Here is a 57,671-nt window from a genome sequence, read left to right on the forward strand (position 1 = left end):
TTCGGCTTCGGCTTCGGCTTCGGCTTCGGCTTCGGCTTCGGCTTCGGCAGTGTCTTGCTCCGCGCCAGCAGACGCAAGCTGATCTTTATCAAATTCCAATTCGGCGTTCAGCGAATCCAGGTCGGCAATTTCCGCGAGACTGGGCAGCTCATCCAAATTGCTCAGATTGAAGTAGTCCAAAAATTGGCGCGTTGTCGCATACATGGCGGGGCGACCCGGCACATCTTTGTGCCCGACGACTCTCACCCATTCGCGTTCCAACAGGGTTTTGACAATATGTGAGCTGACGGCCACCCCACGGATTTCCTCAATATCGCCCCGCGTAATGGGCTGGCGATAAGCAATCAGTGCCAGCGTTTCCAGCAGCGCACGTGAGTAGCGTTGAGGCCGCTCTTCCCACAGCCGCCCAACCCATGGCGCCAATTCTTCGCGAACCTGGAAACGGTAGCCACTGGCAACAACTTTCAACTGATAGCCCCGCCCTTCGCAGTCGCGCTCGATTTGCGCCAGCGCGTCGCGGATATCGGCGTTCGCCGGTCGTTCGTCCTCGTCAAACAGCTCACTGAGCTGAGCAATGGTCAGCGGTTTACCCGCGGCCATCAGGGCACCTTCCAGGATTTTCTGTAATTGCTGTGCGTCGATCATCATGTGCTTTTGGCTTTCACGTGGATAGGAGCAAAGGGCTCAGACTGCACGATTTCAACGAGCGACTCTTTGATCAATTCCATAATGGCGAGAAAAGTGACGACCACACCGAGCCGCCCCTCTTCGGGTTTAAACAGGGCCACAAAGGGCACGAACTGATCGCCGCTCAGGCGTGCAAGCACTTCTGACATGCGTTCGCGGGTTGAGAGCTTTTCCCGCTCGACCTGGTGGCTGACATACAGATCTGCCCGGCGCAGCACTTCACTCAATACCAGCATCAGCTCTTTAAGGTCGACATCGGGCTCCTGGCGCACTTGGCGCAGCGGCGGTGGTTCCACATTCACCAGATGCGTCTCCCGTCCGACACGAGGCAGCTCATCGATATTCTCTGCGGCCTGCTTAAACCGCTCGTACTCCTGCAGACGCTTGATCAGTTGCGCTCTGGGGTCTTCCTCGTCATCTAGTTCCTCGCTGGAGCGCGGCAGCAGCATACGCGATTTAATCTCCGCCAGCATGGCCGCCATCAACAGATACTCCGACGCCAACTCAAACTGCATGGCGTTCATCATATTGACGTACTGCATGTACTGCTCGGTAATTTGCGCGACGTTAATCTCGAGAATATCCAGATTTTGGCGCTTGATCAGATACAACAGCAGGTCCAGCGGCCCCTCGAAGGCTTCGAGAAAGACTTCCAGCGCCTCAGGGGGGATATAGAGATCTTTCGGCAACTCAGTTAGGGGTTTGCCCTGCACAATCGCAAAGGGCATTTCGCCCTGCTGAGGTTGCTGGCGCAGGGCTTTCAGGCTGACGATATCCATCGCCTGCTGTGCGGGCGCAGGACGCGGCGGAACGTGCAGCGTTTCCGCCACATCTACCTCGCCACTCATAGTATCGCCCTGATCCTGCACGCCTTGTTTCCGTTTTAATCGCCCAAGGGCGCGATTATACGGGGAAGTCGCCAACGGTCACAGCGCTTCCTCAAATTGACTGACATCTCCTAGTCCGCGACGCACAATCACCGGCACATCATCTACCAGATCCACCACTGAAGTGGCTTCCATTCCGCAATAACCGCCGTCGATGACCAGGTCGAGCTGGCTGCCAAGCGTATCGCGAATATCGTAGGGGTCGGTCATTGGCAGCTCATCGCCGGGTAGAATCAGGCTGACACTCATCAGCGGCTCACCCAGTTCGGCAAGCAGGTCGAGGCAAATCTGATTATCGGGCACACGCAGGCCGACACTCTTCCGCTTAGGGTGATGCAGGCGTTTGGGCACTTCCGGGGTAGCCCGCAAAATGAACGTGTAGGGGCCGGGAATCAGATTTTTGAGCAGGCGAAAGGCCGAGTTATCGACACGGGCATAGTTGCCCAACTCCGACAAGTCTCGACACATCAGGGTGAAATTGTGCTTGTCGTCCAAGCGACGAATACTGCGAATACGCTCAAGTGCTGCCTTGTCCCCCAGATGACAACCCAGGGCATAGGCCGAATCCGTGGGGTAAGCGATGACGCCTCCCTTGCGCACAATATCAGCGGCCTGCTTGATCAGCCGGGCCTGGGGGTTTTCCGGGTGAATCTGGAAAAATTGACTCATGTAACTCCTTCCTATTGCGCCATCCAGCGCTGCCACACGGGGCGACAATTTCCTAATACAGCGCTATCACAGCCGAGATCGGACCACTGACTCAAGTGGTGGAAATCACTGCCCGCAGACGCCTCAAGATCAAAAAAACGACATAACTCTCGCAGGTAGACCAGCTCTGTTTCAGGCGGCCGCCCGTTGCAAACCTCCAGTCCGTCGCCCTTCAGCTCAGAAAACTCAGCCAACAGTCGTCGCAATTTGGCATTGGTCATTTTGTAATGCAGTGGGTGCGCGATCACAGCCGCCCCGCCCGCCTCGTGAATCCAGGGAATAATCTTGTCCAGTGAGGGCCACATGGCCTTCACATCGCCAATTTTCCCCGCGCCGAGATAGCGATCAAAGGCATCATTCATTGAACTGACGACACCGGCATCAACCATCTGCCGGGCAAAATCCGGACGACCAACAGGACGACTGTCTTTCACTTTATCGCGAATCACCGCCAGCGTGCCGGTAATCCCTTTTTTTGCCAAACGCCGATCGATTTCCTCAGCACGACTGTCGCGCGCCTCCTGTTGAGAGCGCATCGCCGACGCCAACCCCGGATGCTGCGCATCCATACCCAAGCCCAGCACATGAATATTGACGCCCTGCCAATTGCAGGAAAATTCGGCGCCGGTAATCAACCTCAGCGCCGGCTCGCCCAAGCCTTCAAGCTGCGAGAACGCGTCGATGCTGTCGTGGTCAGTAATGGCCAACAGTTCCACCCCGCGCTCCTGAGCTCGCTGCACCAGCTCCAGCGGACTGAGGCTGCCATCAGAGGCGGTAGTATGGGTGTGCAAATCGACTATCAAGAAAAACTCCTGTCATGGACTATTGATGCGAGGGCTCGCCTAGTGATGCCGGAGGAAAATGGTTATAGTGATTGCCGCGCCGACGGCGCCCCGCTTTCCCAAGACCTAAATATTTGCAGCAGGATTTCTCATGCCTCAGCCGGCCAAGGGCAAACCACGGCATAGTGCCTTTACCAATCTGATTTTCAACATTCTGGTGCCGACGCTGATTTTAACCAAGTTCAGCGATGAGGGCTCACTCGGACCACAACTCAGCATTGTCATTGCCCTCGCCTTTCCGCTGAGCTTTGGCACCTGGGACTTTATCCAAACCCGTCGTGCCAATGTGTTCTCGATTCTCGGCTTTGTCAGCACACTGCTGACAGGCGGCATCAGCCTGTTAGAACTCGACCCTCAGTATATTGCTATCAAGGAAGCCAGCATCCCGGGGCTCATCGGTTTGGCAACGTTAATCTCACTATACACGCCATACCCCCTTATCAAAACGCTGTTATTCAATGACGAGGTTGTTGACACGGAGCGCGTCAACCAAGCGTTGGATGAGCACAATGCTCACGCCAACTTCGAGGTTGCGCTGCGCCGAGCCACATACCTGCTGGCCTTTTCGTTTTTCCTGTCGGCAACATTGAACTATATCCTTGCCAAGGTACTCCTAGTTAGCCCTCCAGGCACGCCCGAGTACAGCGCCGAGCTGGGCAAAATGACCGGCCTCAGCTTCCCGGTTATCGCCCTCCCCTGCACGGTGGTGATGATGGCCGCCCTGTTTTATCTCATGCGACGGGTGCGCCAGCTCACGGCACTGGAACTGGAACAGATTTTTCGCCTACATCAGGAATAAGTATGCTTTACGCCATCATCAGCGAAGATATCGACAACAGCCTCGAAAAACGCTTGGCCGCACGCCCGGCACACTTGGCTCGACTGGAATCCCTGAAAGACGAGGGCCGCTTGGTTCTGGCCGGCCCACATCCCCATATCGACAGCGAAAACCCCGGCGACGCTGGCTTCAGCGGAAGCCTGGTGGTAGCCGAATTCAGCAGCCTGCAGGACGCGCAGCAATGGGCCGATGCCGACCCCTATATAGAAGCTGGCGTCTATGCCCACGTCGAGGTAAAGCCCTTCAAGAAGGTTCTACCCTGAAGTCGGCAAAATTGATCTAATTCAATGGCTGGATTACTCTTGTATGATTAATGCCTTACAGCAATTTATTAAAGTGGAAATTACTGTGAAAAAACCGATGCTCTTCGGCCTGCTGGCAATGCTTTTAGCTGGCGGCGCCTATGCAGAGACTCGCTACATCAGCGATAAAATCTATGTGCCGCTGCGTGTGGGCGAAGGCAGCAAATACCGGATCGTCCACCGCGGCCTGCCCAGCGGCACGCCGCTGGACCTGCTGGAGAACAACGAAGACAGTGGTTACGCCAAAGTCCGCACCCAAGGCGGTGTTGAAGGCTGGCTGCCGTCGCACTACCTGGTCAGCACACCGGTTGCGCGAGACCAACTGAAAGCCGCTGAAACACAGCTTGCCAAGCTCAGCGAGGCCAACAAATCACTGCGCGACAAGCTCAACAGCAGCACCGAGAGCACCGAGAAATCCTCTGCAATAATCGGGCAGCTTGAAGAAGAGAATGCCGCGCTTGCCAATGAGCTTGAAGAGCTCAAGCGCATCTCCGCCAACGCCATCAAACTGGATAGCGACAACCGGCGCCTGCTCGAGAGCAATCAAATGCTGAGCAGCGAAGTCGATGTCTTGAAAACCGACAACGCCCGCCTGCGCGAGAATAAAGAGAACGAATTCTTCCTCAACGGTGCCTTTGCGGTATTGATCGGTGTAATGATTGCCCTGATCGCTCCGCGCCTGATGCCGAAGCGCCGCTCGGAATGGGTGTAGTGAACTCCGTCAAACATCGCCCAGGCCGATTCGCCTGGGTACTGCTCGCACTCACCCTGCTTGCTCCTCACAGCCAGGCCAACGACTCACAAACTGTCAGCAACCCCGTTGCCACGCTGCACACCAGCAAGGGGGAGATCGTCATCGAACTGCTCGCTGACAAGGCTCCGATTACCGTTGACAACTTCCTTAATTACGCCAAATCCGGCTTTTACGACGGCACCATTTTCCACCGTGTGATGCGCCGATTTGTTGTTCAAGGTGGCGGCTTTACCGTCGATATGGTGGAAAAGCCCAATGGCGAACCTATCGTCAACGAATCCAAAGCCAGCGGCCTTCGCAATGACCGCTGGACCGTCGCGATGGCTCGCACCGACGATCCCAACAGTGCCCGTTCGCAGTTCTTCATCAACATGCGCATGAACCTCTCGCTGGATGCCCGCGCAGGACGCGACGGCTATGCGGTATTTGGCCGAGTCATCGAAGGCCAGCATGTTGCGAGAGATATCAGCAATGTCCGCACTCATCGCCTTGGCGACTACGACGACGTACCCGTTGAGAACGTATTACTGGAACGCGTGACCATCACTGAGGCAAAAGAGGCTGCCGCCGCACCATGACAGCCCTGAGCATCAACCTGAACAAAATTGCCCTGATCCGCAACTCTCGGGACACTGAATACCCCAGCGTTATCGAACATGCCCAGCGCTGCATCGATGCCGGTGCCGATGGTATAACCGTGCACCCTCGACCGGATCAACGTCACATTCGCGCGGATGACTGTTATGCCCTCGCCGAGATGCTGTCTGTTGAATTCAATATCGAAGGCAACCCACTCGCGGCACCGATGAAGAGCGACCGCCAGGGCGTCAGTGATTACCCGGGCTTTTTAGAGATTGTCCGCCGTACTCGCCCGGCTCAGTGCACTCTGGTCCCCGACAACAATAGCCAACTGACTTCGGATCACGGCTTTGACCTGACACGTGACGGTGACATGCTCGCCCCCATTATCGGCGAACTGAAGTCACTCGGCTGTCGAGTCAGTCTGTTTATGGATCCGATTGAAGAACAGATCCGCCTGGCAAGCGATATCGGCGCCGACCGCATCGAGCTTTATACCGGCCCCTATGCCGCTGCCTATGGTCGCGCAGAACAACATGAGGTACTCACAAGATTTACCGAGGCCAGCGTAGTTGCTGCCGACTGCGGCCTGGGATTAAATGCCGGTCACGACCTGAACCTGCACAACCTCGCCACCTTTAAAACTGCCATGCAGGAACTGCTGGAAGTCTCTATTGGGCACGCCTTTACCGTCGATGCAATCGAACTGGGACTGGATGCCGCCATCAAAGCGTATCTCGCCTGCCTGCGCTGAGCGGGTAAACAGGCGCCAAGCGACCCAAAGAAAAGGCAGCAGACTGCACACGTGCCGAACAGGATTATAAGAAGGGGAAGGAGGAAATAATGGGGTGGCTGACGGGGCTCGAACCCGCGACAACAGGAATCACAATCCTGGACTCTACCAACTGAGCTACAGCCACCATAGAGTGAGATTTCCCGCAGTTAAATGGCACGCCCGACAGGATTCGAACCTGTGACCGACGGCTTAGAAGGCCGTTGCTCTATCCAGCTGAGCTACGGGCGCAACAAGCGCCAATGAGTTACGAGAAATGGTCGGGGTAGAGAGATTCGAACTCCCGACATCCTGCTCCCAAAGCAGGCGCGCTACCAGACTGCGCTATACCCCGATTAACGTGTAACTCATGCCCCGCTACAGGAGCTGCGCATGATACGCAGCCGCCCCAGAGGCGTCAACAAGTTTAGCAAAAAAAACACGCCCTCTTCCTTGGCCTGTCGATTCACGGCGTGCGACAATAACAGCCTAATTTCAATCATCTTTTTTCGGAGAATGACCGGGATGGCGGCACAGATTCTGGACGGCAAAGCACTGGCGGCAAGCTGGGAACAACAACTCGCTGAGCGGGTGTCAGTACTCAAGGAAAAGTCCAGCGGCAAAACCCCGATTCTCGCCACCATTCTGGTGGGCGACGACCCCGCCTCTGCGACCTATGTAAAGATGAAAGGCAACGCTTGCCGACGCGTCGGCATGGACTCTATGGCGGTTGAGATGCCATCGAGCACCACGACCGAAGAACTCCTGGCAAAAATCGACGAACTGAACAATGACCCCAACGTTCACGGCATTCTCCTGCAGCACCCAGTACCCGCCCAGATTGATGAGCGCGCCTGTTTCGACGCGATTGCCCTGAGCAAAGACGTCGACGGCGTCACCTGCCTCGGCTTTGGTCGCATGGCGATGGGTGAAGAGGCCTACGGCTGCGCCACGCCCAAGGGCATTATGCGCCTGCTGGAACACTACAACATTGAGATTGAAGGCAAGCATGCTGTTGTCGTTGGCCGCAGCGCCATCCTTGGCAAGCCGATGGCAATGATGCTGCTCGAAGCCAACGCCACCGTGACCATCTGCCATTCCCGCACACAAAACCTGCCGGAACTGATCAAACAGGCCGATATTATTGTGGGCGCAGTGGGCAAGCCGGAATTCATCAAAGCTGACTGGATTAAAGACGGTGCCGTCGTAGTTGACGCTGGCTACCACCCCGGCGGGGTTGGTGATATCGAATTGGCACCTCTCGCTGAGCGCGTAGCCGCCCTCACCCCGGTACCCGGTGGCGTTGGCCCGATGACCATCAACACCCTGATCTTCCAGAGTGTTGAATCCGGCGAAAAAGCCCTGGCCTGAGCAACACATCGTGGCAAAGCGACAACGTAAGCCCAAGGTCATCGGTCCTGGGCAAAAGGCCGCTCGCGGCATTCTGATCGGCTTTATGCACGGCCTGTTTGCGCTGACGCGCAGCGTGCGCTTTCAGAATGCCCCGGAGATTGAAAACCCCTGCGTGATTGCCGTGTTTCACGATGAGCTGCTGCCCCTGTGCAACTATTTTGCACACAGCAATGCCAACACCATCGCCTCGCAAAACCACTTCGGTTACGCCATTGGCAAAGCGCTAGAGCGCTATGGCTACACCGTGGCATTGGGCTCGCCCAGTCGCGGCGGTCGCGATGCCTTCTTTCAGCTCCTTCGGGGGGCCAAAAGTGCCTCGGCAACGGTATTCACGGTTGATGGCTCGCGGGGGCCTCGGCACGAAATGAAGCCCGGCGCAGTGGCACTGGCACGCAAAACCAAACTTCCGCTCTACCTGATGCGCGTGGAATATCGCGGCTGGCGCATTGCCTCTACCTGGGACAAGTTCAAGGTACCCTATCCCTTCGCCAAAGTACGCTTTTACTGGGAACAGTTCCCGTTAGAGGATTACGCCAGCGAAGAGGACGTGGAAAAGATCACGGAGGATGCCGGACAACGCCTGCGTGACCTGCTGGCAGACGACTATCGGGCCGACTCCTGAATGCAATTAAAACGCTGGCAGAAGATATTGGTTCTCAGCAGCTACGCGGCCGTCATTGCAGCGTTGTCGCTGACACCTGCCAAAGAAATGCCCACGGTTGATCTGTGGGACAAGCTACAGCACTTCTTCGCCTATTTTGTCTTTATGGTGCTGGCCTATCCGGTTGCCGACAGGCTCAGCCACAAGCTAATGCTGGCCATCGCGGTCATGGCATACAGCGCGCTGATGGAATTCGGGCAATCGCTATCACCGGGGCGCAGCCCATCGGGCCATGATCTAGTGGCTAACAGCCTTGGCGTTATTGCAGCACTGCTGGCATTGGAATTGATCGCCGCGCTATGGCGGCGATATCGTCGTAAGCGCTAAGTATTCAGCTGCGGCGCCAAGTCGTCCCTTCACGGCTGTCTTCCAGTACGACCCCCTGATCCAGCAGCGACTGACGGATTTCATCGGCCCGGGAAAAATTGCGGTCTTTCTTGGCCTGCGCGCGCTCGGCAATCAGCGCCTCAATCTGCTCTCCAGCCAGCTCTCCCTCACCACCGGCCTGCAAAAAGGCCTCTGCCTCACAGCCAAAAATGCCCAGCACCGCGCCCAATGAGCGCAGCAGCTGCGCCTGCTCAGCCAACACTTCGGTGTTGCCAGCCGCACGCGCATTGTTCATCTCGCGCACCAGGTCAAACAGCACAGCCAGCGCCTCTGGCGCCGCAAAGTCATCGCACATCGCCGCGTCGAAGCGGCGCACCGTATCATTGTCCTGAGGCAGTTCTGCATAGGGCGTTGGCGCAGTCAGCGGCAGGCCTTTCAGGGCATGGTAAAAGCGCTCCAGATTCTGGCGGGCAATCTGTAGGTTGTCCTCTGAATAATTTATCGCGCTGCGGTAGTGGCTGGAAATCAGGAAATAGCGCACCACCTCCGGGTGGTACTTGTCCAGAATTTCACGAATAGTAAAAAAGTTGCCCAGTGATTTGGACATCTTTTCATTGTCCACGCGTACCGCGCCAGCGTGCATCCAGGTGTTGGCGTAAGGTTTTCCAGTGGCCGCTTCGGACTGGGCAATTTCGTTCTCGTGATGCGGGAACACCAGATCTGGGCCGCCGCCGTGAATATCAAAGTTATCCCCCAGGCAGCAGGTCGACATGGCCGAGCATTCAATATGCCAACCGGGCCGCCCCTCGCCCCAGGGCGAAGGCCAGCTCACCTCACCCGCCTTGGCCGCCTTCCACAGCGCAAAATCACGCGGATCTTCCTTGGCTTCGTCTACGGCAATCCGCGCACCGGACAACAGTTCTTCGGGGTTCTTGCCCGACAGCTTACCGTAGCCCTCAAAGCGGCTGACACGGTAATACACGTCACCGTTACTGGCCGCATAGGCATAGCCACCGTCAATCAGTTTGTCGATCATAGCCAGAATATCGCCGATATGTGCGGTGGCGCGCGGCTCGGCATCCGGCGGCGCAATCCCCAAACGCTCGGCATCTTCGTGCATGGCATTGATAAACCGGCTGGTCAGCGCGGTGTAATCTTCACCGTTCTCATCGGCGCGGCGCAAAATCTTGTCGTCGATATCGGTGATATTGCGCACATAGGTCAGATCAAAACCCTTTGCCCGCAGGAATCGACTGATGACATCAAACGCCACCAGAACCCGCGCGTGCCCGAGGTGACAGTAGTCATACACCGTCATTCCGCACACATACATTTTGACCACGCCCGGCTCGATCGGGCTCAGAGGGGCTTTCTTGCGGCTCAGGGTGTTGTAAATCTGGATTGTCATGCTCTTCACTGCGGTTCGGCCGCCCAAGGGCGGCGGATGATATTGTTATATGATGCGCGCACGGCGGCGGACGCTGCCGCCCGCCGCCATTCAGTTCTGCTCGGCTTTGCCCCAGCTGTCTCGCAGGGCAATGGTGCGATTAAACACCGGCTTGTCAGCGCTATGCTCATAGCGGTCGGCAACGAAGTAGCCGGTGCGCTCAAACTGGAAATGACTTTCCGGCACGCAATCTGCCAGACCCGGCTCAATCCAGCAGTTTTCTACCACATCCAGCGACTGCGGATTAACGTGAGCCATAAACTCCTCACCGCCACGATCCGGCGCTTCGTGGTTGAACAGACGGTCATAGCAGCGCACGGTCGCCTGGCGCCCTTCACTGGCGGATACCCAGTGAATAACGCCCTTGGGCTTGATGCCGTCGGCGGGGTCTTCGCCCAGGGTATCGGGATCGTAGCTGCAGTGCACTTCCGTGATGTTGCCGTCGGCGTCTTTCACCACTTCTTCGGCCAGCAGCACGTAGGCATTGCGCAGGCGTACTTTCTTGCCCAGCACCAAACGCTTGAACTTCTTATTGGCTTCTTCGCGGAAGTCGTCGCGCTCGATATACACCTCGCGGGTAAACGGCAGCACGCGCTCGCCGAGATCATCGCGATTGGGGTGCCCCGGCGCCGCCAGCTGCTCGACCTTGTCTTCGGGGTAATTGGTGATAACCAGTTTCAGCGGCTCCATCACGCACATCGCGCGGGGCGCATTTTTATCGAGATCATCGCGAATCGCATGCTCCAGCATCGCCATATCGACAATACCTTCACTGCGCGCCACACCCACCATTTCACAGAAATGCCGCAGCGACGCCGGGGTGAAGCCACGGCGACGCATGCCGGCAATGGTCGGCATACGCGGGTCATCCCAACCCGCCACCACGCCTTCATCCACCAGCGCTTTCAGCTTGCGCTTGCTGGTGACGGTGTAGTTAATATTCAGCCGGGCAAACTCGTATTGCTTAGGCTCACAGGGCACTGGCAGATTGGCAATGAACCACTCGTACAGTGGGCGGTGATCCTCAAACTCCAGCGTACAGATCGAGTGGGTAATACCCTCAATCGCATCGGACTGGCCGTGGGTAAAATCGTAGGTGGGATAAATACACCATTTATCGCCAGTCTGGTGATGATGCTGTTTGCGAATACGGTAGATAATCGGGTCGCGCAAATTGATATTGGGCGAGGCCATATCGATCTTGGCGCGCAACACCTTGGCGCCCTCGTCAAATTCGCCGTTCCGCATACGGCGGAAAAGATCGAGGTTTTCCTCCGCACTGCGGTCGCGGAAGGGACTGTTTCTGCCTGGCTCGGTCAGCGTGCCGCGATACTCGCGCATCTGCTCGGCATCGAGTTCGCACACATAGGCCTTGCCCGCGGTGATCAAGTGCTCCGCGTACTCGTAGAGCGTGTCGAAATAATCCGAGGCATAGCGCACATCGCCCGACCATTGGTAACCCAGCCAACGGATATCCTCTTGGATGGCGTCGATATACGCCTGCTCTTCCTTGGCCGGATTGGTGTCGTCAAAGCGCAGATGGCAGCGCCCCTCAAACTGTTCGGCCAGACCGAAATTCAAGCAGATGGACTTGGCATGTCCAATATGCAGAAAGCCATTGGGCTCCGGGGGAAAGCGGGTAACCAGCTCACCCGTGAGGCGCCCGGCCTCAATATCCTTTCGAATCAGGGTACGCAGGAAGTTATTACCGGCGACGTCGTGCTCACTCATTGAATCGTGGTTCTCTTTTGGTTCAGCCCATCCGCCGGGGAAGGGACGCGTCAGAATTGCCATGTTCCGGGGCCTGGAGTGCGCGCGGAACGCCACTCGGTTTCGCCGCCAGAGCAAAAGCCGTATTATAGCGGCTTTACATTCTGCTTATAAGCGAGATCGACGCAAATGGTTATCTTTAAAACAAATTTTGGCGACATCAAAATTGAACTGGACTTCGACAAGGCGCCCAAGACCGCCGAAAACTTCAAGCAATACGTCGAAGAAGGCTTCTATGATGGCACCATTTTTCACCGCGTGATCGACGGCTTCATGATTCAAGGCGGCGGCTTCGAGCCCGGCATGAAACAGAAAGCCACCCGCGAGCCGATTGAAAACGAAGCCGACAACGGCCTGAAAAACGACCTCGGCACGCTGGCCATGGCCCGCACCATGGACCCGCACTCTGCCAGCGCGCAGTTCTTCATCAACGTAAAAGACAATGACTTCCTGAACCACAGCGGCAAAACCATGCAAGGCTGGGGTTACGCGGTATTTGGTAAAGTCACCGACGGCATGGACGTGATCAACCAAATTAAAGGTGTTCGTACCACCAGCGCCGCCGGCCACCAAGATGTGCCCGCCGAAGACGTCATCATCGAAAAAGCGGAATGGCAAGACTAAGTCATGCGCTGTCTGTTTATTTCAGACTTGCATCTGGAAGAGGAGCGCCCGGCCATCAGCCGGGCGTTTTTCCATTTCCTGAAGCACGACGCTGCCAACGCCGATGCGCTGTACATTCTCGGCGACTTTTTCGAGAGCTGGATTGGTGATGACGACAGCAGCCCACTGATTAGCAACGTCAAACAGGCCCTCAAAACCCTGAGCGACCGCGGCTGTGCCCTGTACTTTATGCGCGGCAATCGCGACTTTCTGGTGGGACAGGATTTTTGTGACAACGTCGGCGCCACACTGCTGAGCGATCCAACGATTATTGAACTGGACGGCGAAGCGACACTATTAATGCACGGCGACAGCCTGTGTACCGGCGACGCCGAGTATATGCAGTTTCGGGAAATGGCCCGCTCCCCCGCTTGGCAGCAACAGGTTCTGAGCAAATCGCTGAACGAACGTAGAGCGCTGGCAAAGCAATTGCGAATGGCCAGCAGTGAGGCCAATAGCAACAAGGCCGAAGACATTATGGATGTCACTCCGGCAGAAGTACTGGAGCAACTGCGTCAACATAACTGCCACCGGCTTATTCATGGACACACTCACCGCCCTGCCCGCCATGCACTGGCACTGGACGGCAAACCCGGCGAAAGAATCGTGCTGGGCGATTGGGATCAGCGCGGCTGGGTACTGGAAAGCACACCGGACAAACTCGAACTGCGCCATTTCCCGATCGACGCCAACAGCGACCAAACAGCGTGAAGCGCTACTCTAGGCAAATTCAGGCTAGGCAAATCAGGCCGCGCACGGCGGCCCACTGTGAAAGCGGAATGCCGTGTCTGCCGACTCAATCAGCTCCTGCTCTCGCTGCCGAAAAACCGCAACCCGCTCGTCAATCGGCTCTCCGGCATAGGCTGCAGCCAGGGTCAGATAGTCTTTGAAGTGCCGAGACTCCGACTTCAGCAGCGACAGATAAAAATCTCGCAGCTCATCGTCCAAATGGGGCGCAATTTTGGCAAAACGTTCGCAGCTGCGCGCCTCAATCAGTGCGCCACAAATCAGAATATCAATCAGCTTGCCCGGATCACTGCTGCGCGCCAACTCGCGCAGACCATTGGCATAGCGAGACGACGACACATGCCTGTATTCCACGCCACGCTTTTTCATAATCGCCAGTACCTGCTCGAAATGCCGCAGTTCCTCGCGGGCCAGCCGCGACATTTTATTGAGCAAATCCAGCTTATCGACGTAGCGAAACATCAGATTAAGGGCCGTTCCCGCCGCCTTCTTTTCACAGTTGGCGTGATCAATCAACAGCTCTTCCGGGTGTTCTAGAGCGGCATCTACCCACGCTTGCGGCGTTTCGCAGGGGAGAAAATCGAGAACTTCGGAAATATCGATTGCCATAACACCGGTGCCTGAGGGAAGTACAGATTAAAAGAGGGCGCGAGTATACCAGTGTCCACGCACGGGCTCAGCCTTCCTGTTTTTGAATATAGCGCCCGATATAGCGCTCGTAGTGAGCTTGCGAGAGCAGGTAAAACTCACGATCAATGGCCTCGCGGATCTGCAACAGGCTTTGGTCCTGCCAGGCCGCATCGACCAGAAAGCCGTATTGGCGCGGCTCCTGAATCTGCCCTGCCCCGGCCCGCAGTAATTGAAACAACCAGATATGCGGCGCTTTCTGCGCGGGATAACGCACCCGCTGCACATCCAACTGCCAGGCCAGCAATTCGGCATTCACAATGTGCAATTTGTCTTCCATTACCTGTACCAGAAAACGGTCCAGGCGCTGATCGATACTGCGCTTTTGCTCCTGACTGTAGCTGTTCCAGTTAATCACCTCGTGGCAAAAACGCTTACAGCCCCGGCAGACATCATCGCCGATACCCGTCGAACATACGCCGATACAGGGGGTTGCCACACGGCCAAGCAGATCAGACAAAAGACACTCCAGTGGGATTTACCGCAGCCGCAAAGGGTAAGTGAGACCACCGCCTCAGACAAGCCCTTCGAGCGTTCCGGCAAACCTTAACCTGAGTAGGGTTTTTAAGTATACTTGCCACCCCATTTCGCATCGATGACGGGCATCGATAGCCCCGGCCTCCGGCGATCCCGGACTACGGGTACCGAAACTGAAGAGAGGAGTTAATTGTGCTAGAAGCCTATCGCAAGCATGTTGAGGAGCGCGCAGCGCAGGGTATTGTCCCCAAGCCCCTGAACGCTGAGCAGGTCGCCGGTTTGGTTGAACTGCTGAAAAACCCACCCGCCGGTGAGGAAGCCACGCTGCTCGACCTGATTTCCAACCGCGTACCACCGGGTGTTGACGAAGCCGCCTATGTAAAAGCAGGCTTCCTGTCTGCCCTTGTTAAAGGCGAAGCAAGCAGCCCTCTTATTTCCAAGGAAGAAGCCGTTAAACTGCTGGGCAATATGCACGGTGGTTACAACATCGCAACGCTGGTCGATCTGCTCGACGACGCGGCTCTGGCTCCTCTGGCCGCCGAAGAGCTCAAGCACACCCTGCTGATGTTCGATGCTTTCCACGATGTGGAAGAAAAAGCCAAAGCGGGCAACGAGCACGCTAAAGCGGTCATGCAAAGCTGGGCCGACGGCGAGTGGTTCACCAAGCGTGACGACGTGCCGGAAAGCATTGTTAAAACGGTCTTCAAAGTTACCGGTGAAACCAATACCGATGACCTGTCTCCCGCTCCCGATGCCTGGTCGCGTCCCGACATTCCGCTGCACGCGCTGGCAATGTACAAAATGGAGCGCGACGGCCTGACGCCTGACCAACCCGGTCAAATCGGCCCCCTCAAGCAAATTGAAGAACTGCAGAAAAAAGGCCACCCCATCGCAATGGTTGGCGACGTTGTGGGCACGGGCTCTTCACGTAAATCTGCCACTAACTCTGTGCTGTGGTTCTTCGGCGATGATATCCCCGGCGTGCCCAACAAGCGCGGCGGCGGTGTTTGTATCGGCGGTAAAGTTGCACCGATCTTCTACAACACCATGGAAGACGCAGGTGCACTGGTTTTCGAAGCCGATGTAGAACAGCTGAATATGGGCGACGTGATCGAAATCCGTCCCTACGACGGCGTAATCAAAAATGTTGAAACCGGCGAAACCGTCAGCACTTTCGAGCTGAAGTCCGATGTACTGCTGGACGAAGTACGCGCTGGCGGCCGTATCAACCTGATTATCGGCCGAGGCCTGACTGCCAAGGCCCGCGAATCTCTGGGTCTGCCCACCTCTGACTTGTTCCGAGTACCGGCGCAACCGGAAGACACCGGCAAAGGCTTCACCTTGGCACAGAAAATGGTTGGCCGCGCCTGTGGTCTGCCTGAAGGCCAAGGCGTTCGCCCCGGCACCTACTGTGAGCCGAAAATGACCACCGTGGGTTCTCAGGACACCACTGGTCCGATGACTCGCGACGAACTGAAAGACCTGGCCTGCCTCGGCTTCTCTGCCGACCTAACCATGCAGTCGTTCTGCCACACAGCCGCATACCCCAAGCCCGTGGATATCGACACCCAGCACACCCTGCCCGATTTCATCATGACTCGTGGCGGTGTATCTCTGCGTCCCGGTGACGGCATCATCCACAGCTGGCTGAACCGCATGCTGCTGCCCGACACCGTAGGTACTGGTGGTGACTCGCACACCCGCTTCCCGATGGGTATTTCTTTCCCCGCGGGTTCCGGTCTGGTTGCGTTCGCAGCAGCGACCGGCGTCATGCCACTGGATATGCCCGAATCTGTTCTGGTTCGTTTCAAAGGCAAAATGCAGCCCGGTATCACCCTGCGCGATCTGGTTCATGCCATCCCCTACCAGGCGATCCAAGACGGTCATCTGACTGTTGAGAAGAAAGGTAAGAAGAACATCTTCTCTGGCCGTATTCTCGAAATCGAAGGCTTGGAAGGTCTGACCGTTGAGCAGGCCTTTGAACTCTCAGATGCTTCTGCTGAGCGCTCTGCGGCAGGCTGTACCATCAAGCAAGGTGTTGAGGAAATCTCTGAATACCTGCGCTCCAACATCACCCTGCTGCGCTGGATGGTCAGCGAAGGCTATGGCGATCCGCGTACTCTCGAGCGTCGCGCCAAGAAGATGGAAGAGTGGCTGGCCAATCCGAGCCTGTTGCAGGCCGACGCCGACGCGGAATACGCAGCGGTTATCGAAATCGACCTCGACCAGTTGAACGAGCCTGTGGTCTGCTGCCCGAACGATCCCGACGACGCCAAACTGCTGTCAGAAGTGGCTGGCGACAAGGTTGACGAAGTGTTCATCGGTAGCTGCATGACCAACATCGGTCACTTCCGTGCGGCCGGCAAACTGCTGGATGCGCATAAAGGCAACCTGTCGACCCGTCTGTGGCTGTCACCGCCGACGAAAATGGACCAGCACACGCTGATGGAAGAAGGTTACTACAACATCTTCGGTGCAGCCGGTGCACGCATGGAAATGCCAGGCTGCTCGCTGTGTATGGGTAACCAGGCGCGTGTCGCCGACGGTGCAACCGTGCTGTCGACCTCCACGCGCAACTTCCCCAACCGTCTGGGTACCGGCGCAAACGTCTACCTGACCTCTGCCGAGCTGGCCGCCGTTGGTGCCATCGTTGGTAAGTTGCCGACGCCTGCCGAGTACATGGAATACGCCAAAGATCTGAACAGCATGTCCGCGGAAGTTTACCGCTACATGAACTTCGATCAGATCGAGTCCTTCCAGAAAGGTGCCGAAGAAGGCGCTCGCATCGCCGCAGTGGAAATCACCGAGGTTTCTGCTTAAGCGATTTGCGATCTGTCGCAGAGAAGCCGCCTTCGGGCGGCTTTTTTTATGCCTGACAGGCTTGCGCAGATAAAATCTCCTTGCAATAAATACTGTATTTACATACAGTATTTTGAAATCTCAAACGCAATCAGAGGTGAAGCATGGCGGTTATAGCCAAGTGGATGTGTGACCGGGACAACACGATGTTCGACAGTAAGAAAGAAGCAGATGCCCACGATAAGATGCTGGAGCTGGCAGAGCAATTTACTGCCTTGTTGCAGCGGGAGATTTCCGGCATAGACGACGCTCAGGCCGAAGATTTCGGTATTCTTCTATCTCGTAACAAAGAGCTGCTGATGCAAGCCTGCAAGGGGAAAGTTGAAGCACTGGACGACATCAATAGCGCCGTGACCAGCGATACCGTACGCAAACTTGCCTGAATCGTAATGCCCCGCTTCCAGCGGGGCATTTCACTTCGCTCCGTACCCCTATGAACGCTGACTGCCCTGCTCTTCGCGATCAGCAAGGTGCGGGAAGTATTTCATCAGGTAGGGGCGACGCAGCACTAGAAATGCTGACGGCACAAACACCAGCGACAGAATCGTAGCCAGCACCGTCCCCCCTGCCAACACCACAGCAAACGGTGGCCAGAACGTCCCCTCGGCAATCAGCAACGGCACCAGGCCAGCCACCGTGGTAATGGTTGTCGAGCTGATGTGGCGGGTACAGGCCGCAACGGTATTCACAATCTCATTGCGATTTCCCGCCATCGCCAATGGCGAGGCTTTCAACTCTGTCAAAATGACAATCGCCGCATTTACTGCGAGCCCCATCAAGCCCATCAGACCGATAATGGCCGTGAAGCCGAAGGGATATGAACCTAACCAGAGGCTGAGCATACCCAGCCCGGCAGATTGAATCGCGACGATAAAGACCAGCGCCGACAGGCGGAATGAGTCAAAGGCCATGACTACCGTAACGACTAGCAGCACTACAATAATGCCCACACTGCTGAGCAGCTTGCCCACCGCGCTATTGCGGCTCTCCGCTTCACCACCAACCTCCAGTTCATAACCGGCAGGGACAGCAAAGTTTTCAGCATCCAATGCGCTGCGAACAGCGGCCAATACCTTGGCCGGCAATACGCCATCGCGGATATATATTTCTACCTTGTTCACCCGCCGCCCATCGCGACGAGTAATCTGTGCCTGCGCCGACTCCAGCCGCACATCCGCAATCGCCGACAGCGGCCTGGCGCCGGTCGGCAATATCAGTGGGAAAGACAGGAAACGGTCAACGCTGGTTTCCTGAACGCCATCACCGGAAACCCTCACAGGCAACTGTTCACTGCCATCCAGCAAGCTGCTACTGACAATACCGTCGACGCTGGCAGCCAGCAGTGAGGATAAGTCTCTCAAGCCTACCTGGCTACGCTGAGCCTCGCTCTCTTCCACATCCAGCCACAGTTTGGGCACTCGTTCCCCAAGCGAGTTGCGCACGTGGACAACACTCTCGGTCTTCAACGCAATAGCGCGAAGCTCGTCACCCAGGCGGCGAAGCTGCTCCAGATCGGCGCCGTATAAGCGCAGCTCAACCGGGGCAACCGTCGGCGGCCCCTGCCCCAGACGACGAATAATCGGCTGATACTCGGGGAAAGCATTATCCAGCTCCCGCTGCAGTTGCCCGACCAGTCGGTTTGCTGCCGCCGGATCGCTCACACGCGTCATCGCCTGGGCATAATGGGGCGTGCCATCGCGGTTATCCAAGAGATTGTAATAAAACGAGGGCGCGCTGCGACCAATAAACCAGTGCAGTTCTTCAACTTCTTCATGCGCTTCAATAACTTCGCTCATGCGCTCCGCTGCACGACGCGTTGCCGCAATGCTGGAGCCCGCAGGCAGGTACACCTCTATATCGATCATGTCGCGATCAGACGGAGGAAAGAATTGCTCCGGCAACTGCTGGGCCAGCATGAACCCTGCCAGCGGCAAGGTACAGCAAAGCAAAGCGGCCCGGCGCGGCATTGCCAGACAGCGACTGAGAAATTTCCTGAAGCTGCGATCCAGTGATCCCGCAGATATACCGGGACGATGCTCTGCCGCCAGCAGCCTGCCTGCCACGGGAGCAATGATAAACAATGAAATCAACCAGCTGCCGAACAGCGCAAAGATCACCGAATTGGCCAGGGGACCTACAAACTCACCGGAAGCACCGGGCATCAAGGCAACCGGCATAAAAGTCAGTACCGTTGTCAGGGTCGAGCCCAGCAAAGGCACCCACAAATGTTTGAAAGCCTTGGTTGAAGCCGCCACCGGGGAATAGCCCTCTTCCCTGTAGCGCCTAACCATATCAGCCACCACGATGGCGTTATCGACCATAATCCCCAGCGCGACAATCAGCCCGGTCACCGACATCTGGTGGATGGGCAACCCGGTAAAGAACATGCATGACAGCGCGTATAGCATCGTCAGTGGTAACGACAGTGCGACGATGAACGCCGATCGCCAGCCTAAGGTGAACAGCAAAATTACGAAGATAAAGAAGAAGCCCAGCGCGATATTGCCCAACAACTCATTCAAACGCGCCGTCGTATAGCGCTCCTGGGAAAACAGCTCTTCAATCACCACCTCGTCAGGCAGCGTCTCGCCGAACTCGGCAACAGCTTTGCGCAGTGATGCGGTCCATTGATCGCCCCGCATCGTCGGGAGCATACGAACGGCGATAACAATCGCCCGCTCGCCATGCACTTCGGCAATATCCTTCTGCGAGACCGGCTCACCGCGATAGACCCGGGCAATATCCTGCAACTGCAGTGAACCGCCATGTTCCTGCGTCAGCAAGGGTGTACGTCGGATCCGCTCAAGCTGGTCAAAGCCGCCACTGAATTCCATCGGCAGGCGCTGCTGTGCACCGATCAGCTCACCTGCTGCGGTCTTGGCATCGCTGTTGCGCAACAACCCCGCCACAGCGGGCACGTCCAGCCCCACAGCACCGGCCTTGATGACATCAACACGCACCTGCACTTCTTCCTGAGGCGCGCCACGCAGTTTAACAATGTCGGTGCCATGCAGATTACGCAAGCGGCTGGCGAGTTCTTCAGCGTAGCGCCCCACTCTGAGCAAATCGGCTTCACCCTCGCCCTGCCAACGCAAGGCGGCCAACCAGGTGAAAGCGTAATCTCGTTCATGATCCAGTTGCGGCGGCGAAGCATCGGCAGGCAATGATTTCGCGGCCTCACCCAGTTTATCGCGCACTTCAGACCACAGACGATCCGTATCTGCGGGCTTTACCTCATCGACAAACGCAATACTGATCGCCGCAACACCAGACTTGGCCGTCGAATCAATGTGATCAATTTCAGGAATTGCGCGCAGTGCGGTTTCCAGTGGTTCGATGACCAGCGTCTCTACACGCTCAGCACTGGCACCGGGCATCTGGGACAAGACAATGCCATGCCGATTACCAAATCGAGGATCTTCCAAACGAGGCAAGCTCGCCACTGCCGCCAGTCCCGCCACAATAATCAGCGCGATACCCAAGGCGATAAAACGCGGATTATTCAGCATTAGGCGTGTCCTGCTTGGCAATTGTTACCGCTTCACCCGGCACCAGACGGTGGGTACCGTCGGTCACCACCCGGTCTCCGTCTTGCAACTCACCCTGCACATAAACGTTGCCACGGAATTGATAGAGCGGCTGCACTGAACGCTTGCGCAGATGCACCCCGTCCTCACCCTCTGCAATCTGGTAGACCGCCCACGTTCCCCGCACATCGCCCACCATCGCCGTCATAGGCAACCAGAACCCAGGCTTCTGCCGAACTTCATGCAACAGCAAATGCACGGTTTCTCCATCTACGAAGGGCGCCTCTTTGGGAAGCTGCACTCGCACTGTTCGAGTCTGCGTCCGCCAGTCCAGATTTCGCGACACCGAAATAATAGTGACGGACCAGCGCTGATCACCGCGGGCAATCTCCATCCCCTCTCCAGGCAGCAGATCGCGGCCCAGTTGGTCGGAAACACCGAATACCGCCTCGTTATTCCCCGTTTCAACCAGTTGCAAAACCGTTCGGCCAACCGCGACAACCACCCCTTCCTCTATATTGAGTGAGGCAATTTCACCGGCAAAGGGCGCGGTTAAGGTGGATTTCTGAAGGCGCAACTCAACACCACGAAGTTGCTCTGCGACTTGTGTTAACTGTTCCCGAGTTGCCCTAAGGCGGCTGTCCAGCTCATCAAGCTGCCCCTGAGATACATAACCTTTTTCCGCCAGTGCATTGAAACGCTCCTGATCCAGTCGCAACTGCTCAATGCGTGCCTGAACCTCACGGCGGGCTGCGCGCAGCTCACCCCGCTCAATCTCCAGTGCCTTGGTATCCAACTCTGCAAGTAATTGCCCGCGCTCAACACGCTGCCCATCGACGACGTGCAATCGAACAACACGCCCGGCCACCTCAAAGCCGATATCCGCTCGCTGACTACCTAATACTCGCCCCGCAAACAGTCGCTGAACATCATAGGACTGCTGACGTTTAATCTCCCCCACCTTGACCGGCGCGCCGTCAGCGAACGCACTGAACGCGGCGCTTAATAACAGGCTACACACCAAGCTGCGCTGCCAAAGACGGGAAAAAACGAAAGTTCTAAACATGCTGATGCCTGCGCTCGGCTAAAATGGACTATTGGGTCCAGAATATAGATAAACCAAACTGGACTGTCTAGTCCAGTTTGGTTACGGTATAGACACAAAAATTTCAGGCTTACTACCGACGAGAGAGGCAAAGACCGGCAGTGATGCAAAACAAAGCGCGCGGACGCAGCAAGAGCGAGGAAAAACGCAGCCAGATTGTGGATGCGGCTGGCGACCTGTTCATGGAGCAGGGTTACGAAAGCGTCAGTATGGAAGGTATCGCCAAACTGGCCGGGGTCTCAAAACAAACCTTATACAGCCACTTTGGCAGCAAGGAACAACTTTTCAGCGCCGCGATTCAATGCAAGTGTGAAGAGTACCCACTGGCCGATACCCTGGACAATGAGTCACGCAGTTGCCGAGAATCTCTTGAGCATTACTGCGGTCACCTTATTGAGCTATTGCTCAGCCCGGAAGCGATTCAGGTTTATAAGGTTTGCGTTGCCGAAGCCGACCGTTCGGATGTCGGCCAACTGTTTTGGGAAGCTGGCCCCGCACGAGTCAGAGAACAGCTCTGTGACTTCTTTGCCCGCAATACCGCAGCGGGCAACTTGAACATCGACGATATCGACATGGCGTGCAGCCAGTTAATCTCCATGCTGCACGGCCAGGTGCAAACCCGTATTCTGCTGTCGATGACCGACTGCAGCGAACTCGACAAGCGCGAGCTGCACCGCTACAGCCAGCGTTGTGTCGATATGTTTATGGCGTTTTACGGCAGCTGATCCTCGCCCTTCTCCCCGTCCAGCATCGCCGGGGCTGCAGGCGTATTCCTGCGAAGTTTAATGACGGGCTTCTGCAACAGTGCACTGTTCGGGTAGGTAATATCTGCGCCATCGTCGCGGCGGATCAGGACATGGAATGAGGCAATTTCCATGATTTCACCGGTAATATCTTCATCAGCATCCACCACTTTCACACGGTCGCCCACCCGATAAGGAAAAGCAAAGAAGATAATGATACCAGCGGTGAGGTGACTGAGAATCGACCACTGGGCAAATAACGCCACACCGATAACTGCCAGCACCGAGCTGAGGAAAATATATATCTGGTGGTACTGCAGACCCAGTACAAAGCTGATTGTCAGAATAGCCACCGCGACCATACTGAAGTTCAACAGTTTGCGTAGTGTGAATACCCGGCGCTGAGAAATATCCCGTCTCTCGGCAAACTCGTCGATCAGGCGATTGAGCACCCGGTTCAGATAAACCAGGGCGACCAAGGCAACAACCACAACTATCAGTTTAGACATTCCGCTCACTTCCTCTATCATTCGCCCGATAAGGCCGCCTCAGTTGTTTGAGCCTACGCAGTGCTTGATCTGCACTCCCACCCGGTCGATAACAACAGACCTCGAAGCTGTCGCAGACTTCGCCAAACCAGGGCGCCCATTCCGGGGCCTGCTGCCACACCTTGCGGAGCAGCTTACCCGGCGTGTCTCCCGGCCCGGCACGTAAACCGGTTCGCCGGAGCAGCGCTCGCTCAGCCGCGCGATAATAGCGCAACTCCTTACTCTCTGCGCGCTTGCGCGGCCACAAGGTAATACCGGCGATCACGGCCAACGGCAGTCCACCGAATATCAGCAGGGCCAGCAACACGCGCTGAACACTGATCTCGCCGAGCAGGCGGCGCAACACCCCCTCCTGTGTCTGATCATCATAATTCAACACCCATTTTGCCCAGGCGTAGTTCAACTCGTCCATGTAGAGACGCAAGTCCCGTGCCCATTCAAAATGGCGTAAAGATAACGGCGACTGGCCAAGATAACCCTGCTGGCCGCGCAGCAGTTGTTCCGCTCCCAAACGCACGCGATCCGGCGCTACCGTCTGAGTGGGATCAACGCGCCGCCATCCCTCACCGTCCAGCCACACTTCCGCCCAGGCGTGGGCATCACTCTGATGAACGAGTAGATAGCGCCCGTCCCGGTTGTACTCCCCTCCCTGATACCCCACCACCAGTCGCGCTGGCACGCCGGCCGCACGCATCAGGAACACAAAACTGCCCGCGTAGTGCTCACAAAACCCCTGCCGACTTTCAAACAAAAACGCATCCACATTGTCTTCGCCCAGTACCGGCGGCTGCAGGGTATAAACAAACTGGCCCTGTCGAAAAAACGTCAAAGCCGCTGCCACGCGGTCTGCAGCACTGGTGTATTCCATGCGCCAACGATCGGCCAGTGCTCTCGCCCGAGCATTTGCGACACCGGGGGTGCGCAGATTTGCAGCAAGACGCTGACGACTCAGTTCATCGCGGCGCTGTTCAAGCCGACTCTCCACAGAATACTGAAGACGCCCGGTTAAAGCGGGTCTCGCCAGCCACTGGTAGTCGCCACCGTAGTCAATATCCGAACGATTGATCCGTGCCACCGGCAGCGTATACAGCCATTTGTGCACACCGGGTTCCAGAGTGACGGTGTAATTCAACAGATCGGCGGGGCCCAACACCGGGGCGGACGGCCGCTCCCATCGCGGCAGGGGCATTCGAGACCAGCGTCGACCGTCAAATTCCTCCAATACCAGACCGCGCCAGTAAAGCTGTTCGGGGGCGGGTGGTTCGCCCTCAAAACTGACCCGAAAAGCCAGCTCGCCTGACTGGCTGAGGTCGGCAATATCGCCGAATTCCAGCTCATCCGACATCCCCGTCTGCGCTTTGCCGCCAGGCAGCGGCATCGACCAAAGCGGACCAATGCGCGGGAAGGCCATGAATAAGAACAGCATCAGGGGAATCGCCTGTAGCAACAGCAGCGAAGCCAGTCGCAATGAGCGCCGCCAGGCCATCTGCTGTCGATACATTGCCTGCTGGGCAATCAGCAGCAACAGTAGCTGGAATATCGCCAACAGCACCGCGGGAATCTGCTGTTCAAACAGAAAACGACAGGCGACCACGGCATAACAGAGCAACAAAATCAGATAGTGGTCGCGGCGGCTCTTCATTTCGAGCAGTTTCAATACCACCGCCAGCACCAGCGTCGCGACCATGGGTTCCAGGCCCAACCACTGGCCGTACTGCAGGTAGATCCCGAACATGGAGAGCGCCACCAAGGCGAATTTCGCCAGCGCACCGGGAAAAGACCACGCTGCATAGACAATTTTCCAGTACCAGGCAGCCACCACTGCCCATACAGCAGCCATCCACAAGGGCAATGTAGGAATCAGCGGAATAATCACCGCAAACTGCGCCAGCAGCAGGGCACCAACCGCGGCCCGGGGCGTCTCAGAGTTCATGCCCGACCTCCCCAGAGCGCCAGCACGCGCAGCGCCGCGTTGAGGTGCGCTGGCCCGAGGTCCGGCGGCATAAACATTCCCGGCACGCGCAAGCCGTAAGCCAGCCCCCGCTGTTCGCACTCCAGCACCCACGCACAGAGGTTACTGAGACGATCCTCCTCACCGAGGCCCTCAAGGCTGTCCCAGTCGAGAATCAAGCGGTCACTACTCCCCGCCTCGTATTGCTTGCTGAACAGTCCCTGGCCCCGGGCATAGGCCTTCCAGAAGATGCGCCGCGGCGACTCTCCGCGTCGATAGCGTTCAAAACCACTGAATTCATCGCTGTCACGTCGCGCAGCACTCACCCCTTCGCCCGAATCTGCGGAGGACTGTAACGGCCTCAACATTTTCGGCCGGGGGTACACCAGACAGTGCCAGTCCATCATGGGCATCGCCCAGCACCGGAGAATGCCCAGCGGAAAGTCGGAGCGCAATTGCAGACGCCCCGGCTGAAGACGGCCTCTACTGGTCGCCGGGTACGGCATACGCAGCTCGTAGTGCTGCCCGGCTCTGGGCATTTCGCAGATTACCGTTCTCTGCTCGGCAAAACTGAGCTGGAGTTGATAGCGCGGCCGCGAGCCACTATCGAGATGCAAATGAAAATGGGCGGTTTCGCCGGCAAACACTGGCTCACTATTACCCGCCTGGATCCGCAGTCCGGAAAGATTGATATAGGTATGAAGAATCGTGATGATTGATACGCTGAAGAGCGCAAAGACCAGCATGAAAATGAGGTTATTCTGGTAATTAATCGCCAGCAGCAGCAATCCTAGCAACAGTGCGCCGAATCCCAGCCCCACCGAAGAAGGGAAAATAAAAATGCGATTCTGTTGCAGAGTCAGTGCACTGACCGGGGGATTGCGCCGGGCAATCCAGGCATTCATGCGCCGACGGAACGCCGCTCGCAATCGCTTCACCTCAGGCCAGCACTGCCACGTCTGACAACATGTGCTGCACTAACTCCGCCCCGTCGGCACTGCTGTCTGTGGCCGCTTGCAAGCGGTGAGCAGCCACCGGCTCTAATACCGCCTGCACATCGTCGGGCAGCACGTAGTCACGACCTTCCAACAGCGCCCAGGCCTTGGCACATTGCAGAAGTGCCAGCGCCGCCCGTGTCGACAGGCCAAAAGCAAAACGCGCATCTTCACGACTGAAGGCCACCAGACGTTGGATATAGCTGATCACACTATCGCGAGCTTCTACCTGTTTTACCCGCTCGCGCAGCGCAAGAATTTGCGGCCCATCCAGCTTCGCCTGCAAGTTCACCAGCTGCTCTCGCGGATCGCCGCCCTGCAGGAGCGACCGCTCTGAGCGAGCATCCGGGTACCCCAGAGAAATCCGCATTAGGAAACGATCCAGTTGCGACTCCGGTAAAGGAAACGTGCCCGATTGATACCAGGGGTTCTGGGTTGCCATGACAAAAAACGGCTGAGGCAGCTCTCGGGTCTCCCCTTCTACCGTCACCCGCCCTTCTGCCATCGCTTCCAGCAGCGCGCTCTGGGTTTTAGGGCTGGCACGATTAATCTCGTCCGCCAGCAAAAACTGGGTGAACACCGGCCCGGCATGAAAGTGGAAGGCGTTGCTGTTGCGGTCAAAAATCGACACGCCGAGAATATCTGAAGGCAACATATCGCTGGTGAATTGTACTCGGCGATAGCTCAGGCCAGTAACTCTTGCAAAGGCCTGGGACAGCGTGGTTTTCCCCACGCCGGGCAAATCCTCTATCAACAGATGCCCACCTGCCAACAGGCAGCAAAACGCCTGTTGCACCTGCCTCTCCTTGCCCAGCACAATCCCGCCAACCTCATTGGCTGCAGTGCGTAGTTCCTCAGACGTTGAGCGCATCGAGTCCCCGCTGCAAATCGGCCTTCAGATCACGCACATCCTCAAGCCCCACAGCCAAGCGAATCAGGTTATCGCGAATACCACTGCGGCTGCGCTCATCGGCACTCAAGCGCCCATGTGTCGTGGTGCCGGGGTGCACAATCGTGGTTTTGGCATCACCGAGATTGGCAGTGATCGATACCAACCGCGTTGCATTGATAAAACGCCAGGCTGACTCGCGATCGCCACCTGCCACCTCGAAAGACAGGACACCGCCAAAAGCGGCCTGCTGCTTGGCCGCCAGCGCATGTCCGGGATGCGATGGCAGTCCCGCGTAATACACTTTCTCAATGCCGGGCTGCTCATCCAGCCACTGTGCCAGCGCCAGGGCATTCGCGCTGTGAGCCATCATTCGCAGTCGCAGCGTCTCCAGGCCTTTGAGAAACACCCAGGCATTGAACGGGCTCATACTCGGCCCGCAGCTACGGATAAACGCCAGCACCTCGTCGGTGTGTTCACGCCGCCCAACCACCGCGCCACCCACGCATCGCCCCTGACCATCGAGGTATTTGGTTGCGGAATGCACGACGATGTCGGCACCGAGGGCCAGCGGCTTTTGTAATGCAGGGGTGCAGAAACAGTTATCGACCACCAGCAGGCAGTTATGCTCATGAGCCAGCGTGGCGAGCGCAGAAATATCGGCAATCTCAGAAAGCGGATTGGAAGGCGACTCCAGAAATAGCAGTTGCGTTTCAGGACGAATCGCCTCGCGCCACGCGTTCAAGTCCAGCGGCGAGACGAAGCTGCAACTGACCCCCATTTTCCCCATATATTTGTTCAGCAGCACCGTGGTAGTGCCAAACACGCTGTGAGAACAGACCACATGGTCGCCACTTTTCAGCAGTGCCATACAGGTACTGAGGATGGCTGCCATTCCAGAAGAGGTGGCAACGGCGGCCTCGCCGCCTTCCATCGCGGCAATACGCTCCTCGAAGGTGCGGACCGTCGGATTGGTATAGCGAGAGTAGACATTTCCCGGCTGCTCTCCGGAAAAACGTGCAGCGGCTTCTTCTGCCGAGGCAAAGACATAACTCGACGTGGTGAAGATGGGTTCGCTATGCTCCCCTTCGGCCGTGCGCTGTTGACCGCCGCGGACAGCCAGGGTATCCAGCTCGGCTTCGCGCAAAACCGCGTCGCGCTGTGCCTGATAATCAGAATCCGTAGTCACGCTGTAGCCTCAAGATGCGTCGTTATGCAGCCCGACCAGGGCGCCGTCACCCGCGGCGGCATTGCGCGCGGATTGTTTGGCGTCATTGCGGTCAGCCGCCAGTTTATCGAGATAGGACTGATCGACATCTCCTGTCACGTAGTCACCATCGAACACCGAGCAATCAAACGCGTGAATATTCGGATTCCCTTCAGCAGAGCACTCCACCAAGTCAGGCAGGTCCTGATACAACAGCCAGTCAGCGCCGATCTCAGCCTGCACCTCGTCAACACTCCGGCCGTGGGCAATCAGCTCTTCCGCCGATGGCATATCTATACCGTAGACATTCGGGTAGCGCACCGGCGGTGCCGCGGACGCAAAATACACTTTGCGCGCCCCCGCATCCCGCGCCATTTCAATAATCTGCTCACAAGTCGTACCGCGAACAATGGAGTCGTCCACCAGCATGACGTTTTTGCCCTTGAACTCCAGGCCGATCGCATTGAGCTTCTGCTTGACCGATTTTTTGCGGGCGCTCTGCCCCGGCATAATGAACGTCCGGCCAATATAGCGGTTTTTAACCAGGCCCTCGCGGAATTTCACGCCCAACACAGCCGCCATGGATTGCGCGGCAATACGGCTGGAATCAGGAATGGGCACAATCACGTCGATGTCGTGGTCGGGACGCTCGCGAAGGACTTTCTCTGCCAGCCTCTCGCCCTGACGCAGGCGCGATTTGTATACCGATACACCGTCCATAATGGAATCGGGACGGGCAAAATACACATGTTCGAAAATACAGGGGCGACACTGCGTTGCTTCGGCGCACTGGCGCACATGAATGTCGCCATCCACACTGATAAATACGGCCTCGCCCGGCGCAACATCACCCACTAATTTGAAACCCAGCGCATCCAGCGCAACGCTCTCTGACGCGAGCATATACTCCTTGCCGGCATCGCTCTCCCGCATACCGTAAACCAGCGGCCGAATGCCGTTGGGGTCACGAAAACCAACAATGCCATAGCTGGCGACCATCGCTACCACGGCATAGCCACCGCGACAGCGCTTGTGCACGCCTTCCACCGCCGAAAACAGATCGTCAGCGCTGGGCACGAGCTTGCCAAGACGCTGAAGCTCGTGGGCGAAGATGTTCAACAACACCTCCGAGTCAGACTCGGTGTTCAGGTGCCGCAGGTCTGACTGAAACAATTCCTGCGACAACAGCTCGGAGTTGGTCAGGTTACCGTTGTGCGCCAGACTGATGCCATAGGGAGAGTTCACGTAGAACGGTTGAGCCAGCGCCGGACTGGAGCTGCCCGCCGTGGGGTAACGCACATGGGCAATACCCATATTACCCAGCAGGCGTTGCATGTGGCGGGTATGAAAGACATCCCGAACTAGGCCGTTGCCCTTGCGCTGATTGAGACGGCCATCCTGGCAAGTCACAATGCCAGCGGCGTCCTGGCCGCGATGTTGAAGCACAGTCAGGGCGTCATAGAGATCCTGATTGACATTGCGTTTGGCGACGATGCCGGCGATACCACACATGCAGCCTTACCTCGTTGTTGCATATCGGTTGGATTAGCGGTGATTGTCCACAAGTGAAGACAGCCAGCCGATGAGATCATTGAATGTCTGTTGCGACCAGTCGCGCATCAGCAAAAATTCGGGAATCAGTTGCGATTGCTGCCACCAGGGATCTTTGTCGATATCGGTCAGCAGCGACGGCATCAGCACCAGCAGAGCCAGCACGACGATCATTCCCCGCGTCGCACCAAATATCATGCCCAGCAGCCGGTCTGTGCCGCTGAGTCCGGTACGCTTAACCAGCTCAGCAATGACATGGGTGGCAAGACTGCCCAGCACTAATGTGCCGGTAAACAGCAAAACATAGGCCAGAATATCGCGAAGATAGGGCTTCTCGACCATGGATTCGAGCAAGCCGACCATCGGTGTATGGAACGCCAGCGCAACAAAAAAGGCCGCAGCCCAGGAGACCAGTGACAGAGCTTCACGCACAAAACCGCGCAACAAGCTGATAAGCGAGGATACGACAACAATGCCAAGAATGGCCCAGTCTGCCCAGTTAAAGCTCGTCAGCACCGCAGGCGGCTCCAAGAATCTTTGAAGGGGCGAATTCTACCAAGCTGAGCAGGCCAGCCCAAGCCTTTATCCTTCAAAACGGCTGAGGATCGACTTCAATTCAAATCGCCGGTTGATTTCCGCCTGCAGTGACTCCGCCCGCTCGCGGTTCAACGCAGGACCCACCAACACCCGATAAAGGGTGCCGCTGCTGCGTTTCAGTGTTTCCGTGTAAGCTTTATAGCCACCGTCGCGCAGACGTTTTGCCAGCTTCTCGGCATTCGCCTGCTGACCAAAGCTGCCACATTGAATGACCCAGGCAACCGGCAAACCGCGCGCTTCCGCACTGGGTTCCACCGGCGGTGCCGCGGTTTTCGCTTTTTCAGGTGCCGCAGCGGCGGTCTGGGGCTCAGGCTTGGAGACCCGCTTCGGCGCCGTGACCTCGGGCTGCGATACCGCGCGAGGCTCACGCTCGGGTGGAGTGGCTGCCGCCTTAACCCCTTCGCCATTAAAACGAGACGATATCTCCTCCGACGCAGGCGCGATGACCGGCTGCGGCTCGACAATCGGCGCCGATGCCGAAGCGATACCCTCTGGAATACGCGGCTCACTTTCCTGCGGCGTTTCAATACGGGGTTGTGGAGGAATCTGGCTGCTCCGGTCCAGCTTGTACTCAGCCGGACCGGTAAACAGCAGCGACCACAAAATAACGCCGCCACAGAGCAGAACCAGAGTCCCAACCAAACGCTGTCTCATCATCAGTGCAAAGTCTCAACAAACGCGGAAGCGGGCATCGCCTGCATTACCGCAGCAACCGTGAAAAAGGAACCGAAGGCCAGCAGACTATCATCTTTGCCCAGCCCAGCGCGAACGCCCGCCAAACTCTCAGGCAAGGGCGCTATCATGTGGATCGCCGCATCCGACACGCCAGCAGCAATCAGTTGCTGCTTGAGCTTCTCAGGGGACATCGCTCGTTCAACCCCGGGCAAGGGAGGCAGATACCACTGCCGCACCAGTGGCGTAAAATCAGCCAGACTTTCCCCCAATTCCTTGTCGGCCATTACCGCAAATACCGCGTCTACATTGCCCTTCTCAAGCAGTTCTGGAAGGCGCTCTCGCAGACGTGCCAGCGCCGCCGGGTTGTGGGCCACATCCAGCATCAAACGGTGATCTCGCAAAGCCAAGCATTCCCCCCGAGCGGGGATATGTACCAGACGAAGCCCCTCTCGAATCGCCGATTCGGGGACATCAAAAGGCAACTGCATGATGGCCTGTATTACGGTTGCGGCATTGTCCAGCAGCACAGCGGGACAGGGCAGATTTTTCATTTCACAGGCCTGCCCCAGTCGATTCACGCCGTGCCAATGCCAGTTATCGCCGACATGTTCCAGACCGAAGTCGTCACCTCGCTCAATCAGCCGCGCCAGGCAAGCAGCGGCCATTTCGCCAACAGCGGGGCTGCGCCGGGTATCACCGAATACCACAGGGCGACCACGTCGCATAATACCGGCTTTTTCCCGGGCGATGGTCTCGCGATCATTACCCAACCAAGCCTGATGATCGAGATCGACGGAGCTAATCACGGCCACATCGGCATCGACAATATTGACCGCATCCAGGCGACCGCCCAAGCCAACTTCCAGCACGAGCACATCGGGCTGCGTCTCGGAAAACAACTGCAGGGCTGCCAGCGTGCCAAACTCAAAATACGTCAGGGAAGTGCCCCGCCGCGCCTGATCCACAATCTCAAAGGCATGACACAGTGCGGCATCGCTGACCGGCTCGCCATCAATGACAATCCGTTCGTTGTAGCGAAGAAGATGGGGGGAAGTGTAAGCGCCAACCGATAGGCCCGCGCATTGGAATATCTGTGATAACAGCGCAACGCAGGAGCCTTTACCATTGGTGCCGGCCACCGTAATGATGGGCATACCCAACGACAGATCCATCTGCCGGGCTACCTCGGCTATGCGCTCAAGCCCCAGATCGATCTGCCTCGGGTGCTGCGCCTCCATCCATTGCAGCCAGTCCTGCAACTGCTCAAATCGCATGGGGCGCGGTCACTCAGTGCTGATAGTAGGTCATGTTGCCCAGCAGGCGGGCAAGCGTCTCGGGCAGTTCTGCGCGGCGAACGATCATATCGATGGCACCGTGTTCCAACAGGAATTCACTGCGCTGGAAGCCTGGCGGCAATTTCTGGCGGATGGTCTGCTCGATGATATTGGGCCCTGCAAAGCCCGCGCGGGCGCCTGGCTCAGCAACATTGATGTCGCCCAGCAAGGCCAGACTGGCGGACACTCCGCCATAGATCGGGTCAGTCATCACCGAAATATAGGGTACCCCATTCTGCTTGAGGCGCTCCAACACCGCGCTGGTTTTTGCCATCTGCATCAGCGAGATCAAGGCTTCCTGCATACGGGCACCCCCGGAGGCAGAGAAACACACCAGTGGGCGGCGCTCTTTCAGCGCAACGTTGGCGGCCTGGGTGAACTTCTCTCCAACCGCAGACCCCATTGAGCCGCCGTGAAAGTTGAATTCAAAGGCAACGGTAACGACCGGCACTGACTTTACGGTGCCTTTATAAGCGATCAGCGCGTCTTTCTCGCCAGTGCTCTTCTGCGCCGCCGTCAAACGGTCCCGGTATTTCTTCTTGTCCTTGAATTTCAAGCGATCAACGGGCTCGATTTCCGTCAGGATTTCCTCACGACCTTCCTCGTCCAGAAACAGTGCAATACGACGGCGCGCACCAATGCGCATGTGGTGATCGCACTTGGGACATACATCCAGGTTGGCTTCCAGCTCAGGGCGATACAGGACCGCATCGCACTTTACGCATTTCTTCCAAAGACCTTCAGGCACCACGCCACCAGACTTACGCTTTTCCGCGTTTTCTGACCGCCGCACGCCCGAGGGGAGAATTTTATCTACCCAGCTCATTGTTATTTCCTGTCTATCGTTGTCAGTTTATCGCCCGCACCGCATCTCAGGCGGCGTCGATAGCGCTGCGGATATCGGCGATCAAACTCACCGCCTCCGCAATATGCTGCTCAGTATCTTTACTCATGTCGCGATTGGCAAGGCGATCTACCAGCGCGCTGCCCACAACAACGCCCTCACAAAGAGGTGCGATAGCGGCAGCCGATGCCCGGTCCTTGATACCAAAGCCGACCGTTACCGGCAGAGAGCTGTGCGCTTTAATTCGCGCCAGCAAGGCCTGCACACTTTCCACGTCAAGGTTACCGGCTCCGGTCACACCTTTCAGTGACACACAATACAAATAGCCGCTGGCAAGCGCCGCCACTTTGGCCATACGCTCATCACTGCTGGTCGGCGCCAGCAGGAAAATATTATCCATGCCACCGTCTTTCAACAGACGACTGGTTTCCTCTGCCTCTTCCGGCGGCATATCTACCGTCAGCAGACCGTCGACCCCTGCCGCCTTCGCTCGGCTCGCAAAGATGGTGTACCCCATGCGTTCCACCGGATTGGTGTAGCCCATCAGTACCACCGGGGTATCGCTGTCATCGCGACGGAATTCGGCCACCATTTCCAGCACCTGGGTCAGGCTGACATGGTGCGCCAGCGCCCGCTCATGCGCGAGCTGAATAGTCGGCCCTTCCGCCATCGGATCGGAAAACGGCACTCCCAGTTCCAAAATATCGGCACCGCTCGCCACCAGCGCGTGCATCAGCTTAACGGTATATCCGGGCGCGGGATCACCGGCCACAATATAAGGCACCAATGCCTTGCGGCCGGCGGCCTCCAGTTGTTCAAAAACCTTTGCTAGACGACTCAATGTAAAACCTTCCCGTCAATCAATACCGATGCCGTCAATGCCGGCAACCGTGTGAATATCCTTGTCTCCCCGTCCAGACAAATTGACCACGATGCTCTGATCCGGCCGCATCGTCGCCGCCAGCTTCTCGGCATAAGCGACCGCGTGACTGGACTCCAGCGCGGGCATAATACCCTCTACCAGCGTCAGCTTACGGAATGCCGTCAATGCTTCGTCGTCATTGATCGCCACATAGTTCACGCGACCAATGTCCTTCAGCCAGGAGTGCTCGGGCCCGACGCCGGGGTAGTCTAAGCCCGCCGAGACCGAGTGCGTGTGCATAATCTGTCCCGCTTCGTCCTGCATCAGATAGGTGCGATTACCGTGCAACACGCCCGGAATGCCGTCGCTCAGCGGCGCGGCATGTTCGCCACTGGCAACGCCATGGCCACCCGCTTCGACACCATACATGGCCACATCTTCATCGGTGAGGAAAGGATGGAACAGGCCAATGGCATTCGAGCCGCCGCCCACACAGGCAACCAGCGCATCGGGAAGACGACCAGTTTGTTCAAGGTGCTGCTCTCGCGCTTCACGACCAATCACCGACTGAAAATCGCGCACCAGCATCGGATAGGGATGCGGGCCCGCCGCCGTACCGATGATGTAGAAGGTATCATCGACATTGGTTACCCAGTCGCGCATGGCTTCGTTCATCGCGTCTTTCAGCGTGCGAGAACCAGATTTGACAGAAATAACCTCTGCGCCCAGCAGTTTCATCCGGTAGACATTCAGCGCTTGGCGACGGATATCTTCCTCGCCCATAAACACCTGACAATCCATCCCCAGCCGCGCCGCAACGGTCGCCGAGGCAACACCGTGCTGCCCTGCACCGGTTTCAGCGATAACGCGCTTTTTACCCATGTATTTGGCAAGCAATGCCTGCCCAATGGTGTTGTTCACCTTGTGGGCACCGGTATGGTTCAGGTCTTCACGCTTCAAATATATCTGCGCCCCGCCCACTTCGCGAGACCAGCGCTCAGCGTGATACAGCGGAGACGGACGCCCGACATAGTGCGCCAGATCGCGATCAAACTCTGCACGAAAATCCTTGTCTTGGCTCAGCTTGCGGTAATTCTCCGCCAGCTCATCGAGCGCGTAAATCAGGGTCTCTGAAACAAAGCGACCACCGTAAGGGCCGAAGTGCCCTTCAGCGTTCGGGTACTGGCTGTAATCGATAAATTCTGACTGCTTGCTCACTCAAAACTCCCGTCGGTCAGCGTCTGCGACCGCTTGAATAAATTGCCGAATGCGTACGGCGCTCTTCACGCCCGGCGATGCTTCGACGCCCCCGCTGACATCCACAGCCCAAGGTCGGCAACTGGCAATTCCCTCGGCGACGTTGTCGCTAGTCAGGCCACCGGCCAGTAACAGAGGAAAATCCCGTTCACCGGGAATGCGCTGCCAATCAAATGACTCACCCGTGCCACCCGGCACGCCGGGTTTATAACTGTCCAGCAGTATCGCCCTGGCGCCTGGGTACTTGCCGGCCTCTCGGGCGACGTCCACACCGTCTTTCATCCGCAGCGCGCGTATATAGGGGTAACCGAAAGATTCGCAAAATGCCGGCGATTCGTCACCGTGAAACTGCACGAGGTCCAATGGACATTGCGCCAGCACAGCGCGCAACTGTTCTTCATCGGCATTCACAAACAGACCGACAGTACTGACGAAAGCGGGCAATTTACGAACGATTTCGGCTGCCTGTTCAACGCTTACCGCACGCGGGCTTTTTTCGTAAAACACAAAGCCCAGCGCATCCGCTCCGGCCTCGAGCGCCGCTTTGGCGTCCGGCAGGCTACGAATGCCACAAATTTTTACGCGGGTACGAAACACTCAGATTCTGCCAAGGGATTAAACAGGCGCCAATACTAGCAAATTTCACGACGCGCTGCCGCAAAATCACTGTCTGGAAAACGACTAATTTCAAGGCTGCCGCCACTCGGGAGCAAACTCTTCGCAATGCCAAAAGAGGCCGACACGGCGGCTTAAGTCAGGCAGGCACAAAGGCGCGAATAAACTCCGGCCCCGGCGACTGTTTCGGCAAATCATAGTCGTCGGGGTAAGACACATCCACCAGATACAAACCATGCGGCTTGGCCGTCACACCACCCTTAGTCCGATCACGCGTTGCCAGCACATCAGCCGTCCAGCCGGGCGATTGCTGGCCGCTGCCTACCGCCATTAATACACCGGCAATATTCCTGACCATGTGATGCAAAAACGCATTACCCTGAATATCAATCATCACCAAGCGACCAAAACGCGTCACGCTGATAAAATGAATATTGCGCATTGGACTGAGAGACTGGCATGAGGCCGCTCGAAATGCGCTGAAATCCTGTTCACCGAGCAAGCACTGAGCTTCGCGGTGCATCAGCTCCGCATCCAACGGCAAATCAAAATGCGTCACACCTCCGACAAGGTGAGCAGAACGCCGCGCCTGATTTAAAATCAGATAACGATAGCGCCGCGCCGTTGCGGAAAACCTGGCATGAAAATCCTCGCAGACCGGGCGCACCCATTTGGCCGCCACATCGTTCGGCAGCAGAGCATTGCTGCCCGCCAGCCAGGCTTTGGCCGAGCGCGCCACCGGGGCGTCGAAGTGAACGACCTGATGGCTGGCATGAACCCCAGCATCCGTGCGCCCCGCACAGAGAATACTGACCGGCTGGGCTGCCACATGGCTGACGGCGGACTCTACCGCCGCCTGCACACTGCTCACATGGGGTTTATCCTGCCGCTGCCAACCGCGGTAAGCACTGCCCTGATATTCCAGGGCCATGGCAATGCGAGTGCCGGGAGGAAGTGGAGTCGGGTCGGCACGCTCAAAGGCCGACCCGTTGGATTGCATACGGCTCACGTCAGTGAAGTTGATCCAGGAGGGACTGGGCCTCAGCTTTTTGTGCGTCGTCGCCGGACTCAATCACCTCAGTCAGCAGGTCTCGGGCACTGTCGCCATCACCCATATCAGCAAAGGCTCGGGCCAGATCCAGCTTGTTAGCAACATCATCGCTATCCGAAAGCGCCGCCTCGCCGTCTGCGTCCATGGCATCAACTGAAAACTCATCAAAGACCAGATCGTTGAGATCCAGCTCGCTGTCGCCATCACCCAACGACACCGCAGGGTCGTCATCGACTTCTGCGTCAGCCGTATCAACAAGCGTCTCGAGCAATTGCTCGTCGTTATCAGCCGTCTTGTCTTCTGCAAAAGACAAGCCTTCAACTTCAGCATCCAACTCCGCCAATGCCGAATCCAGATCCAACTCCGGCTCACTGCCCTCGCCTTCGGAAATTTCCAAGGCAGGCTCGTCGCCGACCTCAATATCGACAGCCCCCAAATCATCGTCAGGCGAGTCAAAAGTCGTCAGCTCGGGCAGCGTATCTTCGTCGCGACTCAGCTCAACGTCACGGGTGTCGTCATCCAAGTCAAAATCACCCAGCTCACTCTCAGCCGTATCACCACTCAGATCAACACTGGTCGGCTCCGCACTGTCGGCACTCGCATCATTTGCGGTCGACAGATCATCCATATTGAAATCAAAATCAGCAAGATCGAGCTCATCACCTTCAGCAGATGTATTGGGCTCAGAACCGTCGGTGGTGACAGGCGTTTCTAACTGCTCTTCAACAGCGGGCGCCTCGTTCTCCCCGGCCGATGACAGGAATGCATCGTCAAGCGAGAATTCTTCATCGGCATCCTCAGCAACAAACACGGATTCCTCACTATCGGACTCCGCGTCGACAGGCGAGTCTTCGTCAAGGGAAGATGACAACGGCGACTCTGAGGATGCCTCCAAACTATCCAAGCTATCGAGGTCAAAGTCACTGTCTAGATCGAGTTCGAAATCGGCCAACTCATCCTCAGCCACTTCCGGCTCGCCTTCCACGACGGGCTCTGCATCCGACTCCAGCGAACGCGCATTGTCATCCGAGGCAGTTGCATCGACGGCACTTTCGTCGAACACACTCTCGTCAAAACTCAGCTCATCAGGCGCGTCTGCCGTATTCGCAACCCCGCCTTTAGGCGTCTCGTCGTCAAGGAATGCCAGCTCTTCGTCAAGATCATCCAGAGCATCAGATGCAGAGGCAGTTTCGACATCAGCCTCCAACCAGTCACTGACGCCCTCAATCGCCGACATGGACTCTTTTACCTGTGCCAAAGCAGCACTGTCGCCGGATGCTTCAAGCTGGCGATACGCATCAAGGAAATTGTCGCGATCGCGAGTATCCAGATAGATATCCAGCAGTTTGCATTGCAGCTCGGTATTTTCGGGCTCGTTCGCAATCGCCGTTTTCAGCAAGCTGGCAGCCTGGTCATAGCGACCATAGGCGACGTAGATTTCCGCTTCGGAGATGACATCGCTGGTCTGAGCCTGAACAGGCTCATTGGCAGACTCGGCGGCAACCGCGCTGTTCTCATCATCGGTATCAACCGGAGAGTCGTCCAGGGAGTCAAAATCAAAGTTGCTGATTGCGTCAGTCGCCAGTGCATCGCTGCCCTCCGATGACTCACCCTCAGCACCCTCTACCGGTGTTTCAGCCGCTTGAGCGTCATCGCTTGCAACCGCCAGATTGTCAAAACTCGGCTCGCGAGGTTCCTCTCCCCGCGCACGTCGACGGAGCGCCAGTACCAGCAGCAAGAACAAAGCGACACCGGCTGCCAAGTAGCGGTAAAGCGGTGTTTCGTACCAAGCCGCCGATGCAGTTGCGGGTGCCGACGATGTCTGAGGCGGCACCGACTCTTCTGCCGTCGACTCTTCCGCAGCCGACTCAACCGCGACTTCAGGCTCAGCAGATACGGCGGACTCGGCAGCAGCAACGCTATCGATAGACTCCTCGTCGGCAGCGGTTTCCTCTGTCACCATATCGCTGGCAGACTCGACCGCATCGGCATCACCCGTTACCGACTCTTCTTCAGCGGCGACATCGCCGCTCGACGCACCCGCCTGTAACGCTGCGAGTTCACTATTTTTCAGGGCGATCAACTTTTGCAGTGTATCGATCTGCTTTTCCATTTCCCGGACACGGCTCGCCATCGCCGCATTTTCCAGCTGAGCCTTTTCCAGCGCTTCTTGCTCTTGCTGAAGACGCTGCTCCAACTCGCCCTCACCGCCTTCTGCGCCCTCGCCAGCGCTGCCGATACTGAAGCGCACATCATCGGTTGCACCATCCGTTTCCGGTTTAGCTTCTGCCGCCGACGTTGCATCCAGTTGCGGCCCTTGCGGCGCCAACTGAGAACCGCTTGGCGCGGTGACTGTCGAGGATGGGGAAACGCGTCCACTGCGCCAATCGCGCGCCTGCTTTCGCACTTCCTCGAGCGCATCTTGCTTATTCAAGGCCTTGGCTTCAGCCTCTGTCGGCGCTTGCAGCAGATAGCCCGATTTGATGCGATTAACATTGTTGCCGATAAACGCATCAGGATTTTTACGCAGCACCGCGATCATGGTCTGCTCGGTGGTGACATCCGCGCTCGGGCGAAGCCGGGAGGCAATACGCCACATGGTGTCGTGATGCTGAACCCGGTAGGCGCCGTCGTCACCACTGGCAGGCAGCGCAGTCTGCTCGGCTGCCGGGCGAGGCCGTCGGGCACCCGCACTGTCAGAGCTGATTGCGGTCGAGGTAAAAGTGGCCGTGCCAGCGGCAGGTGATGGCGTATCCGCGCTACTCGGTGCAGCAGGAGTGCTCACCGTTGCCGATGACGCGGTTGGCGCGACGACCGGCGCACTGCTGAACTCAGGCAAGTCGAGCAAGACGGTGTATTCACGCAACATGCGGCCATTCGGCCAACGCACTTCGACAATGAAATCCAGGTAAGGCTCAACGACCGGCTGCGGTGTGGACACCACAATACGTCCGCGTCCGTCGTCACCGACTTCGACCAAAAACTCCAGACTATTCAGGAACTGCGTGCGATCAATACCGGCATTTTTGAAGGCCTGCTGGTCAGCCAGCTCTACGCGAAGCTGAGCAGCCTCCAGGCCTTTCGCATCCCTCAACGGGATAAACGCCTTGAAGGGCTGATTCAGAGTGGATGCCGTAGCAATATCACCGACCCCCAACGCACTCGCCAGTTGTCCGTGCATAGCACCTGCTACAAATACCGCCAGGGCCAGACTCTTCCTCATATTTCCACCGTCTCGTTGCTGCGCCACATTCATCCCGTTTGCAACCGGGCTGTGGTGGCGGGTATTCCGAATTGTCCGCAGCAAGAGCCGCAAACCATGGGCGCCGATTTTCTAGAATTGTTCTCGGATAATAAGCGTAAATATTAGCTATGTGTCGCTTTTTATCAAGATTTTGAGCGCAGCAATAGTGTTAAGTACCACACCTTTGCGTAAATTGTCGGCAACTATCGCACAACGAAAAACCGTGTCACTTTGGCGATCAAGGGTCAGATTGCTGATATCGATACCCTCGCTCTCGGCCAAACCGGCCGGACTCGCCAGCTCACCATCATCTCCGGGAAAGAGACGGAAACGCTCATCGGCCAACAAGGTCGCCCGCAATTCAGACAGCACTACCGGTGCATCGCACGCTACACGAAGCATCACACAGTGCCCGTAAAATACCGGCGCCAGCATCGATTGGCAGCTCACTTCCACACTCTGCTCTGTGCTGCTGAGCAAGCGGCCAAGATTGTGTTCAATCTCGGCGCTGACATCCGCCGACAGAGGCAGGACATTGAAGGCGATCTGAGCACCCAAGGCCGATTCTTCGAGCCCCTGGCCGTTGAGCAGTCTCGCGCTCTCTGCCGCCAGCGCATTTACTGCTGTCTGACCGGCCGAGGACACTGGCTGAGCAACGGCCAGATCGACGCGACGAATGCCCGGCACAACGGCCAGCACCGCTGCCACATGAGCACTTACCGCATCGGCAATCGCCAATACGCGAGCATCGCGATCCAGAGCGCCACCTGCAAACAAGGGCACGTCGTCGCGCTGGGCCAGCACATCACTGGCATCCAGCACGCAACACGCAGATGCCTCAGCGCGCTCGATCATATCGGGCTGGTGGGTTCCCGGCATCAGCAGCAAGAAGCTGAACGCCGCCGGGTCCAGCGCATCCAGCGACCGAACATCCAGAGGTCTGCCTGCATACATCGCTGGCTCGTAGTCATCAGCTGAAGCACTGAACAGCTTTACGGTATCCACTACCGCCGAATCCGACAGTGCTTCCAGCAGTTGATCAAGCGCCAGACTGTCGCCCGCAATAATCGCCAGTGAAGTCATCAGGCAATATCGCCGCGAATAATACGCAACATGCGACGCAGCGGCTCGGCAGCGCCCCACAGCAACTGGTCGCCCACCGTAAAGGCGGACAGATACTGGCTGCCCATATTCAGCTTGCGCAGACGACCGACAGGAACACCCAATGTGCCGGTCACGGCGGTCGGCGTGAGACGCTTCAGGGTTTCGTCGCGGTCATTCGGCACCACGTCCACCCAGTCATTGGCACTGGCAATGATCTGCTCTACATCGCTCATTGCCACCTCTTTATTCAGCTTGATGGTCAGCGCCTGACTGTGGCAACGCATCGCACCGATGCGCACACAGGTGCCGTCAATCGCGATGGGGGACTCACTGCGACCCAGAATCTTGTTGGTCTCGGCCTGCCCTTTCCACTCTTCTCGGCTCTGACCATTTTCCAACTGAGTATCAATCCACGGCAGCAGACTGCCCGCCAGTGCGTGACCAAACTCATTCGTCGGGAAAGCATCAGCACGCATGGCCTCGGCCACTTTGCGGTCGATATCGAGGATATTGCTGCGCGCGTCCGCCAGTTCCGGGGCCACAGCATCGCGAATGGCGCCCATTTGGCTGATCAGCTCGCGCATATTTTTGGCACCGGCACCACTGGCCGCCTGATAGGTCTGGGCACTGACCCACTCCACCAGACCTTCGCGGAACAGGCCGCCGATCGCCATCAGCATCAGGCTGACGGTGCAGTTACCGCCGATGTAGTTCTTCACACCGCGCTGCAAGCCATCTTTCACCACATCAAGGTTGACCGGGTCAAGGACGATGATCGCGTCATCGGCCATGCGCAGCGACGATGCCGCATCGATCCAGTAGCCCTGCCAGCCGCTGGCGCGCAGATCGGCGAACACGGCCTTGGTGTAATCGCCACCCTGGCAGGAAATAATCGCGTCCATTTCCGCCAGCGCAGAAATATCATGGGCATCTTTCAACGGTGCCGTTTCACGGCCGATATCGGGCCCCTGACCACCCACGTTCGAGGTGGTGAAAAACTGCGGCTCAATACCGTCAAAATCGTTTTCGTCCAGCATGCGACCCATCAGCACCGAGCCGACCATGCCGCGCCAACCTACAAATCCTACTTTCATATTCGTTCTCCTCTTGCCTTAATGAGGGGCGCCTAGCGCCCATGGCATTGCCCGCGCCGTGCGCGGGATGTTGAACACGACTCAGGCTTAGCCCAACGCCGCCAGAACAGCATCACCCATCTCTGCTGTGCTCACTTTTTTGCAGCCTTCTGAATAGATATCGGCGGTGCGCAGCCCCTGATCCAGTACACGGCTGACCGCATCTTCAATCGCCTGAGCGGCCTCGGGCTCAGACAAGGAGTAACGCAGCATCATCGCCACCGACAGAATCGTCGCCAGCGGATTGGCAATACCCTGCCCGGCGATATCTGGCGCACTGCCGTGACAGGGCTCATACATACCGCGACCATTCACATCCAGCGATGCCGAGGGGAGCATACCGATAGATCCCGTGAGCATTGCCGCTGCGTCAGAAAGAATGTCGCCAAACATATTGCCGGTGACCATCACGTCAAACTGCTTGGGCGCGCGAATCAGCTGCATCGCCGCATTGTCCACGTACATGTGGCTCAGTTCGACATCCGGGTAATCCTTGGCCATTTCCTCAACCACTTCCCGCCACAGCATAGTCACTTCAAGCACATTGGCTTTGTCGACACTGCACAGGCGGCCGCCGCGCTTCTGCGCCAGCTCGAACGCCACTTTGGCGATACGACGAATCTGTGATTCATCGTACACGTAGGTGTTAAAGCCTTCGCGTTCACCGTTCTCCAGTTCGCGAATACCTCGTGGCTGACCGAAGTAAATGCCGCCGGTTAATTCACGGACGATCAGAATATCCAAACCAGCAACCAGCTCGGGCTTCAGCGAGGACGCATCGGCGAGCTGCGGATAGAGGATCGCCGGGCGCAGATTGCCAAACAGATCCAAACGCTTACGGATCTCCAGCAAGCCGCCTTTTTCAGGGCGCTCCGCGGGGGGCAGGCTGTCCCATTTCGGCCCGCCTACCGCGCCGAGAAGAATCGCATCAGCGGCTTCACACTTGGCAAAGGTTTCGTCGGGCAGTGCTTTGCCCACCGCGTCAATCGCCGCGCCGCCCAGCAGAGCTTCATCCAATTCCAGATTGAGTTGCTGACGCTCATTGATCGCTTCCAGCACTTTGCGGGCTTCCGCCATAATTTCCGGGCCGATACCATCACCAGCCAGCATCAGAACCTTGCGTGCAGTCATTTCAGACACCTTGATTTTCCTTTCAAAAATACGGGGTTTATGCCGAGTGCTCTCGGAACAGCCAGGGCGACTTTTGCTGCCAGGCCTTTTCAAATTCACGGATGTCATCGGCATCCTGCAACGTCAGGCCGATATCATCCAAACCGTTAATCAGGCAGTGCTTGCGGAAGGCATCAACCTCGAAGGCAATCTCTTGGCCGTCCGGCGTACGGATACACTGCGCAGGCAGGTCAATCGTCAGACGATAGCCTTCCTCGGCATACATGGCCTTGAACAGTGCATCGACTGTCTCTGCTGGCAAAACGATAGGCAGAATGCCGTTCTTGAAACAGTTGTTGAAGAAAATATCCGCAAAGCTCGGCGCGATAATACAGCGAAAACCATAATCTTCCAGCGCCCATGGGGCGTGCTCGCGACTGGAACCACAGCCGAAGTTTTCGCGAGCCAGCAGAATCGAAGCACCCTGATAACGAGGCTGGTTCAGCGGGAAATCGCTGTTCAGCGGACGGCCTGTACAATCCTGCCCGGGCTGGCCCTCATCGAGGTAGCGAAGCTCATCAAACAGGTTGGGACCAAAGCCGCTGCGCTTGATCGACTTGAGAAACTGCTTGGGGATAATCATGTCGGTATCGACATTGGCGCGATCCATCGGTGCCGCCAAGCCATCTAACTGCGTAAATGCTTTCATGCCTGCTCTCCTCCATTCCAGTCGCGCACATCAACAAAATGGCCGGCGATCGCCGCTGCTGCCGCCATCGCCGGGCTTACCAGATGGGTGCGACCACCGAAGCCCTGACGTCCTTCAAAGTTGCGGTTGGACGTAGATGCGCAATGCTCGCCCTGCCCCAGCTTGTCGGCATTCATCGCCAGACACATGGAGCAACCCGGCTCGCGCCACTGCAGACCGGCTTCAGTAAAGATCTTGTCGAGACCTTCCGCCTCGGCCTGCTTTTTCACCAGTCCACTACCGGGAACCACCAGCGCTTCCTTGAGGGTCGACGCGACTTTTTTACCCTTGACCACCTCGGCAGCCGCGCGCAGATCTTCAATACGCGAATTGGTACAGGAACCAATAAAAACGCGATCAAGCTGGATATCCGTGATCGACTGCCCGGCATTCAAGCCCATATAGCTCAGCGCACGCTCACACGCAGATCGCTTGACCGGATCATTAAAATCGTCGGGAGAAGGCACCTTGGCATTCACCGGCGCCACCATTTCCGGACTGGTCCCCCAGGTCACCTGCGGCTCGATACTGGCGCCATCAAGTTCAATAACTGCGTCAAAATGCGCACCGTCATCACTGTGCAGGGTTTTCCAGAACGCCACCGCCTGGTCCCACTCAGATTCGTTGGGCGCATAGGGGCGACCTTTCACGTAATCAATGGTGATATCGTCTACGGCAACCATGCCGACGCGCGCCCCGGCTTCAATGGCCATATTGCAGATCGTCATACGACCTTCCATGGACATATTGCGAATTACCTCACCGCCAAACTCGATCGCATAGCCAGTACCACCTGCGGTGCCGATTTTGCCGATTACCGCCAGTACGACATCTTTTGCGGTAACGCCGGGGCCGAGTTCACCATCGACGCGTACCAACATATTTTTACTTTTCTTCTGAATAAGGCACTGGGTCGCCAGCACATGCTCCACTTCAGACGTACCGATGCCATGAGCCAACGCGCCCAAGGCACCGTGAGTCGCTGTATGGGAATCGCCACACACAACGGTCATCCCCGGCAGTGTAGCGCCCTGCTCAGGCCCCACCACGTGAACAATCCCTTGTCGCTCGTCGTTGATGGAAAACTCGGTAATACCGAACTCATCGCAGTTCTCGTCGAGGGTTTTCACCTGAATGCGTGACACTTCATCTTGAATGCCCGCCACACCGCCGCTGCGTTCCGCGGTAACGGTGGGGACATTGTGGTCGGGCGTTGCGAGGTTAGCACCGGTCCGCCAGGGACGGCGACCTGCCAGACGCAATCCCTCGAAGGCCTGCGGCGACGTCACTTCGTGGACCAGTTGACGATCAATGTAGATCAACGCGGTGCCGTCATCGCGCTCTTTTACCAGATGCGCGGCCCATAACTTGTCGTAAAGCGTTTGTGCGGCCATAAATCGTCCCCCTGACGTTTTGCTGATGGCGCAATTTTACGCAGCGACCAAAAATAAAACAAATTCATAATTTTCATTATTTGAATTCCAAAATGGAATAGATAAGATGACAGCATGGACACTCAAGCCTTAACAGCGTTCCTGAGCGTAGCCGAATTGCAGTCCTTCTCAGAGGCAGCAGAGAAGCTTCACCTCACGCAGCCTGCGGTGAGCAAACGTATCGCCACTCTGGAAAAACAGCTGGACTGCCGGCTCTTTGACCGAATCGGTCGCCATGTGCACCTAACCGAAGCGGGCCGCTCCCTGCTGCCTATTGCCCAGCGGGTCTTGCAGGAACTGCGCAATGCCCGCCGCCAGATCAACGACCTTCGCGGCACCGTGGCCGGACGCCTGACCATGGGCATCAGCCACCATATTGGCCTGCATCGCCTACCGCCGGTATTGCGGGAATTCACCCGACGCTACCCTGCCGTGCAACTCGATATCGATTTTATGGATTCAGAGCTGGCTCACCAGCGGATTCTGCAGGGCGAAATGGACCTGGCCGTGATTACCCTCTCACCCAGCCAGGAGGAAAACCTGAGTTTTATTCCCGTATGGGAAGACAGCCTGACTGTCGCGGTCTCCAACGATCACCCTCTGGCTGACGCACGACAAGTGAATATTGCGATGCTCAGCCAGCACATCGCCATTCCTCCGGGCCTAAACACCTATACCGGGCAGATTATCAAACAGTTATTTGATGATGCCGGACTGGAAATGGAAATTGGCATGTCCACCAATTATCTTGAGACGATCAAGGTGATGGTCAGCATCGGCCTGGGCTGGAGTATTCTGCCGCATACCTTGCTGGACAGTAGTGTGACCGCCCTGTCGTTGGAAGGCGTGGACTTGCACCGCACGCTGGGCTGCGTCCACCATCGCAAGCGCAGCTTATCGAACGCCGCCGAAGCATTTATCGACCTGCTACCCAGCCCCTGAAGTCAAAAACGCTGCAGGCGTGCTTTAAGTTGCTCAAACTGCTCAGGGGTATCCGCGTCCAGGTAGATTCCTTCATCCTGTACGTCAACGTCATTCAGCCGCTCGGCATTCGCCTGTATCAATGCCCGGGCACCAAACTCTCCGTCCAGCGCCAGAAGCTCCGGCCAAAATTGCCGACCAAAGGCCACCGGATGCCCGGTCTTTCCCGCACAACGCGGTCGAACTATACAATCGCTTGCCGCCGCCTGCGAGACCGCGGCTACGGTTGAGATCCGTAACAGCGGCAAATCTGCCGGCATCACCAACAGCGCATCGGGTAATGGCGTGTTCCCACCCGCCCCTTGCGCAGCTAGCCATTGAGCCAAGCCCTCCGCCAGCGAACTCCCCATACCTTGATGAGCACGAGTGGCATACCAGCAGCGGCCGATAGACGTCTCTCCAAGCACAAGATGTCGATCGGTATCTCGCAATATGGTATTCACATCGAGGCCGGCACGCGCCGCGCGTCGTTGCATCGCCGCCAACATTGAGCAGCCAGGCCGAAGTTCGGCTAAGCGTTTATCCGCCTCACCAAAACGCTGACTCAGCCCTGCAGCGAGCAGAAATATCGGTATCGCCACCGCTCAGCCACCCGCACCGCTTCTTAGCTGCACCAGCTCGGCCATCACCGCAACCGCAATTTCCATCGCCGACTTGCTGCCAATCGCCAGACCCACCGGCGCATGTAACTGCTGAATCTGTGTTTCGCTCAAATCCAGCATCGCAAGCCGCTCTCGGCGTTTACTCGACGTACGCTCAGAGCCCAGCGCACCAACGTAGAAGCACTCTTCCTGAAGGGCCTGCATTAACGCCATGTCATCGATGCGAGGGTCGTGCGTCAGGGTAATGACAATACTGTGGGCATCTCGAGCGAAGGCTGTTACCGCTTCATCCGGCATCAGGCCGGTCAACTCGACGCCCTCTGTTACCCACTGCTCCCGGCGGTCATCGCGGGGATCGCAAACTACCACGCGATAATCCATCGCCGTTGCAATCTCGGAAATACAGCGCGCCAACTCATTGGCCCCAACCAATAACAACTGAAAGCGGGGACCGAAATCTTGCTGCAACATCTCCTCGGTTAAGGTCAGAGGACACACACGATCCGGAGCAGATAGCAGCCACTCTCCACTGTTCAAATCAACGCAGCGCCGACGGCATTCCCGCGCATTCAACGCCAGCAGCAATTCCTTCATATGAGCCAAGTGTGAAGCCGCCGCTACCGGCTCGATCAAAACCTTCATTCGCCCACCACAGGGCAAACCAAAGCGCTCATTTTCCTCCGGAGTCACACCGTACTCCTGCAAGGTGCAGTGCTCTGCCGCGAGGCGGCCGTCCGCCAGCTTTTCCAGCAGATCATCTTCAATGCAACCGCCGGATAACGAGCCAGTAAACTGTCCATCGTTGTCCAAGAATGCCAGCGACCCCAGAGGGCGAGGCGACGCACCGAAGGTCGCGGCGATAGTCAGCAGCCAGCCACCTCTTCCGCTAGCCAGTGCATCAACCGCCGCAGCGAGTACCCGTTGATCTGTATTTTTCACTCGTTATTCTCAAGCCAAAACCGGCCATATTGTGCAGTGCTCGCTGGGGATAAGCAAAGTGTGCCCTGCGCCCAGCTCTGTTTAATTTCCCCATTCGCAGGCAAAAAAAACGCCGCATAAAGCGGCGTTGATATCTGGGGACAGGCGATTAATACCAGCGGTAAGTCCCCTGAATCGCAAAGCTGCGCGGCGGCTCGATAAAGCCATAATGACCGATGCTTTCAAAGACACTGTTCGCCAGTGGCGTATCGTTGGAGTAAGACACCACCGTTTCGTCGGTCAGGTTCTTCGCCAGCAGTGCAACTTCCCAGCCTGCAGCAACGTCAGCCAGCGACAGACGCAGGTTCACCTTCACGTAACCATCCTGTTCCTGGCTGGGGTCAAGGTTCTGAGATGAGTTGTAGTCACCGGTGAACACGAAGTCAGTGATACCACGGAACTCCAGATCACTGCTGACCATACGGCTGTAAGCAAAGCTTAGGTTACCTGAGTAATCGGCCACGTACTGGTTAGTTTTACCTTTATAGTCGCAGTAATTGGTACCGTTTACTTCATAGTCTGGGGTCTGCCCCTGATAGCACTGGCCGTTATCAAACTCGGTAAACTCGAAATCCAGGAATGCGAGGGCGCCGCTTACCATCAGGTGCTCGGTCAGCGCCAAGCGCCCATCCAACTCAAGCCCCATGGTGGTTGCCGCACCGGCATTACCGACGTTGAAGCCCAAAGTGCCATCGAAGATACTGACCTGCAGGTCTTCATACTCAGTATAGAATGCCGCAATATTCAGCTCGGCAGCCCCATCCAACAGTGTGGTTTTAGCACCCATCTCCAAGCTGGTGGCTTGCTCTTCTTCGTACTCGAAACTACCAACCAGAATCAGATCTTCGGTGTTGTTATCCGGACGAATGAGGTTCGCTTCCGGAGAAGCATTGGAACGCGCATCGTAACCACCGGATTTGAAGCCGCGCGACAAGGTCGCATACAACATCATGTCGTCGCTCCAGTCATACTGGAGATTAATCGATGGCGACAGATTTTGTTCGGTACGAGATCCCTTGAGATCCTGACGCTCTGCGGAGAAATTCTTCGCCACGACCGTATCAATCTCTCCGACGGGAGCAACAACACCGTTCCGGGTGAAGTCCATACGGCGGCTACCTTCCTTCTCTTCGTGGGAGTAGCGAAGGCCCAAGGTCGCGCGGAACAAATCTGTGGCGTTCCAGGTAGTCTGCAGAAACACGGAGAACAGCTCAGTATCTGTCGAGAAATTACGCGGCGTACCGAGGTCCCGAATTTCATCACCGGCATCACCAATGCCGGTAAAGCCCAAAAGGCCACCCGACAAGTCGAACGGAGGCCCTTCGCCATTGCCACCCGCTTTCTGAAGATCATCAGCGTTCAGCAAGTCTGGCAGAAGGTCGCTGTCTACACTGATGCTGTCGTAAAACTCCAGCTCGCTCTTCTGATAAAAGCCGCCAGCGATGAATTCAAAGGTCTCTCCGACAGGGGACACCCAACGAAACTCCTGGCTGAACTGATCGTAGTTCTCTTCAGCGCCGACACTGAACACTCGAGCCCCGGTGAAGTCACAGTCGCACAACTCTTCCGTGTCGTAAGCCAACAGCCCGGTGATAAAAGTGAACTGATGGCCGTCCATGTAGTAATCGACATTCAGAGTAATGTTCTGAGTATCGTTGTAACTAAAATCACCATTGGAAGACCGCTTGAAGTCCTGCTTATTGTTCAGCACGGACGAATCTTCATCGACCGTCGCCAACACAATTGGGCCGACTCCCACTTCGGTAAAGTCCAGAATTTGCCCGTAAGTCTTGCCAGTAAAACCAGCAGTATCAGAAGTAGAGGGATTATCATTGATGATTTCGATCTGGCGACCGTCGACATCGAACTTGCCCGCCTCCAACTTAAGCATCGCCGTCAGATTGTCAGTCGCGGCCCAATCAAAAATTGCGCGGATAGTCCCTTCATCTCGGCCCGGTTCATCTCGATTGAGAGTCAGGTTTTCAATATGACCATCAATATCGCGCTTGCGAATTGCCAGTCGGGCTCCCAAGGTATCCGTCAGCGGACCGGACACGATCAGGTCGATAATCTGCTCATTGAAATCGGGCTCGTATGTTGCCGAGACAGAGCCTTCAAACTCTTGTCCAGGACGCGCAGAGATCAAACTCAGGGCGCCAGCGATACTGTTCTTGCCGAACAGAATATTCTGCGGCCCACGCAATACTTCGACACGGGCTAAATCGAGGAACGGCGCACGGGTAAGCTGCGCACGTCCATAGCTCACGCCATCGAAGTACATACCGACCGACTGCTCAAAGCCGGGGTTAATACCAGAACCGATGCCTCGGATATAAATGTTGGTACCGATACCCGTTTCCGACATGGTCAAGTTGGGCACATAGGCTTGCAGGTCTTCCACCTTAGCAATACCTGCCTCAGCCATTTTTTCGCCACTGACCGCATTTACGGAAACCGGAACATCTTGCAGACTGGCGGCACGCAGTGTCGCCGTAACAATCACCTCTTCAAGAGCAGGCGCCGCGAACAACGGCGTTGCAGCTACCGACACGGCCGCCGCGAGTGCGGACCGACGAAAGCGTGATACAGTTTTCTTCAAGGTCATGTGGCCTCCAGATGCCTTGATTTATTATGAATGACAGCCCCGACGAACAGCCCGTCGATGCCATCCCCTCTAGGAAGTGCCGCCAGCAAGCGCTAACGACCCAATGTAATCGGCGACAACATATACCAATCGTTACCAATCCGCAATCATACGAAAGGCGCATAAACCCTATAATGCGCGCTTGCCTCTAGCATAGCAAAACTGCGAAACAACGACGCACTAAAGATAGCTCGCTTTTTGCAGACCAGACGCCCTCGGGTCTTGCCGCCCATAAGAGCTTTCTACGATTAAACGCCCAAGTCGATCAATTGACGATATTTTCGCCAAGTCTACCCCGGCATCCCACAGCCTCCAGCGTGAGAATTACCTATGCGGCGATTGAAATGCCATTAATCATCACAAGAATAGTGCTGAGCGGATCAGTAAATCCCCATCGCCAATCCAGCAGCCATTGCCGAGGCCAGCTCACAGGCATTCGCAATCGCTTGCTCATCCGGCGCTCCTGTGCAGCACACCGGCTCACAGACCGGCTTTAAAACGAGGCCCCTCGCGATTCTTTCCAGTTCACGAATCGCGCCACTGCCATCGTTACCGGTACAGAGAAAAACGGCATAGGGACGCACGGTATCGCGAGCGTTCGCCGGATAAAAGCAGCGATCAAGAAAGTCCTTCATCCCTCCCGGCAGTGCACCAAAGTTCTCAGGGGTAAACAGCAAGAGTCCATCGCTATCGAGTAAATCCTGGACACCCGCTTCGGCCGCACGCCTGAGCATCACGTCAGTGCCTTCCTCCTGTGCCGCTTCGGCGGCGGCATAGGCAAGCCGCTCATTGCGTCCAGACTGGCTGTGATACACCACCAATAATCGCTTAGCTGACACGAATCTCCCTCCAACAATCGAAAATCACTGCCTTACTCGCTATGCTAGCGGCCACATTGCTCGCCTCCAAGCCAGCATCACGATAGCCAGTTTTACACGGAGCCATCATGAAATACCTTCACACAATGGTTCGCGTCAGCGACCTCGACGCCTCTCTACATTTTTACTGCACTGTACTTGGGATGACAGAAATCTCACGCTATGAAAGCGAGCAAGGCCGCTTCACGCTGGTCTATCTGGCGGCAGAAGGCGATGCCACTGCGGCCCAGGAAAGCAAAACGCCAACGCTGGAACTGACTTACAACTGGGACCCGGAAACATATAGTGGTGGGCGTAACTTCGGTCATGTGGCCTATGCGGTGGATGACATTTACGCGCTGTGCAGCAAGATTCAGGACGCAGGCATCACGATTAATCGCCCGCCCCGAGACGGCCATATGGCGTTTATTCGCTCCCCCGACAACATCTCAATTGAGCTGCTGCAAAGCGGCAAAGCTCTGCCCCCTCAAGAGCCGTGGCTATCGATGCCAAACACCGGCGAGTGGTAGGTTAAGCCGGGGAGCGATCAGAAAATACCGAAGAACCAGCCGCCTTTCTTCAGGTCTTCCTCGCAACGGGCCAGTTGGGTGGTGTAGGTCTGCGCCCGCGCCGACACTTTTCCAGCGACGCGATTGAGCCACGGTTTACTCGCGAAAGTGCGGCGCTTAAAGCCGCCGTGCCCCTCGTGGTAGGCGAGATAGAGTGAGTAGGTATCCGTGTTGCTGATGCCCACCGTCCGGCTGCTGACATTGTTATACCAGCCGATAAAGTCAATCGCATCGTCAAAGTCGTCGCGGTCGGCGCCCCAGTTCCCCGATTTGTCCTTGTACCATTTCCAGGTAGCATCTTTCGCCTGCGCATAACCGTAGGCATCCGACATTCGGCCCGCGGGAATAAAGCCCAGCCAAAACTTGCGCGGCGGCTTGGCCTTGGCCACAAATCGCGATTCCTGATACATAATCGACATCATCACCGGGATCGGTGAGTTCCACCGCTTGGACGCATCCTTGGCTTCGTCGTACCAACCATCTTTTTCTTTGAAGATAGCGCAAATATCTCCGGGTTTGTGCGGCGGAGACGTTGTACACGCCGTCACGCTCAGCAGCAGTGTCAGAAGCAGTAAACGCATCATGTTTTATCCTGCCCGCTTAATACCGCCAGCAAACCGCCCTCATCGATCACCTTTACGCCCAGCTCCTCGGCCTTCTTCAATTTAGAGCCCGCATTGGCACCGGCCGCCACACAATCTGTTTTCGCCGAGACACTGCCAGCCACCTTGGCTCCCAGCGCCTGCAATTTTTCCTTGGCTTCACTGCGCGTCATGCTTTCCAGATTGCCGGTCAACACCCACGTCTGTCCAGCCATGGGCTGTTCACCTTCCTCAATGCGCTCTTCAGGCCAATGTACGCCCTGCTCGCGAAGCTGACGGATAATCTCTCGATTGTGGTCGGTCGCAAAGAAGCTGCGTATATGGCTGGCCACGATAGGCCCGACATCATCCACCGCCAATAACTGTTCCTCATCGGCAGCCATCAAGGCCTCCAACGAGACAAAGTGTTTGGCCAGGTTACTGGCAGTTGCTTCGCCAACTTCACGAATGCCCAATGCAAACAGGAATCGGGGCAAGGTCGTGTTACGAGCCTTGCTTAGCGCATCAAGCAGATTCTGCGCTGACTTTTCACCCATGCGTTCCAGCCCAGACAATTGCGCCTGTTCGAGGCGGAAAAGATCAGCCACGGAGTCGATCAGCCCGGCTTCCACCATCTGCTCAACCAGCTTATCGCCAAGGCCATCGATATCCATGGCCTTGCGGCTGGCGAAATGTTTTATGCCCTCTTTACGCTGCGCGGCGCAAACCAGGCCGCCAGTACAGCGCAGTACGGCCTCACCCGGCGCACGTTCCAGCGGACTTTCGCAAACCGGGCAACAACTAGGAATGACAATATCGCGCACATCGTCACCACGGCGCTCTGTCACCACCTGAACCACCTGGGGAATCACGTCTCCCGCCCGGCGAACAATAACGGTATCCCCCAGCTTCACACCCAGCCGCTCGATTTCGTCAAGATTGTGCAACGTGGCATTGCTGACCGTCACCCCGCCAACAAACACCGGCTCCAGCTTCGCGACAGGCGTGACCGCACCCGTGCGCCCCACCTGAAACTCAACATCGCGCAACGTGGTCACTTCTTCCTGCGCGGGAAACTTGTGAGCGATCGCCCAGCGCGGGGCACGAGATACAAAGCCCAACTGCTCCTGAAGGGCCAGCTCATCCACTTTGAACACGATGCCATCGATGTCATAGGCCAATTGATCGCGCCGCGACAACAGTTGCTCGTAGTACGCCAAACAAGCTTCTATATCATCGACCACCGCCAGTTCGACGCTAGTCAAAAAGCCCCAGCGTTTGAGCTGGGCCAGTGCACCGCTATGACTGGAAAATAAACCGTCGTCGCTCGCAACCACGCCGTAGCAGCACATCTCCAGGGGCCGCGAGGCCGTAATTCGGCTGTCTAACTGTCGCAGACTGCCCGCAGCGGCATTGCGGGGATTGACGAAGGTCTTACTGCCCTCTTCCCTGGCGCGCATGTTCAGCGCTTCGAACCCCTGCCGGGGCATGTAGATTTCCCCTCGCACTTCCAGCTCAACAGGCCAGCCTTCGCCCTGCAGTTTCAGAGGAATAGAATCGACGGTGCGCACATTGTGGGTGATATCCTCCCCGACTCGACCATCGCCGCGCGTGGCGCCCCGCACCAGCACACCGTCAACGTAAAGAAGGCTGACGGCAATGCCGTCCAGTTTCGGCTCGCAGGCGTAGTGGAAGGCCTGCCCGTCATCGAGACGTCCGCGAACACGGCGATCAAAATCCCGCAGTTCCTGCTCGGAAAACACGTTATCCAGCGACAGCATCGGCGTCTCGTGACGCACCTGTGAAAAACTGCTTAGCGGCTCGGCGCCTACGCGCTGGGTGGGAGAATCATCACTGCGCCATTCGGGATGTTCGCGCTCTATGTCCTGCAGCTCGCGAAACAGACGGTCGTATTCGACGTCGGGAATACTGGGTTCATCCAGCACATAGTAGCGATAGCTGTGCTCATGGAGCTGCTTGCGCAGGGCCTCTAGCCTTGCGCGCAGAGAAGAGTCGGACATTCAGAAGGTGCCGTGTTGCTTACATAAGGGTGAGCTGGCGGCGCTCGAAATCGCGGATACGCTGCCGGTAGTGTTCAAGCGTCTGCTTGGTCGCCACACTGTGAGTTTGATCGCGCAGCTCGCCGCCCAAGTTTTTGACCAGACAACGCGCGGTCTCCAGCATGGCCTCATAGGCTTGCATACTGTCTTCCGGCCCCGGCAAATTCATAAAAAACACCACGCCGGGTGTCGAAAAACCGTCGATGGCATCCAGGTCAAAATTGCCCGGTTCCACCAAGTTCGCCACGCTAAACTGTTCAGCGCCGCTGCCATCGGCTTTTTCAAAGCGATGAAAAATATTCATACGGCCATATCGCAGATCACACGCCAGCAACACCTGCAGCAGATCGGCGCCCTTATAGGCCTGATCTTGATCGGCGACGACATTGAGCACAATTAATTCATGGGGGGCATCGCCACTTTCCGCTTTAACGGCCGGCTCTCGACGCGGCGGCTCGGCGTCACGCTGGCGAACGCGGGGGGCGGAGATCATCTCGTCACTGAGCACACTGTCTTCTGGAGACATTTCCGGTTCGATACCCACCTCAGGCTCTTTATCTACCGTTGAGGGTGGATTTGCATATTCCTCAGCGGGGTCGCGAAACAGAATATCGTCGTCCAGTTTGCTTTTCTGAGGATATCTTTCCTCTGGTTCCTGAGGTTGAAGCGCCGGTTCCTGAACCGGTTTTGCTTCCGGCGCGTCTGCCGGGCTGTCCTGACGTGCATCTCGTTGATGCAGGCTCGGTGGCGCCTCTCTTACCGCAACGACGCGAGCCTCCCCCGGCAACTCAGGATTAACCAGTTCGTCTTCAATTTCCCGACGTTTTTTAGAGGACAGGCGAATCGTGTCCTGACGCTCGTTGCGCATGCGGCGGAAACCGTCCAGCAACACTGCAACCGCGAGCAATGCCCCAATGATAATCAACCAATCTCTGACGCTGAGATCCATTATTTTTGGCCCTTGTCTGCCTATATTTTGGCCCCGCCGAGCCCACCCTAGAATCGGCGTACTTCGAGTCTGAATGGCCAGTATTGTTCCACGCGTTCGGGGAAATATCCACCGCCTGCGACGCCCCTCACAGACTCAGGACGCGATCATCTCCGCCGCTTTTTCCAGGTCTACCGAGACCAGTCTCGACACGCCCGGCTCGTGCATGGTGACCCCCATCAGCTGGTCTGCCATCTCCATGGCGATCTTATTATGGCTGATATAGATAAACTGCACGTCCCGCGACATCTCTTTAACCATGCGCGAGTATCGCCCTACGTTCGCGTCATCCAACGGCGCGTCCACCTCATCCAGCATACAGAACGGCGCCGGATTCAGCTGGAAGATAGAGAACACCAGAGCAATGGCCGTCAGCGCTTTTTCACCACCTGACAGCAAGTGAATCGTTGCATTGCGTTTGCCCGGCGGGCGGGCCATGATCGAAATGCCGGTATCAAGCAGGTCGTCGCCAGTCATTTCCAGATAGGCACTGCCGCCACCAAAAACCTTCGGAAACAACGCCTGAAGGCCGTTGTTAACGCGATCAAAGGTTTCTTTGAAGCGGTTTCGCGTCTCCTTGTCGATACGGCGAATTGCATTTTCCAGGGTTTCCAATGCGTCTTCCAGATCCTGGTTCTGAGCATCCAGATAGTTTTTCCGCTCCGACTGCTGCTTGTATTCTTCGATAGCCGCGAGGTTAATCGGCCCCAGTCGCGCAATACGGCGCCCTACACCCTCAAGCTGTTCCTGCCAATCACGCTCATTGGCTTCCTCGGGCAGGCTTTCCAGCACCGACTGCAGGTCAAACTGTGCTTCCTGCAACTGATCCTGCAAGCCGCTCCGGCGCACTTGCAGCCCCTGATTTTCAACCCGCGCACTTTCCAGCTTGGCCGCCACGCTTTGCAGGCGCTGCTCTATGCCATGACGTCGCTGCTCAAACTCGCGCATTTGATGATCGACTGCCTCTACCGCCCGACGCGCCTCACTGAGCTTTTCCTCAACGCTCAGGCGGTGCTCCAGATGGCCTTCCAGCTCCAGTTTCAGGTCTTCAATCGGCGAGTCGTTATCGTCCAGGCTTTCGTGCAATTGCTCTTTGCGCTCACGCAGCAATGCCAATTGCTCCTCGGTTCGCGAGATATTCTGTAAAGCAGCATCGCGCTGGGTTTGCAGAGACTGATGGCGCATCGCCAACTGATGGGCGTGATCTTTGCTCTGACGGGCTTTTTGCCGTGCGGTGTCCAGCAGCTCACGGTTGGCATCTCGCTCGCTCAACAATTGCTCTCGGCGACCGGAGTCCTGCTCCATGCTCTCGATGGCCTCCTGGAGCACCATACGGGCTTCGGCCAGCGACTCCTGCTCCAGCGTGAACTGACTACGCAGCTCCTGAATATCGCTGTTCAGCCGCTGCCGACGCTCACCCATCTGCTCGATTTTGGCCTGCTGGGCGCTGAGCTGTGCGCGCAATTCG

53 protein-coding genes and 3 tRNA genes (1 of these 56 only partly in view) are annotated in these 57,671 nt (G+C 56.9%); 15 read left to right on the forward strand and 41 right to left on the reverse strand.

Going from position 1 to position 57,671, the window contains the following annotated elements; genetic code table 11:
- The 4 genes from scpB to G411_RS0101610 all read right to left on the reverse strand — a co-directional run.
- Positions 1-648, reverse strand: a 648-nt coding sequence (gene scpB, locus G411_RS18930; protein ID WP_211218285.1) for an SMC-Scp complex subunit ScpB, incomplete at its 3' end; no start/stop codon positions are given.
- Complete coding sequence (locus tag G411_RS18935; protein ID WP_037508583.1) at positions 645-1,535, reverse strand: segregation and condensation protein A; 891 nt, start codon at positions 1,533-1,535, stop codon at positions 645-647. The genes G411_RS18935 and scpB, both read right to left, overlap by 4 nt.
- Before the next feature lie 78 nt (positions 1,536-1,613).
- Positions 1,614-2,243, reverse strand: a complete 630-nt coding sequence (locus tag G411_RS0101605) for an L-threonylcarbamoyladenylate synthase (protein ID WP_022957420.1) — start codon at positions 2,241-2,243, stop codon at positions 1,614-1,616.
- 11 nt (positions 2,244-2,254) lie between these two features.
- Positions 2,255-3,085, reverse strand: coding sequence for a PHP domain-containing protein (locus tag G411_RS0101610; RefSeq protein WP_022957421.1), 831 nt, complete (start codon positions 3,083-3,085; stop codon positions 2,255-2,257).
- Positions 3,086-3,215: 130 nt separating this feature from the next.
- Between G411_RS0101610 and G411_RS0101615 the strand changes: the two genes are divergently transcribed.
- The 5 genes from G411_RS0101615 to G411_RS0101635 are packed head-to-tail and all read left to right on the forward strand — an operon-like array spanning position 3,216 to position 6,351.
- Positions 3,216-3,923 carry a VC0807 family protein gene (locus G411_RS0101615; protein ID WP_022957422.1) on the forward strand — a complete coding sequence of 236 codons (708 nt, stop codon included), beginning with the start codon at positions 3,216-3,218 and terminating at the stop codon, positions 3,921-3,923.
- 2 nt (positions 3,924-3,925) lie between these two features.
- Positions 3,926-4,225 carry a YciI family protein gene (locus tag G411_RS0101620; RefSeq protein WP_022957423.1) on the forward strand — a complete coding sequence of 100 codons (300 nt, stop codon included), beginning with the start codon at positions 3,926-3,928 and terminating at the stop codon, positions 4,223-4,225.
- A 43-nt stretch (positions 4,226-4,268) separates the two neighbouring features.
- Positions 4,269-4,976: a TIGR04211 family SH3 domain-containing protein gene (locus G411_RS0101625; RefSeq protein ID WP_022957424.1), complete on the forward strand. Its 708-nt coding sequence runs from the start codon at positions 4,269-4,271 to the stop codon at positions 4,974-4,976.
- The gene (locus tag G411_RS0101630) at positions 4,976-5,596 is read left to right on the forward strand and encodes a peptidylprolyl isomerase (RefSeq protein WP_022957425.1); all 621 of its coding nucleotides are present in this window, start codon (positions 4,976-4,978) and stop codon (positions 5,594-5,596) included. Before G411_RS0101625 ends, G411_RS0101630 begins: the two co-directional genes overlap by 1 nt.
- On the forward strand, positions 5,593-6,351 hold the full coding sequence (locus G411_RS0101635) for a pyridoxine 5'-phosphate synthase (protein WP_022957426.1): 759 nt from the start codon (positions 5,593-5,595) through the stop codon (positions 6,349-6,351). Before G411_RS0101630 ends, G411_RS0101635 begins: the two co-directional genes overlap by 4 nt.
- A 90-nt stretch (positions 6,352-6,441) precedes the next feature.
- On the opposite strand, the gene G411_RS0101640 is transcribed toward G411_RS0101635, so the two are convergent.
- The 3 genes from G411_RS0101640 to G411_RS0101650 form a co-directional block, all read right to left on the reverse strand.
- Positions 6,442-6,517, reverse strand: a tRNA-His gene (locus G411_RS0101640).
- Positions 6,518-6,544: 27 nt separating this feature from the next.
- Positions 6,545-6,621, reverse strand: a tRNA-Arg gene (locus tag G411_RS0101645).
- Between the two features lie 26 nt (positions 6,622-6,647).
- A tRNA-Pro gene (locus G411_RS0101650) sits at positions 6,648-6,724 on the reverse strand.
- A 170-nt stretch (positions 6,725-6,894) separates the two neighbouring features.
- On the opposite strand from G411_RS0101650, the gene folD reads away from it, so the two are divergent.
- The 3 genes from folD to G411_RS18945 are packed head-to-tail and all read left to right on the forward strand — an operon-like array spanning position 6,895 to position 8,770.
- Entirely contained in the window at positions 6,895-7,740 is an 846-nt protein-coding gene (gene folD / locus G411_RS0101655; protein WP_022957427.1) for a bifunctional methylenetetrahydrofolate dehydrogenase/methenyltetrahydrofolate cyclohydrolase FolD, read from the forward strand.
- Positions 7,741-7,750: 10 nt separating this feature from the next.
- On the forward strand, positions 7,751-8,404 hold the full coding sequence (locus tag G411_RS21260) for a lysophospholipid acyltransferase family protein (RefSeq protein ID WP_022957428.1): 654 nt from the start codon (positions 7,751-7,753) through the stop codon (positions 8,402-8,404).
- Positions 8,405-8,770: a VanZ family protein gene (locus tag G411_RS18945; protein ID WP_022957429.1), complete on the forward strand. Its 366-nt coding sequence runs from the start codon at positions 8,405-8,407 to the stop codon at positions 8,768-8,770.
- Between the two features lie 4 nt (positions 8,771-8,774).
- Here G411_RS18945 and cysS read toward each other — a convergent pair whose 3' ends face one another.
- Both cysS and G411_RS0101675 read right to left on the reverse strand, forming a co-directional pair.
- The gene (cysS, locus tag G411_RS0101670) at positions 8,775-10,178 is read right to left on the reverse strand and encodes a cysteine--tRNA ligase (RefSeq protein ID WP_022957430.1); all 1,404 of its coding nucleotides are present in this window, start codon (positions 10,176-10,178) and stop codon (positions 8,775-8,777) included.
- A gap of 90 nt (positions 10,179-10,268) precedes the next feature.
- Entirely contained in the window at positions 10,269-11,948 is a 1,680-nt protein-coding gene (locus tag G411_RS0101675) for a glutamine--tRNA ligase/YqeY domain fusion protein (RefSeq protein WP_022957431.1), read from the reverse strand.
- A 168-nt stretch (positions 11,949-12,116) separates the two neighbouring features.
- Between G411_RS0101675 and G411_RS0101680 the strand changes: the two genes are divergently transcribed.
- On the forward strand, positions 12,117-12,611 hold the full coding sequence (locus tag G411_RS0101680; protein ID WP_022957432.1) for a peptidylprolyl isomerase: 495 nt from the start codon (positions 12,117-12,119) through the stop codon (positions 12,609-12,611).
- Between the two features lie 3 nt (positions 12,612-12,614).
- On the forward strand, positions 12,615-13,361 hold the full coding sequence (locus tag G411_RS0101685; protein ID WP_022957433.1) for a UDP-2,3-diacylglucosamine diphosphatase: 747 nt from the start codon (positions 12,615-12,617) through the stop codon (positions 13,359-13,361).
- Positions 13,362-13,394: 33 nt separating this feature from the next.
- Here the strand turns inward: G411_RS0101685 and G411_RS0101690 are convergent, their stop codons facing one another.
- Together G411_RS0101690 and G411_RS0101695 are read right to left on the reverse strand one after the other, a co-directional pair.
- A complete protein-coding gene (locus G411_RS0101690) occupies positions 13,395-14,006 on the reverse strand; it encodes a MiaE family protein (protein WP_022957434.1) in 612 nt (203 codons plus the stop codon).
- Positions 14,007-14,073: 67 nt separating this feature from the next.
- Entirely contained in the window at positions 14,074-14,544 is a 471-nt protein-coding gene (locus tag G411_RS0101695) for a DUF1289 domain-containing protein (protein WP_022957435.1), read from the reverse strand.
- 209 nt (positions 14,545-14,753) lie between these two features.
- Here G411_RS0101695 and acnB point away from each other — a divergent pair, with 209 nt between their 5' ends.
- Both acnB and G411_RS0101705 read left to right on the forward strand, forming a co-directional pair.
- Complete coding sequence (gene acnB / locus G411_RS0101700) at positions 14,754-17,381, forward strand: bifunctional aconitate hydratase 2/2-methylisocitrate dehydratase (protein WP_022957436.1); 2,628 nt, start codon at positions 14,754-14,756, stop codon at positions 17,379-17,381.
- Positions 17,382-17,524: 143 nt separating this feature from the next.
- Positions 17,525-17,803, forward strand: a complete 279-nt coding sequence (locus G411_RS0101705; RefSeq protein ID WP_022957437.1) for a YebG family protein — start codon at positions 17,525-17,527, stop codon at positions 17,801-17,803.
- Between the two features lie 48 nt (positions 17,804-17,851).
- Here the strand turns inward: G411_RS0101705 and G411_RS18950 are convergent, their stop codons facing one another.
- Together G411_RS18950 and G411_RS0101715 are read right to left on the reverse strand one after the other, a co-directional pair.
- Entirely contained in the window at positions 17,852-20,929 is a 3,078-nt protein-coding gene (locus G411_RS18950) for an efflux RND transporter permease subunit (RefSeq protein WP_022957438.1), read from the reverse strand.
- Positions 20,919-22,013: an efflux RND transporter periplasmic adaptor subunit gene (locus tag G411_RS0101715; protein ID WP_022957439.1), complete on the reverse strand. Its 1,095-nt coding sequence runs from the start codon at positions 22,011-22,013 to the stop codon at positions 20,919-20,921. Before G411_RS0101715 ends, G411_RS18950 begins: the two co-directional genes overlap by 11 nt.
- A 143-nt stretch (positions 22,014-22,156) precedes the next feature.
- Here G411_RS0101715 and G411_RS0101720 point away from each other — a divergent pair, with 143 nt between their 5' ends.
- The gene (locus G411_RS0101720; RefSeq protein ID WP_022957440.1) at positions 22,157-22,777 is read left to right on the forward strand and encodes a TetR/AcrR family transcriptional regulator; all 621 of its coding nucleotides are present in this window, start codon (positions 22,157-22,159) and stop codon (positions 22,775-22,777) included.
- Here G411_RS0101720 and G411_RS0101725 read toward each other — a convergent pair.
- The 20 genes from G411_RS0101725 to leuC form a co-directional block, all read right to left on the reverse strand.
- Positions 22,765-23,304, reverse strand: coding sequence for a mechanosensitive ion channel domain-containing protein (locus G411_RS0101725; RefSeq protein ID WP_022957441.1), 540 nt, complete (start codon positions 23,302-23,304; stop codon positions 22,765-22,767). The two genes, G411_RS0101720 and G411_RS0101725, sit on opposite strands and share 13 nt — an antisense overlap.
- Positions 23,297-25,276, reverse strand: coding sequence for a transglutaminase TgpA family protein (locus G411_RS0101730; RefSeq protein WP_022957442.1), 1,980 nt, complete (start codon positions 25,274-25,276; stop codon positions 23,297-23,299). The genes G411_RS0101725 and G411_RS0101730 overlap by 8 nt, the downstream gene beginning before the upstream one ends.
- On the reverse strand, positions 25,273-26,223 hold the full coding sequence (locus G411_RS0101735; protein WP_022957443.1) for a DUF58 domain-containing protein: 951 nt from the start codon (positions 26,221-26,223) through the stop codon (positions 25,273-25,275). The genes G411_RS0101730 and G411_RS0101735 overlap by 4 nt, the downstream gene beginning before the upstream one ends.
- A 10-nt stretch (positions 26,224-26,233) precedes the next feature.
- Entirely contained in the window at positions 26,234-27,160 is a 927-nt protein-coding gene (locus G411_RS0101740; protein WP_022957444.1) for an AAA family ATPase, read from the reverse strand.
- On the reverse strand, positions 27,144-28,367 hold the full coding sequence (locus tag G411_RS0101745; RefSeq protein WP_022957445.1) for an O-succinylhomoserine sulfhydrylase: 1,224 nt from the start codon (positions 28,365-28,367) through the stop codon (positions 27,144-27,146). The genes G411_RS0101740 and G411_RS0101745 overlap by 17 nt, the downstream gene beginning before the upstream one ends.
- 9 nt (positions 28,368-28,376) lie before the next feature.
- Entirely contained in the window at positions 28,377-29,897 is a 1,521-nt protein-coding gene (gene purF / locus G411_RS0101750) for an amidophosphoribosyltransferase (RefSeq protein WP_022957446.1), read from the reverse strand.
- A 33-nt stretch (positions 29,898-29,930) separates the two neighbouring features.
- Positions 29,931-30,452, reverse strand: a complete 522-nt coding sequence (locus G411_RS0101755; RefSeq protein WP_022957447.1) for a CvpA family protein — start codon at positions 30,450-30,452, stop codon at positions 29,931-29,933.
- Positions 30,453-30,518: 66 nt separating this feature from the next.
- Positions 30,519-31,190, reverse strand: coding sequence for an SPOR domain-containing protein (locus tag G411_RS0101760; RefSeq protein WP_022957448.1), 672 nt, complete (start codon positions 31,188-31,190; stop codon positions 30,519-30,521).
- A complete protein-coding gene (gene folC, locus G411_RS0101765) occupies positions 31,190-32,482 on the reverse strand; it encodes a bifunctional tetrahydrofolate synthase/dihydrofolate synthase (RefSeq protein ID WP_022957449.1) in 1,293 nt (430 codons plus the stop codon). The genes G411_RS0101760 and folC overlap by 1 nt, the downstream gene beginning before the upstream one ends.
- Positions 32,483-32,495: 13 nt before the next feature.
- Entirely contained in the window at positions 32,496-33,368 is an 873-nt protein-coding gene (gene accD, locus G411_RS0101770) for an acetyl-CoA carboxylase, carboxyltransferase subunit beta (RefSeq protein WP_022957450.1), read from the reverse strand.
- A gap of 46 nt (positions 33,369-33,414) precedes the next feature.
- Positions 33,415-34,227, reverse strand: a complete 813-nt coding sequence (trpA, locus tag G411_RS0101775) for a tryptophan synthase subunit alpha (protein WP_022957451.1) — start codon at positions 34,225-34,227, stop codon at positions 33,415-33,417.
- 15 nt (positions 34,228-34,242) lie between these two features.
- Complete coding sequence (gene trpB, locus G411_RS0101780) at positions 34,243-35,466, reverse strand: tryptophan synthase subunit beta (protein WP_022957452.1); 1,224 nt, start codon at positions 35,464-35,466, stop codon at positions 34,243-34,245.
- On the reverse strand, positions 35,467-36,102 hold the full coding sequence (locus G411_RS0101785; protein WP_022957453.1) for a phosphoribosylanthranilate isomerase: 636 nt from the start codon (positions 36,100-36,102) through the stop codon (positions 35,467-35,469).
- Positions 36,103-36,259: 157 nt separating this feature from the next.
- Positions 36,260-37,120, reverse strand: coding sequence for a tRNA pseudouridine(38-40) synthase TruA (gene truA, locus G411_RS0101790; RefSeq protein ID WP_022957454.1), 861 nt, complete (start codon positions 37,118-37,120; stop codon positions 36,260-36,262).
- A 10-nt stretch (positions 37,121-37,130) separates the two neighbouring features.
- Positions 37,131-40,394: a FimV/HubP family polar landmark protein gene (locus G411_RS0101795; protein ID WP_169530596.1), complete on the reverse strand. Its 3,264-nt coding sequence runs from the start codon at positions 40,392-40,394 to the stop codon at positions 37,131-37,133.
- A 147-nt stretch (positions 40,395-40,541) separates the two neighbouring features.
- Positions 40,542-41,498, reverse strand: coding sequence for an Asd/ArgC dimerization domain-containing protein (locus tag G411_RS0101800; protein ID WP_022957456.1), 957 nt, complete (start codon positions 41,496-41,498; stop codon positions 40,542-40,544).
- On the reverse strand, positions 41,498-42,613 hold the full coding sequence (gene asd, locus G411_RS0101805) for an aspartate-semialdehyde dehydrogenase (protein WP_022957457.1): 1,116 nt from the start codon (positions 42,611-42,613) through the stop codon (positions 41,498-41,500). The genes G411_RS0101800 and asd overlap by 1 nt, the downstream gene beginning before the upstream one ends.
- 87 nt (positions 42,614-42,700) lie before the next feature.
- Complete coding sequence (gene leuB / locus G411_RS0101810; protein ID WP_037508598.1) at positions 42,701-43,783, reverse strand: 3-isopropylmalate dehydrogenase; 1,083 nt, start codon at positions 43,781-43,783, stop codon at positions 42,701-42,703.
- Positions 43,784-43,820: 37 nt separating this feature from the next.
- Complete coding sequence (gene leuD / locus G411_RS0101815; protein WP_022957459.1) at positions 43,821-44,471, reverse strand: 3-isopropylmalate dehydratase small subunit; 651 nt, start codon at positions 44,469-44,471, stop codon at positions 43,821-43,823.
- Positions 44,468-45,904, reverse strand: a complete 1,437-nt coding sequence (gene leuC / locus G411_RS0101820; protein ID WP_022957460.1) for a 3-isopropylmalate dehydratase large subunit — start codon at positions 45,902-45,904, stop codon at positions 44,468-44,470. Before leuC ends, leuD begins: the two co-directional genes overlap by 4 nt.
- Positions 45,905-46,018: 114 nt before the next feature.
- Here leuC and G411_RS0101825 point away from each other — a divergent pair, with 114 nt between their 5' ends.
- Positions 46,019-46,885 (forward strand): LysR family transcriptional regulator, encoded by an 867-nt coding sequence (locus tag G411_RS0101825; RefSeq protein WP_022957461.1) that lies wholly within the window; start codon positions 46,019-46,021, stop codon positions 46,883-46,885.
- 2 nt (positions 46,886-46,887) lie between these two features.
- On the opposite strand, the gene G411_RS18955 is transcribed toward G411_RS0101825, so the two are convergent.
- From G411_RS18955 to G411_RS0101845, 4 genes are all read right to left on the reverse strand, one after another.
- Positions 46,888-47,505, reverse strand: coding sequence for a nucleotidyltransferase family protein (locus G411_RS18955; RefSeq protein ID WP_022957462.1), 618 nt, complete (start codon positions 47,503-47,505; stop codon positions 46,888-46,890).
- 3 nt (positions 47,506-47,508) lie between these two features.
- Positions 47,509-48,465, reverse strand: a complete 957-nt coding sequence (locus G411_RS18960) for an XdhC family protein (protein WP_022957463.1) — start codon at positions 48,463-48,465, stop codon at positions 47,509-47,511.
- A gap of 148 nt (positions 48,466-48,613) precedes the next feature.
- The gene (locus G411_RS0101840; RefSeq protein ID WP_022957464.1) at positions 48,614-51,109 is read right to left on the reverse strand and encodes a TonB-dependent receptor; all 2,496 of its coding nucleotides are present in this window, start codon (positions 51,107-51,109) and stop codon (positions 48,614-48,616) included.
- Positions 51,110-51,528: 419 nt separating this feature from the next.
- A complete protein-coding gene (locus G411_RS0101845) occupies positions 51,529-51,987 on the reverse strand; it encodes an NAD(P)H-dependent oxidoreductase (RefSeq protein WP_022957465.1) in 459 nt (152 codons plus the stop codon).
- A 107-nt stretch (positions 51,988-52,094) separates the two neighbouring features.
- Here G411_RS0101845 and G411_RS0101850 point away from each other — a divergent pair, with 107 nt between their 5' ends.
- Positions 52,095-52,535, forward strand: coding sequence for a VOC family protein (locus tag G411_RS0101850; RefSeq protein ID WP_022957466.1), 441 nt, complete (start codon positions 52,095-52,097; stop codon positions 52,533-52,535).
- Between the two features lie 17 nt (positions 52,536-52,552).
- Here the strand turns inward: G411_RS0101850 and G411_RS0101855 are convergent, their stop codons facing one another.
- From G411_RS0101855 to smc, 4 genes are all read right to left on the reverse strand, one after another.
- Positions 52,553-53,158: a transglycosylase SLT domain-containing protein gene (locus tag G411_RS0101855; RefSeq protein WP_022957467.1), complete on the reverse strand. Its 606-nt coding sequence runs from the start codon at positions 53,156-53,158 to the stop codon at positions 52,553-52,555.
- On the reverse strand, positions 53,155-55,176 hold the full coding sequence (gene ligA, locus G411_RS0101860; protein WP_022957468.1) for an NAD-dependent DNA ligase LigA: 2,022 nt from the start codon (positions 55,174-55,176) through the stop codon (positions 53,155-53,157). Before ligA ends, G411_RS0101855 begins: the two co-directional genes overlap by 4 nt.
- Positions 55,177-55,195: 19 nt before the next feature.
- The gene (gene zipA, locus G411_RS18965; RefSeq protein WP_037508385.1) at positions 55,196-56,164 is read right to left on the reverse strand and encodes a cell division protein ZipA; all 969 of its coding nucleotides are present in this window, start codon (positions 56,162-56,164) and stop codon (positions 55,196-55,198) included.
- Positions 56,165-56,299: 135 nt separating this feature from the next.
- On the reverse strand, positions 56,300-57,671 hold the end of the coding sequence (smc, locus tag G411_RS0101870; protein ID WP_022957469.1) for a chromosome segregation protein SMC. 2,126 nt of this gene lie beyond the right edge of the window; the window shows 1,372 of its 3,498 coding nt (coding positions 2,127-3,498); its start codon lies off the right edge, out of view; its stop codon occupies positions 56,300-56,302.

The sequence above is a fragment of the Spongiibacter tropicus DSM 19543 genome, assembly GCF_000420325.1.
Taxonomy (GTDB): Bacteria; Pseudomonadota; Gammaproteobacteria; order Pseudomonadales; family Spongiibacteraceae; genus Spongiibacter; species Spongiibacter tropicus.

Excerpts from the sequence above, each read along its gene's own strand:
- G411_RS18935 (WP_037508583.1), bottom strand. The coding sequence starts at position 1,535 with ATGAGTGGCGAGGTAGATGTGGCGGAAACGCTGCACGTTCCGCCGCGT.
- G411_RS0101605 (WP_022957420.1), bottom strand. The coding sequence starts at position 2,243 with ATGAGTCAATTTTTCCAGATTCACCCGGAAAACCCCCAGGCCCGGCTG.
- G411_RS0101615 (WP_022957422.1), top strand. The coding sequence starts at position 3,216 with ATGCCTCAGCCGGCCAAGGGCAAACCACGGCATAGTGCCTTTACCAAT.
- G411_RS0101620 (WP_022957423.1), top strand. The coding sequence starts at position 3,926 with ATGCTTTACGCCATCATCAGCGAAGATATCGACAACAGCCTCGAAAAA.
- G411_RS0101625 (WP_022957424.1), top strand. The coding sequence starts at position 4,269 with ATGATTAATGCCTTACAGCAATTTATTAAAGTGGAAATTACTGTGAAA.
- G411_RS0101635 (WP_022957426.1), top strand. The coding sequence starts at position 5,593 with ATGACAGCCCTGAGCATCAACCTGAACAAAATTGCCCTGATCCGCAAC.
- folD (WP_022957427.1), top strand. The coding sequence starts at position 6,895 with ATGGCGGCACAGATTCTGGACGGCAAAGCACTGGCGGCAAGCTGGGAA.
- G411_RS18945 (WP_022957429.1), top strand. The coding sequence starts at position 8,405 with ATGCAATTAAAACGCTGGCAGAAGATATTGGTTCTCAGCAGCTACGCG.
- cysS (WP_022957430.1), bottom strand. The coding sequence starts at position 10,178 with ATGACAATCCAGATTTACAACACCCTGAGCCGCAAGAAAGCCCCTCTG.
- G411_RS0101675 (WP_022957431.1), bottom strand. The coding sequence starts at position 11,948 with ATGAGTGAGCACGACGTCGCCGGTAATAACTTCCTGCGTACCCTGATT.
- G411_RS0101680 (WP_022957432.1), top strand. The coding sequence starts at position 12,117 with ATGGTTATCTTTAAAACAAATTTTGGCGACATCAAAATTGAACTGGAC.
- G411_RS0101685 (WP_022957433.1), top strand. The coding sequence starts at position 12,615 with ATGCGCTGTCTGTTTATTTCAGACTTGCATCTGGAAGAGGAGCGCCCG.
- G411_RS0101690 (WP_022957434.1), bottom strand. The coding sequence starts at position 14,006 with ATGGCAATCGATATTTCCGAAGTTCTCGATTTTCTCCCCTGCGAAACG.
- G411_RS0101705 (WP_022957437.1), top strand. The coding sequence starts at position 17,525 with ATGGCGGTTATAGCCAAGTGGATGTGTGACCGGGACAACACGATGTTC.
- G411_RS18950 (WP_022957438.1), bottom strand. The coding sequence starts at position 20,929 with ATGCTGAATAATCCGCGTTTTATCGCCTTGGGTATCGCGCTGATTATT.
- G411_RS0101715 (WP_022957439.1), bottom strand. The coding sequence starts at position 22,013 with ATGTTTAGAACTTTCGTTTTTTCCCGTCTTTGGCAGCGCAGCTTGGTG.
- G411_RS0101720 (WP_022957440.1), top strand. The coding sequence starts at position 22,157 with ATGCAAAACAAAGCGCGCGGACGCAGCAAGAGCGAGGAAAAACGCAGC.
- G411_RS0101725 (WP_022957441.1), bottom strand. The coding sequence starts at position 23,304 with ATGTCTAAACTGATAGTTGTGGTTGTTGCCTTGGTCGCCCTGGTTTAT.
- G411_RS0101730 (WP_022957442.1), bottom strand. The coding sequence starts at position 25,276 with ATGAACTCTGAGACGCCCCGGGCCGCGGTTGGTGCCCTGCTGCTGGCG.
- G411_RS0101740 (WP_022957444.1), bottom strand. The coding sequence starts at position 27,160 with ATGCGCTCAACGTCTGAGGAACTACGCACTGCAGCCAATGAGGTTGGC.
- purF (WP_022957446.1), bottom strand. The coding sequence starts at position 29,897 with ATGTGTGGTATCGCCGGCATCGTCGCCAAACGCAATGTCAATCAGGAT.
- G411_RS0101760 (WP_022957448.1), bottom strand. The coding sequence starts at position 31,190 with ATGATGAGACAGCGTTTGGTTGGGACTCTGGTTCTGCTCTGTGGCGGC.
- folC (WP_022957449.1), bottom strand. The coding sequence starts at position 32,482 with ATGCGATTTGAGCAGTTGCAGGACTGGCTGCAATGGATGGAGGCGCAG.
- accD (WP_022957450.1), bottom strand. The coding sequence starts at position 33,368 with ATGAGCTGGGTAGATAAAATTCTCCCCTCGGGCGTGCGGCGGTCAGAA.
- truA (WP_022957454.1), bottom strand. The coding sequence starts at position 37,120 with ATGCAATCCAACGGGTCGGCCTTTGAGCGTGCCGACCCGACTCCACTT.
- G411_RS0101795 (WP_169530596.1), bottom strand. The coding sequence starts at position 40,394 with ATGAGGAAGAGTCTGGCCCTGGCGGTATTTGTAGCAGGTGCTATGCAC.
- G411_RS0101800 (WP_022957456.1), bottom strand. The coding sequence starts at position 41,498 with ATGACTTCACTGGCGATTATTGCGGGCGACAGTCTGGCGCTTGATCAA.
- asd (WP_022957457.1), bottom strand. The coding sequence starts at position 42,613 with ATGAAAGTAGGATTTGTAGGTTGGCGCGGCATGGTCGGCTCGGTGCTG.
- leuB (WP_037508598.1), bottom strand. The coding sequence starts at position 43,783 with ATGACTGCACGCAAGGTTCTGATGCTGGCTGGTGATGGTATCGGCCCG.
- leuD (WP_022957459.1), bottom strand. The coding sequence starts at position 44,471 with ATGAAAGCATTTACGCAGTTAGATGGCTTGGCGGCACCGATGGATCGC.
- leuC (WP_022957460.1), bottom strand. The coding sequence starts at position 45,904 with ATGGCCGCACAAACGCTTTACGACAAGTTATGGGCCGCGCATCTGGTA.
- G411_RS0101825 (WP_022957461.1), top strand. The coding sequence starts at position 46,019 with ATGGACACTCAAGCCTTAACAGCGTTCCTGAGCGTAGCCGAATTGCAG.
- G411_RS0101840 (WP_022957464.1), bottom strand. The coding sequence starts at position 51,109 with ATGACCTTGAAGAAAACTGTATCACGCTTTCGTCGGTCCGCACTCGCG.
- G411_RS0101850 (WP_022957466.1), top strand. The coding sequence starts at position 52,095 with ATGAAATACCTTCACACAATGGTTCGCGTCAGCGACCTCGACGCCTCT.
- G411_RS0101855 (WP_022957467.1), bottom strand. The coding sequence starts at position 53,158 with ATGATGCGTTTACTGCTTCTGACACTGCTGCTGAGCGTGACGGCGTGT.
- ligA (WP_022957468.1), bottom strand. The coding sequence starts at position 55,176 with ATGTCCGACTCTTCTCTGCGCGCAAGGCTAGAGGCCCTGCGCAAGCAG.
- zipA (WP_037508385.1), bottom strand. The coding sequence starts at position 56,164 with ATGGATCTCAGCGTCAGAGATTGGTTGATTATCATTGGGGCATTGCTC.